The sequence below is a fragment of the Mesorhizobium metallidurans STM 2683 genome (assembly GCF_000350085.1).
Classification (GTDB): Bacteria; Pseudomonadota; Alphaproteobacteria; order Rhizobiales; family Rhizobiaceae; genus Mesorhizobium; species Mesorhizobium metallidurans.
Genome location: NZ_CAUM01000119.1, coordinates 1 through 57,671 on the forward strand (window position 1 = coordinate 1; position 57,671 = coordinate 57,671).

General features: G+C 63.1%; 51 protein-coding genes and 1 riboswitch (1 of these 52 running past the window's edge). Of the genes, 27 read left to right on the top strand and 24 right to left on the bottom strand.

The genetic code is table 11. The features are described 5' to 3' along the window. Positions 1-3,496 (bottom strand): transcription-repair coupling factor (mfd, locus tag MESS2_RS19480; protein WP_040593537.1); only part of this gene is annotated, 3,496 nt, incomplete at its 3' end. A 17-nt stretch (positions 3,497-3,513) separates the two neighbouring features. Then, positions 3,514-3,801, bottom strand: coding sequence for a succinate dehydrogenase assembly factor 2 (locus tag MESS2_RS19485; protein WP_008876140.1), 288 nt, complete (start codon positions 3,799-3,801; stop codon positions 3,514-3,516). A 199-nt stretch (positions 3,802-4,000) separates the two neighbouring features. Here MESS2_RS19485 and recG point away from each other — a divergent pair, with 199 nt between their 5' ends. After that, complete coding sequence (gene recG, locus MESS2_RS19490; RefSeq protein ID WP_008876142.1) at positions 4,001-6,109, top strand: ATP-dependent DNA helicase RecG; 2,109 nt, start codon at positions 4,001-4,003, stop codon at positions 6,107-6,109. Here the strand turns inward: recG and MESS2_RS19495 are convergent. The 6 genes from MESS2_RS19495 to MESS2_RS19520 form a co-directional block, all read right to left on the bottom strand. Continuing rightward, entirely contained in the window at positions 6,061-6,819 is a 759-nt protein-coding gene (locus MESS2_RS19495; RefSeq protein ID WP_083918616.1) for a DUF502 domain-containing protein, read from the bottom strand. The two genes, recG and MESS2_RS19495, sit on opposite strands and share 49 nt — an antisense overlap. Before the next feature lie 83 nt (positions 6,820-6,902). Further along, a complete protein-coding gene (locus MESS2_RS19500) occupies positions 6,903-7,202 on the bottom strand; it encodes a HigA family addiction module antitoxin (RefSeq protein ID WP_040593538.1) in 300 nt (99 codons plus the stop codon). Between the two features lie 37 nt (positions 7,203-7,239). Further along, the gene (locus MESS2_RS19505) at positions 7,240-7,521 is read right to left on the bottom strand and encodes a type II toxin-antitoxin system RelE/ParE family toxin (protein WP_040593541.1); all 282 of its coding nucleotides are present in this window, start codon (positions 7,519-7,521) and stop codon (positions 7,240-7,242) included. A 114-nt stretch (positions 7,522-7,635) separates the two neighbouring features. Then, positions 7,636-9,459 (bottom strand): glutamine--fructose-6-phosphate transaminase (isomerizing), encoded by a 1,824-nt coding sequence (glmS, locus tag MESS2_RS19510; protein ID WP_008876144.1) that lies wholly within the window; start codon positions 9,457-9,459, stop codon positions 7,636-7,638. 309 nt (positions 9,460-9,768) lie between these two features. After that, a complete protein-coding gene (glmU, locus tag MESS2_RS19515) occupies positions 9,769-11,130 on the bottom strand; it encodes a bifunctional UDP-N-acetylglucosamine diphosphorylase/glucosamine-1-phosphate N-acetyltransferase GlmU (RefSeq protein ID WP_008876145.1) in 1,362 nt (453 codons plus the stop codon). A 167-nt stretch (positions 11,131-11,297) separates the two neighbouring features. Further along, positions 11,298-12,044 carry a cytochrome c biogenesis CcdA family protein gene (locus MESS2_RS19520; RefSeq protein ID WP_008876146.1) on the bottom strand — a complete coding sequence of 249 codons (747 nt, stop codon included), beginning with the start codon at positions 12,042-12,044 and terminating at the stop codon, positions 11,298-11,300. Positions 12,045-12,284: 240 nt separating this feature from the next. Here MESS2_RS19520 and MESS2_RS19525 point away from each other — a divergent pair, with 240 nt between their 5' ends. The 9 genes from MESS2_RS19525 to MESS2_RS19565 all read left to right on the top strand — a co-directional run bounded on the left by MESS2_RS19525 (position 12,285) and on the right by MESS2_RS19565 (position 22,205). Continuing rightward, positions 12,285-12,662: a COG4315 family predicted lipoprotein gene (locus tag MESS2_RS19525; protein WP_008876147.1), complete on the top strand. Its 378-nt coding sequence runs from the start codon at positions 12,285-12,287 to the stop codon at positions 12,660-12,662. A gap of 337 nt (positions 12,663-12,999) precedes the next feature. Continuing rightward, positions 13,000-15,606 (top strand): type I DNA topoisomerase, encoded by a 2,607-nt coding sequence (gene topA, locus MESS2_RS19530; RefSeq protein ID WP_008876148.1) that lies wholly within the window; start codon positions 13,000-13,002, stop codon positions 15,604-15,606. A 6-nt stretch (positions 15,607-15,612) separates the two neighbouring features. Beyond that, complete coding sequence (gene rnr / locus MESS2_RS19535) at positions 15,613-17,913, top strand: ribonuclease R (RefSeq protein ID WP_008876149.1); 2,301 nt, start codon at positions 15,613-15,615, stop codon at positions 17,911-17,913. Further along, a complete protein-coding gene (locus MESS2_RS19540; protein ID WP_008876150.1) occupies positions 17,913-18,365 on the top strand; it encodes a DUF983 domain-containing protein in 453 nt (150 codons plus the stop codon). Before rnr ends, MESS2_RS19540 begins: the two co-directional genes overlap by 1 nt. 73 nt (positions 18,366-18,438) lie before the next feature. Continuing rightward, positions 18,439-19,179 (top strand): NUDIX hydrolase, encoded by a 741-nt coding sequence (locus tag MESS2_RS19545; protein WP_008876151.1) that lies wholly within the window; start codon positions 18,439-18,441, stop codon positions 19,177-19,179. Between the two features lie 21 nt (positions 19,180-19,200). Further along, positions 19,201-20,376 (top strand): MFS transporter, encoded by a 1,176-nt coding sequence (locus MESS2_RS19550; RefSeq protein ID WP_008876152.1) that lies wholly within the window; start codon positions 19,201-19,203, stop codon positions 20,374-20,376. A 119-nt stretch (positions 20,377-20,495) separates the two neighbouring features. After that, positions 20,496-20,954 (top strand): YqfO family protein, encoded by a 459-nt coding sequence (locus tag MESS2_RS19555; protein ID WP_008876153.1) that lies wholly within the window; start codon positions 20,496-20,498, stop codon positions 20,952-20,954. 198 nt (positions 20,955-21,152) lie between these two features. Next, entirely contained in the window at positions 21,153-21,320 is a 168-nt protein-coding gene (gene rpmG, locus MESS2_RS19560; RefSeq protein WP_006201775.1) for a 50S ribosomal protein L33, read from the top strand. A 198-nt stretch (positions 21,321-21,518) separates the two neighbouring features. Further along, on the top strand, positions 21,519-22,205 hold the full coding sequence (locus MESS2_RS19565) for an outer membrane protein (RefSeq protein ID WP_008876154.1): 687 nt from the start codon (positions 21,519-21,521) through the stop codon (positions 22,203-22,205). A gap of 38 nt (positions 22,206-22,243) precedes the next feature. On the opposite strand, the gene MESS2_RS19570 is transcribed toward MESS2_RS19565, so the two are convergent. The 8 genes from MESS2_RS19570 to MESS2_RS19605 all read right to left on the bottom strand — a co-directional run bounded on the left by MESS2_RS19570 (position 22,244) and on the right by MESS2_RS19605 (position 30,792). Beyond that, complete coding sequence (locus MESS2_RS19570) at positions 22,244-23,311, bottom strand: ABC transporter ATP-binding protein (RefSeq protein WP_008876155.1); 1,068 nt, start codon at positions 23,309-23,311, stop codon at positions 22,244-22,246. A gap of 3 nt (positions 23,312-23,314) precedes the next feature. Next, positions 23,315-24,163 carry a carbohydrate ABC transporter permease gene (locus MESS2_RS19575; protein ID WP_008876156.1) on the bottom strand — a complete coding sequence of 283 codons (849 nt, stop codon included), beginning with the start codon at positions 24,161-24,163 and terminating at the stop codon, positions 23,315-23,317. Beyond that, complete coding sequence (locus MESS2_RS19580) at positions 24,163-25,086, bottom strand: carbohydrate ABC transporter permease (protein WP_008876157.1); 924 nt, start codon at positions 25,084-25,086, stop codon at positions 24,163-24,165. The genes MESS2_RS19575 and MESS2_RS19580 overlap by 1 nt, the downstream gene beginning before the upstream one ends. Before the next feature lie 200 nt (positions 25,087-25,286). Next, complete coding sequence (locus tag MESS2_RS19585; protein ID WP_008876158.1) at positions 25,287-26,564, bottom strand: ABC transporter substrate-binding protein; 1,278 nt, start codon at positions 26,562-26,564, stop codon at positions 25,287-25,289. A gap of 30 nt (positions 26,565-26,594) precedes the next feature. Beyond that, entirely contained in the window at positions 26,595-27,797 is a 1,203-nt protein-coding gene (locus tag MESS2_RS19590) for a PLP-dependent transferase (RefSeq protein WP_008876159.1), read from the bottom strand. Next, complete coding sequence (locus tag MESS2_RS19595) at positions 27,794-28,528, bottom strand: FadR/GntR family transcriptional regulator (RefSeq protein WP_008876160.1); 735 nt, start codon at positions 28,526-28,528, stop codon at positions 27,794-27,796. Before MESS2_RS19595 ends, MESS2_RS19590 begins: the two co-directional genes overlap by 4 nt. A gap of 500 nt (positions 28,529-29,028) precedes the next feature. Further along, on the bottom strand, positions 29,029-30,402 hold the full coding sequence (locus tag MESS2_RS19600) for a PleD family two-component system response regulator (protein ID WP_008876161.1): 1,374 nt from the start codon (positions 30,400-30,402) through the stop codon (positions 29,029-29,031). A gap of 33 nt (positions 30,403-30,435) precedes the next feature. Further along, positions 30,436-30,792 carry a response regulator gene (locus MESS2_RS19605; protein WP_280110242.1) on the bottom strand — a complete coding sequence of 119 codons (357 nt, stop codon included), beginning with the start codon at positions 30,790-30,792 and terminating at the stop codon, positions 30,436-30,438. A gap of 243 nt (positions 30,793-31,035) precedes the next feature. Between MESS2_RS19605 and MESS2_RS19610 the strand changes: the two genes are divergently transcribed. Further along, positions 31,036-31,335, top strand: a complete 300-nt coding sequence (locus tag MESS2_RS19610; protein ID WP_008876162.1) for a DUF3572 domain-containing protein — start codon at positions 31,036-31,038, stop codon at positions 31,333-31,335. Beyond that, positions 31,332-31,985: a hypothetical protein gene (locus MESS2_RS19615; RefSeq protein ID WP_008876163.1), complete on the top strand. Its 654-nt coding sequence runs from the start codon at positions 31,332-31,334 to the stop codon at positions 31,983-31,985. Before MESS2_RS19610 ends, MESS2_RS19615 begins: the two co-directional genes overlap by 4 nt. Here MESS2_RS19615 and MESS2_RS19620 read toward each other — a convergent pair. Next, positions 31,980-32,555, bottom strand: a complete 576-nt coding sequence (locus tag MESS2_RS19620; RefSeq protein WP_008876164.1) for a GNAT family N-acetyltransferase — start codon at positions 32,553-32,555, stop codon at positions 31,980-31,982. The two genes, MESS2_RS19615 and MESS2_RS19620, sit on opposite strands and share 6 nt — an antisense overlap. A gap of 68 nt (positions 32,556-32,623) precedes the next feature. On the opposite strand from MESS2_RS19620, the gene MESS2_RS19625 reads away from it, so the two are divergent. After that, complete coding sequence (locus tag MESS2_RS19625; protein ID WP_008876165.1) at positions 32,624-33,952, top strand: DNA polymerase IV; 1,329 nt, start codon at positions 32,624-32,626, stop codon at positions 33,950-33,952. Between the two features lie 21 nt (positions 33,953-33,973). On the opposite strand, the gene MESS2_RS19630 is transcribed toward MESS2_RS19625, so the two are convergent. Then, complete coding sequence (locus MESS2_RS19630; RefSeq protein WP_008876166.1) at positions 33,974-34,480, bottom strand: hypothetical protein; 507 nt, start codon at positions 34,478-34,480, stop codon at positions 33,974-33,976. Positions 34,481-34,665: 185 nt separating this feature from the next. On the opposite strand from MESS2_RS19630, the gene MESS2_RS19635 reads away from it, so the two are divergent. Next, positions 34,666-35,547 carry a DMT family transporter gene (locus MESS2_RS19635; RefSeq protein WP_008876167.1) on the top strand — a complete coding sequence of 294 codons (882 nt, stop codon included), beginning with the start codon at positions 34,666-34,668 and terminating at the stop codon, positions 35,545-35,547. Between the two features lie 11 nt (positions 35,548-35,558). On the opposite strand, the gene MESS2_RS19640 is transcribed toward MESS2_RS19635, so the two are convergent. The 3 genes from MESS2_RS19640 to dnaE all read right to left on the bottom strand — a co-directional run bounded on the left by MESS2_RS19640 (position 35,559) and on the right by dnaE (position 41,025). Continuing rightward, positions 35,559-36,362, bottom strand: a complete 804-nt coding sequence (locus tag MESS2_RS19640) for a potassium channel family protein (RefSeq protein ID WP_008876168.1) — start codon at positions 36,360-36,362, stop codon at positions 35,559-35,561. A gap of 118 nt (positions 36,363-36,480) precedes the next feature. Then, the gene (locus MESS2_RS19645) at positions 36,481-37,491 is read right to left on the bottom strand and encodes a methyltransferase (protein WP_008876169.1); all 1,011 of its coding nucleotides are present in this window, start codon (positions 37,489-37,491) and stop codon (positions 36,481-36,483) included. A gap of 39 nt (positions 37,492-37,530) precedes the next feature. Next, complete coding sequence (gene dnaE / locus MESS2_RS19650) at positions 37,531-41,025, bottom strand: DNA polymerase III subunit alpha (RefSeq protein WP_209436117.1); 3,495 nt, start codon at positions 41,023-41,025, stop codon at positions 37,531-37,533. 245 nt (positions 41,026-41,270) lie between these two features. Between dnaE and MESS2_RS19655 the strand changes: the two genes are divergently transcribed. Continuing rightward, positions 41,271-41,498, top strand: a complete 228-nt coding sequence (locus MESS2_RS19655; protein ID WP_008876171.1) for a hypothetical protein — start codon at positions 41,271-41,273, stop codon at positions 41,496-41,498. A gap of 4 nt (positions 41,499-41,502) precedes the next feature. Further along, on the top strand, positions 41,503-41,955 hold the full coding sequence (locus MESS2_RS19660) for a hypothetical protein (protein ID WP_008876172.1): 453 nt from the start codon (positions 41,503-41,505) through the stop codon (positions 41,953-41,955). A gap of 51 nt (positions 41,956-42,006) precedes the next feature. Here the strand turns inward: MESS2_RS19660 and MESS2_RS19665 are convergent, their stop codons facing one another. Continuing rightward, positions 42,007-44,019 carry an acetyl-CoA carboxylase biotin carboxylase subunit gene (locus MESS2_RS19665; RefSeq protein ID WP_008876173.1) on the bottom strand — a complete coding sequence of 671 codons (2,013 nt, stop codon included), beginning with the start codon at positions 44,017-44,019 and terminating at the stop codon, positions 42,007-42,009. Positions 44,020-44,200: 181 nt separating this feature from the next. Here MESS2_RS19665 and MESS2_RS19670 point away from each other — a divergent pair, with 181 nt between their 5' ends. From MESS2_RS19670 to MESS2_RS19695, 6 genes are all read left to right on the top strand, one after another. Then, positions 44,201-45,328 carry an S-(hydroxymethyl)glutathione dehydrogenase/class III alcohol dehydrogenase gene (locus MESS2_RS19670; protein WP_008876174.1) on the top strand — a complete coding sequence of 376 codons (1,128 nt, stop codon included), beginning with the start codon at positions 44,201-44,203 and terminating at the stop codon, positions 45,326-45,328. Positions 45,329-45,396: 68 nt separating this feature from the next. After that, positions 45,397-45,966 carry an S-(hydroxymethyl)glutathione synthase gene (gene gfa / locus MESS2_RS19675; RefSeq protein ID WP_008876175.1) on the top strand — a complete coding sequence of 190 codons (570 nt, stop codon included), beginning with the start codon at positions 45,397-45,399 and terminating at the stop codon, positions 45,964-45,966. A gap of 69 nt (positions 45,967-46,035) precedes the next feature. After that, a complete protein-coding gene (locus MESS2_RS19680) occupies positions 46,036-46,503 on the top strand; it encodes a YaiI/YqxD family protein (protein ID WP_008876176.1) in 468 nt (155 codons plus the stop codon). Between the two features lie 4 nt (positions 46,504-46,507). Further along, entirely contained in the window at positions 46,508-47,185 is a 678-nt protein-coding gene (locus MESS2_RS19685) for a DUF1345 domain-containing protein (protein WP_008876177.1), read from the top strand. Between the two features lie 120 nt (positions 47,186-47,305). Next, on the top strand, positions 47,306-48,187 hold the full coding sequence (locus MESS2_RS19690) for a cytochrome b/b6 domain-containing protein (protein WP_008876178.1): 882 nt from the start codon (positions 47,306-47,308) through the stop codon (positions 48,185-48,187). A 1-nt stretch (position 48,188) separates the two neighbouring features. Then, positions 48,189-48,998 (top strand): molybdopterin-binding protein, encoded by an 810-nt coding sequence (locus MESS2_RS19695; RefSeq protein WP_008876179.1) that lies wholly within the window; start codon positions 48,189-48,191, stop codon positions 48,996-48,998. 47 nt (positions 48,999-49,045) lie between these two features. On the opposite strand, the gene MESS2_RS33040 is transcribed toward MESS2_RS19695, so the two are convergent. Next, positions 49,046-49,645: a DUF3011 domain-containing protein gene (locus tag MESS2_RS33040; protein ID WP_008876180.1), complete on the bottom strand. Its 600-nt coding sequence runs from the start codon at positions 49,643-49,645 to the stop codon at positions 49,046-49,048. An 87-nt stretch (positions 49,646-49,732) separates the two neighbouring features. On the opposite strand from MESS2_RS33040, the gene MESS2_RS19705 reads away from it, so the two are divergent. Next, positions 49,733-50,560 carry a transporter substrate-binding domain-containing protein gene (locus MESS2_RS19705; protein ID WP_008876181.1) on the top strand — a complete coding sequence of 276 codons (828 nt, stop codon included), beginning with the start codon at positions 49,733-49,735 and terminating at the stop codon, positions 50,558-50,560. 21 nt (positions 50,561-50,581) lie between these two features. Here the strand turns inward: MESS2_RS19705 and MESS2_RS19710 are convergent, their stop codons facing one another. After that, positions 50,582-51,580: a hypothetical protein gene (locus MESS2_RS19710; RefSeq protein WP_008876182.1), complete on the bottom strand. Its 999-nt coding sequence runs from the start codon at positions 51,578-51,580 to the stop codon at positions 50,582-50,584. 259 nt (positions 51,581-51,839) lie between these two features. Further along, positions 51,840-51,926: riboswitch (glycine riboswitch) on the top strand. Between the two features lie 148 nt (positions 51,927-52,074). Here MESS2_RS19710 and gcvT point away from each other — a divergent pair. The 4 genes from gcvT to parE form a co-directional block, all read left to right on the top strand. Beyond that, entirely contained in the window at positions 52,075-53,193 is a 1,119-nt protein-coding gene (gene gcvT, locus MESS2_RS19715; RefSeq protein WP_008876184.1) for a glycine cleavage system aminomethyltransferase GcvT, read from the top strand. 6 nt (positions 53,194-53,199) lie between these two features. Then, complete coding sequence (gcvH, locus tag MESS2_RS19720) at positions 53,200-53,568, top strand: glycine cleavage system protein GcvH (protein WP_008876185.1); 369 nt, start codon at positions 53,200-53,202, stop codon at positions 53,566-53,568. A 16-nt stretch (positions 53,569-53,584) separates the two neighbouring features. Further along, a complete protein-coding gene (gcvP, locus tag MESS2_RS19725) occupies positions 53,585-56,398 on the top strand; it encodes an aminomethyl-transferring glycine dehydrogenase (RefSeq protein WP_008876186.1) in 2,814 nt (937 codons plus the stop codon). A 259-nt stretch (positions 56,399-56,657) separates the two neighbouring features. Next, positions 56,658-57,671, top strand: the 5' end (the start) of a protein-coding gene (parE, locus tag MESS2_RS19730) for a DNA topoisomerase IV subunit B (protein ID WP_008876187.1). Its footprint extends 1,038 nt past the window's final position; the window shows 1,014 of its 2,052 coding nt (coding positions 1-1,014); its start codon is at positions 56,658-56,660; the stop codon falls past the right edge of the window.

Genomic DNA, 57,671 nt, shown 5'->3' on the forward strand with positions numbered 1-57,671 from the left:
AAGCGGCCTTCTCCACCAGCCTCGCCAACTGCGTCATGACAACCGCCGAGCCCGCAAGTCGCTTCTCGGCCGTCGGCCAATCACGGGTAAAGACAACGCTGTGGTCTGGCCGGATCTTGGCCAGCGAACCCTGCTCGCCGATGAATTTGACCAGCCCGACCGGGTTGGAAAACTCGCGCTTGCGGAAGTGGATGACGACGCCCTTCGGCCCTGCGTCGAGCTTTTCGACATTGGCCTTGCGGCACAGCGCCTTGATGAAGACGATCTTCAAGAGATGCTTCACCTCCTCCGGCAACGGCCCGAAACGGTCGATCAGCTCGGCGCCGAAAGCGTCGATCTCCTCTGTGTTTTCGAGATCGCCAAGGCGGCGGTAGAGCGCCAGCCTGAGTTGCAGGTCCGGTACATAGCTTTCCGGGATCATCACCGCCGTGCCGACGGCGATCTGCGGCGACCAGCCGCCATCCTGCACATCGCCGGAATCCTTGACCTCGGCCACCGCTTCCTCCAGCATCTGCTGGTAGAGCTCGAAGCCGACCTCCTTGATGTGGCCGGACTGCTCCTCGCCGAGAAGATTGCCGGCGCCTCGGATATCGAGATCGTGGCTGGCCAGCTGGAAGCCGGCGCCCAGTGTGTCGAGCGACTGCAGCACCTTCAGCCGGCGCTCCGCGGTGTCGGTCAGCTTGCGATTGGCCGGCAGAGTGAACAGCGCATAGGCGCGCACCTTCGAGCGACCGACGCGGCCGCGCAACTGGTAGAGCTGCGACAGGCCGAACATGTCGGCGCGATGCACGATCAGCGTGTTGGCGGTCGGGATATCGAGACCGGACTCGACGATAGTGGTCGACAAAAGCACATCGTACTGACCGTCGTAGAAGGCGTTCATGATGTCGTCGAGTTCGCCGGGCGGCATCTGGCCATGGGCCACCGCTACCTTCAGCTCCGGCACGGATTCCTTCAGGAAATCATGGATTTCCGCCAGATCGCTGATACGAGGCACGACGTAGAACGAATGGCCGCCACGGTAGCGCTCGCGCAGCAGCGTCTCGCGGATGACCAGCGGGTCGAAGGGCGAGATGAAGGTGCGCACCGCCATGCGGTCGACCGGCGGCGTAGCGATCAGCGACAGTTCGCGCACGCCGGTCAGCGCCAGCTGCAGCGTGCGCGGGATCGGCGTCGCCGACAGCGTCAGCACATGCACATCGGTCTTCAGGTCCTTGAGCCGCTCCTTGTGCTTGACGCCAAAGTGCTGCTCCTCGTCGATGATCAAAAGGCCGAGATTCTTGAACGAGATCGAGGCGCCGAGCAGTGCGTGGGTGCCGACGACGATGTCGACCGTACCTTCGGCGATGCCTTTCTTGGTCTCGGCCAACTCCTTGGCGCCAACCAGCCGCGAAGCCTGGGCGACGCGGATCGGCAGGCCGGAGAAACGCTGCGAGAAGGTCTTGAAATGCTGGCGCGACAACAGGGTCGTCGGCACGACAACCGCGACCTGAAAACCCTCCATGGCCGCGATGAAAGCGGCCCGCAGCGCCACTTCCGTCTTGCCGAAGCCGACATCGCCGCAGATCAGCCTGTCCATCGGCTTGCCCGCGCCGAGGTCGTCCATGATCGAATCGATCGCCGTCTGCTGGTCGTCGGTTTCCTCATAGGGAAAGCGCGCCGCAAACTCGCCATAGAGGCCATCAACCGGGATCAGCGATGGCGCGGAGCGCATCTGCCGCTCGGCGGCAATGCGGATCAACTGCCCGGCCATGTCGAGCAGGCGCCGCTTCAGCCGCGCCTTGCGCGACTGCCAGGCGCCGCCGCCGAGCTTGTCCAATGTCGCTTCGGCCGAATCCGAGCCGTAGCGCGACAGAAGCTCGATGTTTTCCACCGGCAGGAACAGCCGGTCGTCGCCGGCATAATGGATTTCGAGACAGTCATGCGGCGCGCCGACCGCCTCGATGGTGCGCAGCCCGATGAAGCGGCCGATGCCGTGATCGGTGTGGACGACAATGTCGCCGGAGGACAGCGACGACGCCTCGGCGATGAAGTCGGAAGCGCGCTTCTTGCGCTTCGAGCGCCGGATCAGCCGGTCGCCCAGAATGTCCTGCTCGGCAACGACGACCAGCTTTTCGGTCTCGAAGCCGGATTCGAGCGGCAGCACGGCAAGCGCCGCCTGCCCCGGCTCGAGCTTTTCCGCCTCGGCTAGCGTTGCAACCGGTGTGAGGTTGCCGAGATGATGCTCGGCAAGGATCTGGCCAAGCCGGTCGAGCGAGCCTTCGGTCCAGCCGGCGATGACGACGCGGCGACGCGCGGCACGCTCGTCGGCAATGTGCTTCACGACGACGTCGAAGACATTGATGCTGGGGTCGGCGCGCTCCTCGACGAAGCTGCGGCCATGCCGCGATCCGGCGTGATAGACCTTCTTTGCACCGGCATCCGGGGCATCGAAGGCCGTGAAGTCGATCGCTTCGCGCGGCCCGAGTGAGGCGACCAGGTTTTCCGGCGAGAGAAAAAGCAGATCCGGCGGCACCGGCTTATAGGGAACGGCGTCCTTCAGCGCGCCATCTGCCTGTTTTCGGCGCGCTTCATAGTGGTCGAGGATCAGCGTGTGGCGTTCCGCCAGCGCCTCATGCGCCAGATGGTCGAAGACGACAGGCGTGTCCGGCAGGTAGTCGAACACGGTCTCCAGCCGCTCGTAGAAGAACGGCAGCCAGTGTTCCATGCCGGCAAAGCGCCGTCCCTCGCTGACCGCAGCATAGAGCCCGTCGTCGCGCTGGGGCGCGCCAAAGGCTTCGATATAGGCGCGACGGAAGCGGCTGATGGTTTCGGGCGTCAGCGCCACCTCGCTCATCGCCTGCAGCGCCATCGACTTGCGCTGGCCGGTGGTGCGCTGGGTGGCGACGTCGAAGACGCGGATCGATTCCAGCGTGTCACCGAAGAAATCGAGCCGCAGCGCTTCCGTCCAGCCTGGTGCAAACAGGTCCAGAATGCCGCCGCGCACAGCGAACTCGCCGACACCGCGCACGGTCGGCACCCGCTCGAAGCCCGATACCTCCAGCCTCGACACCAGCGCGTTCATGTCGATCTGGTTGCCCGGCCTGGCATGGAAGGTCTGCGCTTCCACCAGTTCGGCCGGTGGAATACGCTGCAAAAGCGCGTTGGCGGTGGTCAGGATAACGGCGCGATGTGGCTTCTTCGCCAGCGCGATCATCGCCGTCAGCGCATCGAGCCGCCGGGCGGCGGCATCCGATCCAGGCGAAACGCGATCATAGGGGAGGCAGTCCCAGGCCGGCAATTCCAGCACCGGCAGGCCGGGCGCGGCAAAGGCAAGCGCTTCGATGATCGCCGGCAGGCGCTGGCCGTCGCGCGCCACGAACAGCACCGGCTTGTCCGGCGCGATCTCGTGCGCCGCCTGCACCAGCGCAAACGCCTCATAGCCGTCGGCGACGCCGTCGACAATGAACTGGCCGGCGCGGCCCTTGGGCAGGCCGATTGTGGGGATCAGGCTCATGGATACGGATTCACGTTTCAGAAAGTCATGGTCCGGCGCGACGCCAGGATCTTTTGCAGGACTGCACAGTCGGTATCGGGCGGAACCGGGCGCTCGCCGGTGACCATGGGCAGGAATTCGGTATCGGGAATGTCGAGGAGCCTCTCATATTGGTCGATTTCGTCGCCGGTCAAGGCGCCGATCTCGGCATCGGCAAAGCCACCGAGGATGAGGTCCATCTCGCGCATGCCGCGATGCCAGGAGCGGAACAAAAGCTTGCGACGACGGGCATCGAGCCCCTCGCTTGATCGTCTCGTTCCGGTCATGATGCCGTATCCTTGCCTGTCGCGGCGCATATAGCGTGGATAGAGGACGGTGTCAGCCTTGCAACGGTCCGGCGGGTGTCTAACATCCCGGTGTGACGTACACTCCTGACAACATCGGCGCTAAGACCCCCCTCTGTCCTGCCGGACAGTCCGGCAGGACAGAGGGGGGTGAGCGCCAACATCACGTGGTCTCTCGCAAATGAGACCCTCCATCCTCGACCCGTTGTTCGTCCCGATCACCTCGCTTGCCGGCGTCGGGCCGAAGGTCGGCGCGCTGATCGAGAAAGTGGTGGCCGCCGATCTTGGCGACCGCGCCGCCCGCGCCGGCGACCTTTTGTTCGTGCTGCCCAACACCGTCATCGACCGCCGCAACCGGCCGGGCATTGCCTTGGCGCCGGCAGGCGCAATCGTTACCCTCGATGTGCGCATCGACCGCCACCAGCCGCCGCCGCGCGGCAACAGGTCGGTGCCATACCGGGTCTACGCCCATGACGACACCGGCGAGATCGCGCTGACTTTCTTCCATGCGCACGCCGCCTATCTCGAAAAGGCGATGCCCGAAGGCGAGCATGTCGTGGTTTCCGGCCGCATGGAATGGTTCAACGGCCGCCCGACCATGGTCCATCCCGACCATATCGCCTTGGCCAATGACGCCGAAAACCTGCCGCTGGTCGAGCCGGTCTATCCGCTGACATCAGGTCTCTCCGGCAAGGTATTGCGCCGTGCCATCGGCCAGGCGCTCGGCCGCCTGCCTGAGTTGCCGGAATGGCAGGACGACGCCTTCATGCGCCGCCAGACTTTTCCGGCCTTCGATGACGCGCTCGCCCGTATCCACTATCCGACAGATCCGATCGACGTCGCCATCGAGGGGTCGGCGTGGCGGCGGCTTGCCTATGACGAGCTGCTGGCTGGCCAGGTATCGTTGGCGCTGGTGCGGGCAAAAGTCCGCCGCCTGTCCGGCAGGCCGCTCATTGGCGACGGCCGCATCGTCGACGAACTGCGCCAGGCCCTGCCCTATTCACTGACTGCCAGCCAGGAATTCGCCCTGGCCGAGATCAACGCCGATCTCGCCGACCCCGAACGCATGCTGCGGCTTTTGCAGGGCGATGTCGGCTCCGGCAAGACGGTGGTGGCGCTGCTCGCCATGGCCCGCGCCGTCGAGGCCGGCGGCCAGGCGGCCTTGATGGCGCCGACCGAAATCCTGGCGCGCCAGCATCTGGCGACCATCACACCTCTGGCTGAACGCGCCGGGTTGCGTGTCGCCATCCTCACCGGCCGCGAAAAGGGCCGTGAACGCACCGACACGCTGGCCGGTCTGGCGAGCGGAGAAATCGACATTGTCGTCGGCACCCACGCACTCTTCCAGGAAACGGTGACGTTCCACGATCTCGTCTTCGCCGTCGTCGACGAACAGCACCGTTTCGGTGTCCATCAGCGGCTTGCGATCACCGCCAAGGGCGACGCGCCCGACATGCTGGTGATGACGGCGACGCCGATCCCGCGCACGCTGGTGCTGACCGCCTTCGGCGACATGGATGTGTCGAAATTGACCGAAAAGCCAGCCGGCCGCCGGTCGATCCGCACCGTCACCTTGCCGCTGGAACGGCTCGACGAACTCATCGGCCGCATGCTGGACGCCGTCGGCGACGGGCAGAAGATCTACTGGATCTGTCCGCTGGTCGAGGAATCCGAAGAAATCAAGCTGATGTCGGCGGAGGACCGGTTTGCTTCGTTGAAGCCGTTGTTCGGCGACCGGATCGGCCTCGTGCATGGCCGCATGAGGGGCGCCGAAAAGGACGAGGCGATGCGCGCCTTCAAGGCGGGCGAGACACGCATCCTGATCGCCACCACGGTCATCGAGGTGGGGGTCGACGTACCCGATGCGACGATCATGGTCATCGAACACGCCGAGCGTTTCGGCCTCGCCCAGTTGCACCAATTGCGCGGGCGGGTCGGGCGCGGCGACAAACCGTCCTCCTGCGTGCTGCTCTACAAGGACCCGCTCGGCGAGACGGCAAAACGCCGGCTATCGGTGATGCGCGAGACCGAGGACGGCTTCCGCATCGCCGAGGAGGATTTGAAGCTTCGCGGAGAAGGTGAATTGCTGGGCACCCGCCAGTCCGGCACGCCGGGCTTTCAGGTGGCGCGCATCGAGGCGCATGCCGACCTGCTCGAAGCCGCCCGCGATGACGCGCGGCTGATCCTGTCACGCGATCCGGAATTGCAATCCGAACGCGGCACCGCACTTCGGCTGCTGCTCTATTTGTTCGGCCGCGACGAGGCGGTACGGCTGCTGCGCGCCGGCTGAGGCGTGGTACCAACCGGTGGATTGGCAAGCGGACCGTCAATCCGCTCGCCGTTCAACGTCACAATCTTGGCCTTGACCTCCGGCGCCACCAACCCGGCCGAGACGATCAGCCTGGCGCCGTCCTCGATCGTCATGTCGAGCAGCACGATGTCGGATTTAAGCACATACATCAGGAAGCCCGTGGTCGGGTTCGGCGTGCAGGGCATGAACACGGCGACCAGCGGATCGCCTTCCTGGTCGAGCTTCTGGTTGATCTCGGTTTCCTTCTCGCTGGCGATGAAGACCAGCGACCAGACGCCTTTGCGCGGATATTCGACCAGCCCGACCTGCCGGAACATGTCGCCCTTGTTGGACAGCACGGTCTGGAAGATCTGCTTCAGCGAGCCGTAGATGCCGCGCACCAGCGGCATACGGCCGAGCAGGCGCTCGCCGAAATTGACGATGGCCCGGCCAACGATGTTGGCGGTCATGAAACCGATCAGCGTGATCAGGATCAGAGCGACGATCAGCCCGAAACCGGGAACCGGAAACGGCAGGTAGGTGTCCGGGCTATAGCGCGCGGGAATATAGGGTTTTACCCAGGAATCGACCCAGCCGATGAACGACCAGGCGATGTAGGCGGTGATCGCCAGCGGCGCGCAGACGATGAAGCCCGTCAGGAAATAATTCCGCAGCCGGGTCATGCCTGAAGTTCTGGGAGCATCGGACATGGTTCACACCGCGGCGCAGATTTGCAGCGCGACATTAATGAACCGGAAGGCGCTTTGGAATTGCGAAGTTTTTAAAGAACCAATCATGCCGCTACTTCCAGCGGTTCGATCTTCTCAAGTTCCGGCGCAAGTTTCCTCGCCTCGGTTTCAAGCTCGTAAGCCTGCTGAAAATTCATCCAGAATTCGGGCGTAGTATTGAAGAATCTGGCGAGCCGAAGAGCCGTGTCGGGGGTCAGGCCGATCTCTTCCTTGGAAATGCGCTCGATACGGGTGCGCGGAAGATTGAGCTTCTTCGCCAGCGCGCCGGCACTCATACCGAGAGGAACGAGATACTCCTGGCGCAGGAATTCTCCAGGGTGGATGGGGCGTGCAAACTTGAGCATAGTTCAGGAATCCTCAAGGGTCAGGGCAAGAGCCCGCTCAGTGGCAGTCGACGATCTCCACTTCTTCGGCGCCAGCAGCGGTCCATTTGAAGCAGATGCGCCACTGGTCGTTGATGCGAATTGAATGCTGCCCAGCTCTGCCCCCTTTCAGGGCTTCAAGGTGGTTTCCGGGCGGCGACCGAAGGTCATTCAATTGCGTGGCATTTGCGATCGCACGAAGGCGACGTTCGCCACGGGCAACCAAATCCGGCGGCAAGCCTTTTGGCGCTTTCCCTTCGGCAACCGCCTCTACCGCCTTGCCTTTGAACGAAACGATCAACGACGCGCCCTCGTATTGTATCATACATTGATACAAGACAGCGCAAGGCAATGTATCACTAGTTGATACTAACCCATTATCAGTCGATCGATGGCAAATCCAGTTTCCCGACCGCTATTCCACCGTCACCGACTTGGCCAGATTGCGCGGCTGGTCGACGTCCGTGCCCATGAACACGGCGGTGAAATAGGCGAGCATCTGGATCGGCAGCGCATAGATGATCGGCGAGATGATTTCCGGCACGTCGGGCAGGATGATCGTCTCCATCGTCTTGACGCTGGATTGCGCGGCACCCCTGCTGTCGGTGATCAGGATGATCTTGCCGCCGCGCGCCGCCACTTCCTGCATGTTCGACACGGTCTTTTCGAAGATGCGGTCATGCGGGGCGATCACGATCACCGGCATGTTCTCGTCGATCAGCGCGATCGGCCCGTGCTTCAGCTCGCCCGCGGCATAGCCCTCGGCATGAATATAGGAAATCTCCTTGAGCTTCAGCGCGCCTTCCATGGCCAGCGGAAAATTGGTGTCGCGGCCGAGATAGAGCACATCGCTGTAGCGCGACAGTTCGCGCGCGATCTGTTCGATCTGCCCGTCGAGCTTCAGCACCTGGTTGGCATAGCGCGGCGCCTCGGACAGTTCACGCACCAGCTTCTTTTCCTGCTCCCGCGAAAGCGTTCCGCGCGCAGCACCGGCCCGCACGGCAAGCGAGGCCAGCACCGACAGCTGGCAGGTGAAGGCCTTGGTCGAGGCGACGCCTATCTCCGGCCCGGCCAGCGTCGGCAGGATGACGTCGGATTCGCGCGCCATCGTCGATTCGCGCACGTTGACGACGGCGCCGATCTTCATCCCGGCCTTGCGGCAATAGCGCAGCGAGGCCAGCGTGTCGGCCGTCTCGCCCGATTGCGAGATGAAGAAGGCGGCGTCGTTCTTCGACAGCGGCATTTCGCGGTAGCGGAATTCCGAGGCGACATCGATGTCGACCGGCAGCCGCGCGTAGCGCTCGAACCAGTATTTGCTGATCAGGCCGGCCAGATAGGCGGTGCCGCAGGCCGAAATCGCCAGCCGGTCGATCTTGGCGAAGTCAAAAGGCAGGTCGAGCGGCTTCGAAACGCCGCCGACGAAATCCACATAATGCGCCAGCGTGTGCGAGATGACTTCGGGCTGCTCATGGATTTCCTTCTCCATGAAATGGCGCCGGTTGCCCTTGTCGACCATGAAGGATGTGCTCAGCGACTGCTGGCGTTTGCGGTCGACCTTGTTGCCCTCCATGTCGAAGATGGCGATCTCGTTGCGGCGCACCACCGCCCAGTCGCCATCCTCCAGATAGGTGATCGAATTGGTGAACGGAGCGAGCGCGATGGCATCGGAGCCCAGGAACATTTCGCCATCGCCATGGCCGACGGCCAGCGGCGGGCCGTTGCGCGCGCCGACGATCAGGTCCTCGTCTCCCCTGAACATGATGGCCAGCGCAAAGGCGCCCTCCAGCCGCTTCAACGCCTGGTGCGCGGCCTCGACCGGCTTCAGCCCCTTGGCCAGTTCGCGCGCCACCAGATGGGCGACGACCTCGGTGTCGGTCTGCGACGAGAACGTATAGCCGTCACGCATCAGTTCATCGCGCAATTCGGCGAAATTCTCGATAATGCCATTGTGGACGATGGCGACGCCGTCGGAAAAATGCGGATGCGCGTTGGTTTCGTTCGGCACGCCATGGGTTGCCCAGCGCGTGTGGCCGATGCCGATCGTGCCGTCGAGCGGTTCGTCCTTCAACCGGCGTTCGAGGTTGATCAGCTTGCCTTCGGCGCGGCGGCGTCCGAGCTGGCCATGCTCGACGGTGGCGACACCGGCCGAATCATAGCCGCGATATTCCAGCCGTTTCAACGCATCGACGATCAGCGGCGCCACCGGCGAGTGGCCAACAATTCCAACGATACCGCACATTGCCGTTTGCCCCCAAGTCGCCCGCGGAAACCCAGCGCTATTTAGAGATGGCCGGGCTGCCGCGAAAGTCACATTGCATTTCGTCGCGTATCAGCCGCAACTGTTCTTGCACAGATGCACCATGACAGGGCGCTCTTGCAATCCGGTTACCGTGATCGCTCGGTTTCTCCGTACCCCTATCCTATCTGCCTCGGCGGTTCCTGAAATCCGTCAAAGACATGAAGCGGTCATGAACGAACAATCGGCGGGGTAGCGCCTTCAACGACGCAGTTGTCGGCGAAAACCGAACTGTCACGAATGTCCCAGGGGCTAGCCTTTTTTCCGGGCTGCCGCGGCCGAGGCAAAACGCTCGCGCATCTCCTTGCCCTTGCCGGCCAGCGTCCTCTGGCGGGCGCGGCCGAAGGCCAGCGCGTCTTCGGGCACGCTTTCGGTGATGACGCTGCCCGAGGCGATGTAACCGCCCTTGCCGATTGTAACAGGCGCCACCAGCGAGGAGTTCGAACCGATGAAGGCGCCTTCGCCGATATCGGTGAAGAATTTCGAATAGCCGTCATAGTTGCAGGTGATGGTGCCGGCGCCGATATTGGCGCCGGCGCCGATGCGGGCATCGCCGATATAGGTCAGGTGATTGACCTTGGCGCCCTCCTCGATCGTCGCCTGCTTGACCTCGCAGAAATTGCCGACCTTGGCCTTTTGCTTTAGGTCGGCGCCGGGTCGCAGCCGGGCGAACGGACCGACATCGCAATTCGAGGCGATGGTTGCGCCTTCTATATGGCTGAAGGCATGGATGTTCGCGCCCTCGGCGATCTTCACTCCCGGCCCGAACCAGACATTGGGTTCGACGATCGTATCGGCGCCGATTTCGGTGTCATGCGAGAAGAACACGGTTTCCGGAGAGATCAATGTGACGCCCGACAGCATCGCCTCGCGCCGCCGGCGCGTCTGCCAGATGCCTTCGGCCCCGGCAAGTTCTGCGCGGTTGTTGATGCCGAGCGCATTTTCGAAACTGGCTTCCGTGGCACTGACATCGAGGCCTTGCCCGACTGCGATCTCGACAACGTCGGTAAGATAATACTCGCCCTTGGCGTTCTTGTGGCCGACTTGATCGAGCAGCTTCAACGCGTGCTTGCCGGCGATCGCCATCAACCCGCTATTGCAGAAGGTGATTTTCTTCTCTTCGTCCGTGCAGTCCTTTTCCTCGCGGATGGCGACGAGCTTGCCGGCCTTTTCGATCAAGCGACCATAGCCTGACGGATTTGACGTGCGGAAGCCGACCACGACCACGGCAGCACCCTTGGCCAGGTTCAGCCGCGCCGCGATCAGCGCCTCCGGATCGATCAGCGGTGTATCGCCGAACATGACGAGGATATCGTCATAACCCCTTGATATCGCATCACGCGCCGCCAGCACGGCATGCGCGGTGCCGAGCCGTTTCTCCTGGACGAAGCTCTCGGCCTTCGGCGCGAATTTCTGCGCAGCCTTGCGCATTTCCTCCGCCCCATGGCCGATCACCAGCGCCTGATCGCCGGCGCCTGCAGCCTCGGCGGCTTTCACGACATGGGCGACCATCGGCAGGCCGGCTATTTTATGCAGCACCTTGGGCAACGCACTCTTCATGCGCGTGCCTTCACCGGCGGCAAGGATGACGGACAGGCAGGATCTCTGGCTCATGGGGTGGCAACCGTGTGAAAGGGGATCAGGAATCTGGACTATCTAGCATTGGCGCCATGTCCCACCAATGCGGTTAAATTCCGGGTGAGATGGTCGAGCAACCGACTTTTTATCAGTAGGTCTAAAGGTCAATCCAACGCGCTGGCAAGGGCCTGCATCCGGGCGACCTACCCCAACTGCCCCAGCACCGGGAAATTCTCCAGCAGCCAATAGGATACGCTCTGGACGCCGCCTGTGAGGAAAAACACCCCAGCGACGACCAGCAGCGCGCCGATAGCCTTCTCGACGCGGCCGAGATGGACGCGGAACTTTCCGAGAAAGCGCATGAAGGCGTTGGAAAACATCGCCGCGACCAGGAACGGTATGCCGAGACCGAGCGAATAGGCAGCGAGCAGAGCCGCGCCCTCGCCCACCGTCTCGCGGCCGCCGGCCAGCGTCAGGATCGGCCCCAGAACCGGTCCGATGCAGGGCGTCCAGCCGAAAGCGAAGGCAAGCCCCATAACATAGGCGGCGATCAGGCTGGCCGGTTTTCCCTGCGACTGGAAGCGCGCCTCGCGCGACAACAGCGGGATGCGCAATATGCCGAGGAAATTCAACCCCATCAGGATGATGAGCACCCCGGCCACCATCGCCAGCGGTTCCTGCCAGACGCGCAGCCAATGGCCGATGGTCGAGGCGCCGGCGCCGAGCGCGACGAAGACGGTGGAAAAACCGAGCACGAAGGCGATCGAGGAGAAAAGCAGCGCGCCGCGCGCACCGGCCCTGGCCGTGGCGCCGGCCTCGCCACGGAAATCGTCGACCGAGACGCCGGCCATGTAGCAGAGATAGGGCGGCACCAGCGGCAAGACGCAAGGCGACAGGAACGAGATCGCCCCCGCCCCGATCGCGCTGACATAGCCGATGTCCAGTGCCACTTCAGTCTCCTTGTGCTTGCGCCGCCTGTGCTTGCGCCGCCTGTGTTTGCGCCGCTTGTGTTTGCGCTGCCATATAGCCGCGACCGAACTGGTCCGCCAATCACCATCGCGTGGCAAGTCGTCGCCCGCCATGAAGACCTGGCCAACAGAATTGCGGGAAGAAAGCACTGGCAGGCAGCGTTGATTGGTAAGAGGCCGCGAGTTCCCGCGCGCCTCTTTGAATCACCCGAGGAGATTTCCATGAAAACGATCACAGTCGGGCTGGCGGTGCTTTTGCTCGCCACCGCCGCATCCCATGCCGCCGAAGCTTGGAAGGAAGCGGATGTCGGAGGCGCCAAGATCTACACCGACGCCAACGGCATGACGCTTTACACCTACGACAAGGACGAGAAGGGCAAGTCGAACTGCTACGACAAATGCGCCACCAACTGGCCGCCGCTCAAGGCCGAGGCGGACGCCAAGGCCCAGGGCGAATGGACAGTCGTCGACCGCACCGACGGCACCAAGATGTGGGCCTATGAAGGCAAGCCCCTCTATACATTCATCAAGGACAAGAAAGCCGGCGATGTGACCGGCGACGGCGTCGGCGACGTCTGGCATATCGCCAAGGCCGACTAAGCCCGGGTCCCGAATCCCGCTCTGACGGGCGGGAACGCGGCTGGTCGCCGGGTTTCACCCCACCACCCCCTGGCGGCCAGCTTTTCCTCGCCTGTGGTCCCCTGTCCTGTCCACCGTAGACGACGCGGCTTGACAGGGCGCACGCCCGCTCCCCTTATCCAAAATTGGCTGACATAACGGCGAACTTTCCTGCATTGCATAGCCGGTGCAAGACAGGCATTTTGAGCGCTTGCCCTTGACCGGATGCAAAAGCGCGGCCATGTGAGCGACAAATTATACGAGATTTCGTCGCGAGCAGCGGAATCCTTCTGCCGCATCACAACTGATATGAGACCTCATGGACGTCGTCGTCGTCGAATCGCCGGCCAAGGCGAAGACAATCAACAAGTACCTCGGCAAGAACTACAAGGTTCTGGCCTCGTTCGGCCATGTCCGCGATCTTCCGGCCAAGGACGGCTCGGTGCGCCCGGATGAGGACTTCGCCATGTCCTGGGCCGTCGACACCGCCTCGGGCAAGCGCCTGGCCGACATCGCCAAGGCGGTCAAGGACGCCGATGGCCTGATTCTGGCCACCGACCCGGACCGTGAGGGCGAGGCCATTTCCTGGCATGTTCTAGAAGTGCTGAAGCAGAAGCGCGCGCTGAAGGACAAGCCGGTCAGCCGCGTCGTCTTCAACGCCATCACCAAGTCGTCGGTGCTGGAGGCGATGGCCAATCCGCGCCAGATCGACGCGCCGCTGGTCGATGCCTATCTCGCCCGCCGCGCGCTCGACTATCTCGTCGGCTTCACGCTGTCGCCGGTACTGTGGCGCAAGCTGCCGGGCGCCCGCTCGGCCGGGCGCGTGCAGTCCGTGGCATTGCGTCTTGTCAGCGATCGCGAATCGGAGATCGAGCGCTTTATCCGCGAGGAATACTGGCAGATATTAGCTCTCCTCGGCACGCCGCGCAAGGAGAGCTTCGAGGCTCGGCTGACCGCCTTCGAGCGCAAGAAGCTGCAAAAGCTCGACATTTCGAACAAGGCGCAGGCCGACGACATCAAGGCGATGCTCGAAGGCGCTGTTTTCAAGGCGCTGTCGGTCGAAGCCAAGCCGACCAAGCGCAATCCCGGCCCGCCCTTCACCACCTCGACCCTGCAGCAGGCCGCTTCCTCGCGCCTCGGCTTTTCGGCCACCCGCACCATGCAGGTGGCGCAACGGCTCTATGAAGGCATGGACATCGGTGGCGAGACCGCCGGCCTGATCACCTATATGCGAACCGACGGCGTGCAGATGGCGCCGGAGGCGATCTCGGCCGCGCGCGATGCGATCGCCAAGGAATTCGGCCCCAGATACCTGCCGGAAAATCCACGCGTTTACACGACCAAGGCCAAGAACGCCCAGGAAGCGCACGAGGCGATCCGGCCGACCGATTTCATGAGCACGCCGGCTTCGGTCAGGCAATATCTCGATGCGGACCAGGCGCGCCTCTACGAGATGATCTGGAAACGCGCCATCGCCAGCCAGATGCAGCCGGCCGAGATCGAGCGCACCACGGTCGAAATCTCGGCGGCCAACGGCGCCCGCACCGCAGAGCTTCGCGCTGTCGGCTCGGTCGTTCGCTTTGACGGCTTCATTGCTGCCTACACCGACCAGAAGGACGAGGATTCGGAAGACGAGGAAAACCGCCGCCTGCCGGAGATCCGCGCTGGCGAACAGCTTGACCGCCAGGCGATCAACGCCACCCAGCACACGACCGAGCCGCCGCCGCGCTATTCCGAGGCTTCGCTGATCAAGAAGCTGGAAGAGCTCGGCATTGGCCGTCCCTCGACCTATACGGCGATCCTAAAGACGCTCGAGGACCGCGACTACGTCACCATCGACAAGCGCAGGCTGGTGCCGCAGGCCAAGGGCCGGCTGCTGTCGGCCTTCCTCGAAAGCTTCTTCGAGCGCTACGTCGAGTATGACTTCACCGCATCGCTGGAGGAAAAGCTCGACGAGATTTCCGATGGCAAGCTCGCCTGGAAGGACGTGCTGCGCGATTTCTGGAAGGATTTTTCCGGCGCCGTCGCCGACATCAAGGAGTTGCGCGTCACCGACGTGCTCGATGCCTTGAACGAGGAACTGGCGCCGCTGGTGTTTCCCGCGCGCGAAGACGGTTCGAACCCCCGCATCTGCCCGAAATGTGGCAGCGGCAACCTCTCGCTCAAGCTCGGCAAGTTCGGCGCCTTCGTCGGCTGCTCGAACTATCCCGAATGCTCGTTCACCCGTCAGCTTGGCGACGCCGCCAATCCCAATGGCGAGAACGGCAATGGCGAGGACGGCACGAAGGTGCTCGGCAAGGACCCGTATACAGCCGAGGAAATCACGCTGCGCAGCGGCCGTTTCGGCCCCTATATCCAGCGCGGCGACGGCAAGGAAGCCAAGCGCTCCAGCCTGCCCAAGGGTTGGACGGTCGAATCCATCGACCACGAAAAGGCGCTTGCCCTGCTCTCGCTGCCGCGCGACGTCGGCAAGCATCCGGAATCCGGCAAAATGATCTCCGCTGGTCTGGGTCGCTACGGCCCCTTCGTGCTGCATGACGGCACCTATGCCAATCTCGAAGGCATCGATGAGGTGTTCTCGATCGGTCTGAACCGCGCTGTATCGGTGATCGCCGAGAAGCAGTTGAAAGGTCCGGGCGGCCGCAATGGCGGCACGCCCGCCGCCTTGAAGGAGCTTGGCGACCATCCTGACGGCGGCGGCAAGATCGTCGTGCGTGACGGCAAATACGGACCTTACGTGAATTTCGGCAAGGTCAATGCCACCTTGCCCAAGGGCAAGGATCCGCAGTCGGTGACCATCGAGGACGCGCTGACGCTGATTGCCGAGAAGGAAGCCAAGGGCGGCGGCAAGAAGCCATTCCGCCGGGCGGCCGCATCGGCTGCGAAGCCGGCAGCGGCCAAGAAGCCGGCGAAGAAAAAAGGATAGGACGGCGTGGCGCGCAGGATCTCCGGACGAAGCCACGGCGATCCGCGCACCGCCGATACCCGCGCCAAGGTCAAGGACGACTACCGGCCGTCCCGCGATGAAATCCTGCGCTATATCGCCGAAAATCCGGACCGTTCCGGAAAACGCGACATCGCCAAGGCCTTTGCGCTGCGCGGCGAGGACCGCATCTGGCTGAAGGACATGCTTCGCGACCTGCAGGACGAGGGCCTGCTGACCAGGGAGCGCAAACGGCTCGCCCGCGTCGGCGCCCTGCCCCATGTCGCCGTGCTCGACATCTTTGGCCGCGACGACGACGGCGTGCTGTTGGCGCATCCGGCCGAAGCGGTGGGCGACGGCGAGCCTCCCATCGTTGCCATCCGCGTGCCACGCGGCGGCCCGGCGCCGGGCATCGGCGACCGTATATTGGCCAAGACCTTCCCGACCGACGATGTAACTGGCCCTGCCTATACCGGGCGGGTGATGAAGATCTTCGAGAAACGCACCGAGGCCGTTCTCGGCGTCTTTCGCGTGCTGAAGGACGGCACCTTCCGTATCGAGCCGGTGGAAAGGCGCCAGCCCGAACTGGTCGTCGACAAGGAGTTCCAGAACGGCGCCAGGAATGGCGACCTGGTCGAAGTCGAGCCGGCGCGCGCCTCCCGCTACGGGCTGCCCCGCGCCAAGGTGCTGACGGTACTGGGTTCGCTGACCAGCGAGAAGGCGGTCTCGATGATCGCCATCCATGCGCACGACATTCCGCACATCTTTCCGGCCGATGTCATCGCCGAAGCCGAAGCGGTCAAGCCTGCGACGCTTGATCACCGCGAGGACTGGCGCGACCTGCCGCTCGTCACCATCGATCCGGCCGACGCCAAGGATCATGACGACGCGGTGTTCGCCATATCTGATACCGACGAGCAGAACCCCGGCGGCGTGGTCGTCACCGTGGCGATTGCCGATGTCGCCGCCTATATTCGCTATGGCACGGCGCTCGACCGCGAGGCGCTGAAGCGCGGCAATTCGGTCTATTTCCCGGATCGCGTCGTGCCGATGCTGCCGGAGCGCATCTCCAACGATCTGTGTTCGCTGCGCGAAGGCCAGGACCGCCCGGCGCTGGCCGTCCGCATGATTTTCTCGGCCGATGGCCACAAGCTCAGGCATTCGTTCCACCGCGTCATGATGAAATCGGTGGCCAAACTGGCATACCCGCAGGCGCAGGCCGCGATCGATGGTGTGCCAGACGACAAGACCGGCCCGATCCTCGGCACCGTGATGAAACCGCTATGGGATGCCTACGCCATCCTCAAGCGCGGCCGCAATTCACGCCAGCCATTGGAACTTGACCTGCCGGAGCGCAAGATCCTGCTCAAGCAGGATGGCACCGTCGACCGGGTCGTCGTGCCGGAGCGGCTCGACGCCCACAGGCTGATCGAAGAATTCATGATCCAGGCCAATGTCGCGGCCGCCGAAACGCTGGAGGCGAAGCGACAGGCGCTGGTCTACCGCATCCACGACGCGCCCTCGCTCGCCAAGCAGGAATCGCTGCGCGAGTTCCTGCAGACGCTCGGTCTCTCGCTGGCGCGCGGCGCGCAGATGCGGCCGGCCCAGTTCAACGGCATTCTGGAGCGCGTCAGCGGCGCCGACAATGAAGGGCTGGTCAACGAAGTGGTGTTGCGCTCGCAAAGCCAGGCCGAATACTCGCCCAAGAATATCGGCCATTTCGGCCTCAATCTGAAACGCTACGCGCATTTCACCTCGCCGATCCGCCGCTATGCCGACCTGATCGTGCATCGCGGACTGATTGCCGCGCTCGGCTTCGGTGCGGGCGGGCTGACGCAGAATGAAGCGGAACGGCTGGAAGAGGTCTCGGTGCTGATTTCCGGCACCGAGCGCCGCGCCATGGCCGCAGAGCGCGACACGGTCGACCGGCTGATCGCCGCCTATCTCGCCGAGCGCGTTGGCGACCGTTTCGACGCGCGCATTTCGGGCGTCACCAAATCGGGACTATTTGTCCAATTGCCGCAGTTCGGCGCGGATGGTTTCATCCCGGTGTCAAGTCTGGACGGCGACTACTATATCTATGACGAAACTGCCCGATCGCTTTTCGGAGAACGCACCGGCAAGGGCTATCAGCTTGCCGACCGCGTCGAGGTTCGCCTGATCGAGGTGGCGCCCATGGCCGGCGCGATGCGTTTCGAAATGCTGACCGACCCAAAGCCGCTGCCCGGCTCCAAACGGTCGTTTCACAAGGCCAAGGGCCGCGCCCGGGCGTCGCAATCGCGTCCAGGCCCGCGCGGCAGGAGACGGTAATGGCAAAAGAACTGGGAATGGCACCGCAGGTTTTCGGCGGCGAACATCACTCGGGCCGGGCCGCCCGACCGCTTTGGACGGCGATGAAGCGCGGCCTGCTCGGCCGCTGCCCGCGTTGCGGCGAGGGCAAGCTGTTTCGCGCCTTCACCAAGACCGTCGACAAATGCGATGTCTGTGGCGAGGAACTTCATCACCACCGCGCCGACGACCTTCCCGCCTATCTGGTGATCGTCATCGTCGGCCACATCGTGCTCGGCGCCTTCATGGGTGTCGAGGCGACCTCCACCTTGTCCACCTGGCAGCATATCGCCATCTGGGTGCCGCTGACCATTCTTCTGGCGGTCGCGTTGCTGCAGCCGGTCAAAGGCGCTGTCATCGGCCTGCAATGGGCGCTCTATATGCACGGCTTCGGTGGCGAAGAGGACAGGATCGAATCTCATCCCGAGGCTTGAAACAGACACTGGCGCAATCGGCGATGGCTGAACGCCACTTTCGCATGGCAGAAGATTCCGCTAGGTCGTGCGCATGGATGGTATGATCAGGGCGGACATCGAAAAGGTCGAGCGGAGTGCGGCTGTACTTGGCACAAGGCCAATTCGCCCGCGCGACGCCGCAACGCTGGCCCTGCTCGACCGCAAGGGCGACGAGTTCCTGGTGTTGATGGGCCGGCGTCACGCAGGTCACGCCTTTATGCCGGGGAAGTTCGTCTTTCCTGGTGGGCGCACCGATCCGGCCGACAGCCATATTCCCGTTGCCACCGCCCTTCACCCCAAGGACGAAGCGGGCCTCACCGCCGGTCTTGGCCGCACGAACCCGGCTCGCGCCCGCGCCATTGCGCTTTCCGCGATCCGCGAGACCTATGAGGAGGCTGGTCTGCTTATCGGCCGGAAAGGCGCCCTGGCGACGAGCAGGCGCGACTGGCAGGGCTTTGTCGAACATGGCGTAAGACCGTCGCTCGATGCACTGCGCTTTGTTGCACGCGCCATCACGCCGCCGAACCGGGTGCGCCGTTTCGACACACGCTTTTTCGGTGCCTGGCGCAGCGATGTCGCCGTGGAGTTGCCTGATGGCGGCCCGACCAACGAGTTGGAGGAACTGGTCTGGCTGCCGCTTGCCAAAGCCAGGGAGGCAGATGTTCCAGACATCACGCGGATGGTGCTGGAGGAGTTGGAGCGACGGCTCGCCGATGATCCGCTCCTGCTTCCTGGCGGTTCCGTGCCGTTCTACCGGTCTGTCCGCAATCGCTTTGTCCGCGAAATCCTGTAGAGCATAGAGCATCCACATCCCATGACGGTCGATACCCAGCAAAAGGGCGAGGAACGCGTACACTGGTTGCCGATGGTCGCGGCGATCTCGTCGATCAGCGTCGTCGGCATCGCCATCGGCCTCGGCATGCCGCTGCTCAGCGTCATTCTGGAAACGCGCGGCCATTCGGCATCGATGATCGGCCTCAACACCGCGGTCGCCGGCCTGGCCTCGATCGCCGGCGCACCGCTTGCCACTCCGCTTGCCATGCGGTTCGGCGTCGCCTGGACCATGCTGGCTATGATCGCCATCGGGGCGCTCGCCTTTGTCGGCTTTCATTTCGCGCCGGACTTCTGGATGTGGTTTCCATTGCGCATCCTGCTGCACATCGCGCTGACGGTGCTGTTCATTCTGTCGGAGTTCTGGATCAGCACATCGGCGCCGCCGCACCGGCGGGGCCTTGTGCTCGGCATCTACGCCACGGTCCTGTCGCTTGGGTTTGCCGCCGGACCATGGCTGTTTGCCCATCTCGGCAGCTCCGGCTTCAGGCCCTTCGGCGTCATCATCGGCCTGGTGGCGCTGGCCGCGATACCGGTGCTGGCGGCGCGCAACGAGAGCCCGACAATCGTCTCCGACGGCGAAACCAGCAATTTCCTGCGCTACATCTGGCTGGTGCCGACGGCGACCGCGGCCGTGCTGGTGTTCGGCGCCGTCGAAACCGGCGGCTTTGCGCTGTTCCCGATTTACGGCAGCCGCATCGGCTATTCCGAAGCCAATGCCGCGCTTCTCCTGACCATGATCGGTCTCGGCAACGTGCTGTTGCAGATTCCCATCGGCATGATCAGCGACCGCGTCAGCGACCGTCGCTATCTGCTGCTCGCTTGCGCCATCGTCGGGCTCGCCGGCACGATCTTCATGCCGTTCTTCGCTCAGAACTGGCATCTGATGGCAGCACTTCTGTTCGTCTGGGGTGGCGTTGTCGCGGCCATGTACACGATCGGCCTTGCGCATCTCGGCTCGCAGCTTTCCGGCCACGAACTGGCCTCGGCCAACGCAGCCTTCGTGCTCTGCTACGGCGTCGGCATGGTGCTTGGTCCACAAGCCATCGGCATCGGCATGGATGCGTTCGGCCCGTCCGGCTTCGGCTGGTCGCTTGGCCTGTTCTTCGCCGCCTATATCGCTCTGGTCGCCTTCAGGCTCTTGCGAAAAATCCTGTAGCGCGACGCCGTCGCCAATCCCTTCTTCACAGTGCCCCGCGACAGGCTGCTGACATCACCGTGTCAGTAGTGCCCCTGCTATATCAGCTGCCCAAACCACCATAAGCAGGGAGATATCAAATGATCGACAGTGGTTTTGAAACGAAATCGGTGCGGATGGAATTGCTGCTGCTTGTCAGCTTTCAGGCGCCCGCCGCCGACGTCGACCGCATCATGGAAGCGGTGATCGGGATCACCCCGCTCGGCATGGGCAATTATGACAGCAACGCCTTCCAGTCGGCGGGCGGCATCGAGCGCTACCGGCCACTCGAAGGTGCCGCCGCCGGCGCCGAGACCGTCTTGCGGGAGCGGCCGGGCACCGTCGAAGTGTCGTTCGAACTGCCCGACGACCAGCGGCTGGCCGAGCGCGTCGTCGAGGCGATCTACCAGGCGCACTCCTACCAGGAGCCGGTGATCCGCATCCAGCCTTTGCTCGCCAGCCGCTCGAAAGGCCTCGACGACCGCTCCAACCCGAACCGCTGGTGGAACACGACGGGCGACTGGAAGAAAGCGGCTGCTTCGATCAAGGAAGACGCTTGAACCTGGCAATATCGCTGCCGCCGGCAGGCTCCGTTGTCGGCGGCAACATGCACATTGGATGCCGCTGAGACCCGGCCGGGCTGTCGGCCGGGCTTGACTTTCCGGACGTGTTCTTTATGTGTCGCGCCAAGTTTCCCGCGTCCGGGCGTTTCCCCGTGCTCCAGCGGCCAACCCCACGAACATTAATGGACTGATATCATGGCCAAAGCCGCAAACATCAAGATCAAGCTTCTGTCGACCGCCGACACCGGTTTCTTCTACGTGACCAGCAAGAACAGCCGCACCAAGACGGACAAGCTGTCGTTCCGCAAATACGATCCGGTTGCCAAGAAGCACGTCGAATTCAAGGAAACCAAGATCAAGTAATCGGGTTTCCTTCCGCAGCACCGAAACGCCGCCTCATGGGCGGCGTTTTTCTTTTGTCGGTCTTGTTCCCTGGACCGCCCAAATGGCATCCGAAAATTTCAGCTTGTGTGGCGTCATTGTAACATCCAACCTTGAGGAACCTGTTACGCTGCTATCCTGACAAGACGGCAAGATCAGGGGAATCGGGGGCGCTTCGTGATGCATCGGTTGCTTGCTGGCTTCGTGTCGGCGAATTTGTTTTTTTCCGCGGCCACGGCAAAGGCCGCCGATTTGTCGCTCGACGCAGCGCCGATGTTCAACTGGACAGGTCTCTATGTCGGCGTCCAGGGCGGCTATCAGTGGAGTAAGGATCGCTCCACCGAGTTCTTCACGCCGACCGGAGCGGCAACCGGCTTCAGCCAGGACTTCCAACCGGATGGCGGGTTCGGCGGCGTCCATGTCGGTTACAACTATCAGTTCGACTGGCTCGTGCTCGGCATCGAGGGCGACGCGGATTTCGGCCGTGCGAGCGACGGTTTCACTTGCTGCGGCGGCATCTTCACGTTCGACGCCCGGAAGAATTGGGAAGCCTCGATCCGCGGACGGATCGGTGTCACGCCGACGGACCGGCTCCTGCTGTATGTCACGGGTGGCGCCGCGTTCACCGATTTGAAGTATTCCTGGAACTCGATTGAACCCCTTTTCCCCGGCGTCAATGCCAATGTCTTCAAGACCGGATGGACCGTGGGCGGCGGCGGTGAAGTTGCAGTGACGGACCGGGTGACCGCGCGCCTGGAATATCGCTACAGCGATTTCGGAACGACCCGTTTCGAATGGATCGACGGCAGTTATGAGCAGCACCCACGTTTCCATACGGCCCGCACCGGCGTCAGCCTCAAATTCTGAGACGAGCAGACGCGTGACCGGCGTGTCGTGGAGCAGCCTTATCCGATACGGTTTCCGCTCATCGGATCGAAGAGATGCAGTGCCGCAGGCTCAGCGGACAGCCGCACCGCATCGCCCGGCCTGATAGTGCTGCGCCCCATGACGAAGACGCAGACCTGCTGGCCGGCGATCCGGACATAGAATTGGGTCGACAGGCCAAGCGGCTCGACCACTTCGACCTCGGCCTTGAGCGCTCCGTTCTCGGCAGGTTGGATGTGCTCCGGCCGCAGCCCGACGGTGATTGCGTCACCGTCCTGCAACGGCAGTCCGTCCGGCAACCTCAGCTTCTGGCCGTCGGCCAGCACCGCGTCGGCCTTGCCCCCCTTGCTGACCGTTGCCGGCAAAAAATTCATGCCGGGTGAACCGATGAAGCCGGCGACGAAGATGTTGGACGGCCGGTCGTAGAGTTCGAGCGGATGGCCGACCTGCTGCACGAAGCCGTCATGCATGACGACGATGCGGTCGGCCATGGTCATGGCCTCGATCTGGTCGTGGGTGACATAGACCGAAGTGGTCTTGAGCTGGTGGTGCAGCGCCTTGATTTCGGCGCGCATATGGACGCGCAATTTGGCGTCAAGGTTGGACAAGGGTTCGTCGAAGAGAAAAACCTTGGGATCGCGCACGATGGCGCGGCCCATGGCGACGCGCTGGCGCTGGCCGCCGGATAGCTGGCGTGGCAGGCGGCCGAGGAAACTGTCGAGGCCGAGCCGTTTGGCGGCCGCGCCCACCCTGGTGTCGATCGTCGTCTTTTCGGCCTTCTTCAGGAGCAGGCTAAAACCCATGTTCGACGACACGTCCATATGCGGGTAGAGCGCGTAGGATTGGAACACCATGGCGATGTCGCGGTCCTTCGGCGCGACATCGTTGACCAATCGCTCGCCGATGCGGATTTCGCCGCCCGAGACCTCTTCCAGCCCGGCGATCATGCGCAAAAGGGTCGACTTGCCGCAACCGGACGGGCCGACCAGCACGACGAACTCGCCATCGGCGATTTCGAGATCGACGCCGTGCAGGATGCGCAGCGAACCATAGTCCTTCTCGACATGTTGCAGCGTGACGGAAGCCATCGATTATCCTTTGACGGCGCCGGCGGTGAGGCCGGTGACGAGATAGCGTTGCAGGAAGGCGAAGAAGATGCAGACCGGGATCAGCGCCAGGATCGAGGCCGCCATCATCTGCCCCCAGTCGACGGCGAACTTGCCGATGAAGGTGAGCAGGCCGACGGCGAAGGTCTTCTGGGCGTCGCTGGAGATCAGCATCAGCGCAAACAGGAGCTCGCTCCAGGCGGCGGTGAAGACGAAGCCCAGCGTCGCGCCCATGCCGGGCAATGTCAGCGGCACGATCACCTTGCGCATCGCCTCGGCGCGCGTGCAGCCGTCGATCATCGCCGCCTCCTCGAGGTCCCTCGGGATACCGTCGAAGAAGGACTGCATCAGGAAGGTGGCGAAGGCGGTGTTGAAAGCGGTGTAGATGATGATCAGCCCGACCAGGCTGTTGGTCAGGCCGAGATCACCCATGATGCGGTAGATCGGCGGAATGACCATCACCAGCGGAAAGGTCTGGGTGAGCAGAAGCAGGATCGCCAGCGTCGCCTTGCCGCGGAAGGCAAAGCGCGACATGGCATAGCCGGCAAGCGTGGCGATGATTGTGACGAAGGCTGCCGTCGACACCGAGACGATGACGCTGTTCAGGAAATAACGCGGGAAGTCGGAAGCTTCGAGCACCGTGACGAAATTCTGGAACGTCGTCCGCGACGGCCACAAGGTGATGCCTTCGGAATAGAGCAGCCGTTCCGGCGTCACCGATATCTTCAGCGTCCAGAAGATCGGGAACAGCGCAAAGATCATGTAGGCGGCGATGGCGCCGTAGAGGCCGATGCCGCCGACGATGCGCGAAGAGGTGGAGCGTCCGGCGATCATCAGACGTGCCTCACCAGCGTGCGGCGGATGGCGATCAGCGCCACCGCATAGGCAATCAGCAGCACCAGCAGCAGCACCGCCACGGCAGAAGCGTAACCCTTGTCCAGCGACTTGAAGGCGCTGACATAGATGTAGACCGGCACCGTGCTGGTCGAGCCGGCCGGTCCGCCCTCGGTCATGACGAAGATCAGATCGGCGAAGGTGGCGATCCAGATCGTGCGCAGCATGACGGTGATGACGATGGTCGGCGCCAGGAAGGGCAACGTCACCTTGGTGAAGCGCTGCCACGGCGAGGCGCCGTCGATGGCCGCCGCCTCATGCAGTTCCGACGGGATCGACTTCAGTGCCGCCAATAGCGTGATGGCGAAGAACGGGATGCCGAACCAGATATTGGCGACGATCGGCCCCCACATGGCGGTGGCCGGATCCGACAGGATATTGGTCGGCTCAGCCTTGAGCCCCAGCGCATAGAGCCAGTGCGGCAGCGGCCCGATGATCGGGTTGAACAGCCAGGCCCAGGTAAGGCCTGACAGAAACGACGGCACCGCCCAAGGCAGGAACACCACCGCCTGCACGAGTTTGCGGCCGATGAACGGCTTGTCGAGCAGCAGTGCCAGGCCAAGGCCGAGGAAGAACTGGAAGAACAGGCTGGCGACCGTCCACCACAGTGTGTTGACGAGCGCCTGCCCCAGCACCTGATCCGATAGCATGGCCTGGTACTGGCCGAGGCCGACATATTCCGACTTGAAGGCGGAGAATTTGCGAAAGGAATAGCTGATGCCGACGATCAGCGGCACCAGCAGCACCACGACCAGAAGCACGATCGCCGGGCTGAGATAAAGCCAGGGCTCGATCGCGGCATGGGATAGCCGCCTCTTTCGCCGCCTGCCGGCGGATCGTATTTCGGACACGGCATAGGTCATACGGACAGCTCTATTGCGGGCGGCTCTACGGTGACAGGCGGGTGCAGCGTCGATGACAGCGTCCTTCTCCCCGTGAACGGGGAGAAGATGCCGGCAGGCAGATGAGGGGCGGCGCCAGCCTGGCAGAACGTGGCGCTGCTCCTCATCCGGCCCTATCGGGCCACCTTCTCCCCGTGAATGGGGAGAAGGAAAAAGCCCCCCTATTTCTTGTTCTTGGCCATCCAGTCCTGCTGCTCCTTGGTCAGGAACGCGGCCCATTGGTCGGCGACCTCCTTGGCTGTCTTCTGGCCGAGCAGCACCTCCTGGAAGTTCTTGATCGCCACCTGGTCGACGAAGTTGCCGAGGTTCTCCAGATGCGTCGGAGGCGTCACCATTTCATATTTGGAGCTGTCGCTCAGCTCGGTGAACCAACCCTTGAACTGCTCTGTCTTGAAATAGGCATCCTGGTCGGCGCCGTTGTGGATCGGGACGACGCCGACTTTCTTGGCCCATTCCAGATTGCCCTTGGGCGACAAAAGCGTCGCCATCAGCTTCCAGGCATCGTCCTTGTGCTGGGAATTGGCGAACATCGCCCAGCCGGCATAACCCAGCGTCGGATAGGATTTGCCGCTCGGCCCGACCGGCAATGGCGCCACGGCGAAGTCATCGGCGCTCATCTTGTCGGCGATGCCGAGCAGCGCGTCCGGATCCTGGTTGAGCATGGCGCAGGTGCCGGAATAGAAGCCGGTGACGGTTTCATTGAAGCCCCAGCTCACCGCATCCTTCGGCGCCAGGCCGTTCTTGTACATGTCGGCCAGCATCTGCAGGCCCTTGACCGAGCCCTCGTCATTGATGGTCGAGGTGCCGTCCTCGTTGAAGTAGCCGCCCTTGCCGGCGGCGATGTTCATGAACATGTGCATGCCGTTGAAGGCGCCGGGGCCGCCGCGCAGGCAGTAGCCATATTTGCCTGGAAGCGCCGAGATCTTCTTGGAATCCTCGACGAATTCATCGAGCGTAGCCGGCGGGCCGTCGAGGCCGGCCTCCTTGAACAGCTTTTTGTTCCAGAACAGCGCGTTCACATAGTAGCCGTAGGGGATCATGAACTGGGTGTTGTTGACGGTCGAACCGAATTGCTTGGCGCGGTCGCCGAGCGTTTTGGCATCGTCCCACTTGGCCATGTAGGGCCCGAGATCCTCGAGCTGCGCATTGTTGGCATAAAGGCCCATCCAGCGCTCCGGCATTTCGACTATGTCGGGCGTGTCGCCGGCCTGCACCATGGTGAGGAACTTCTCGAATGCCTGGCCCCAGGGCAGCGAGACAAGCTCGACCTTGACGCCCGGATTGGCGGCTTCGAACTCGGCGATCTGCTTCTTCAAAAATTCGGTGCGCGGCGGGCTGGTGATGACTTCGACCATCTTCAGGGTGGTGTCGGCCAGGGCGCCGCTTGCGGAAATCGCCAGTCCGGCGACGGCGGCAAGCATGAACGTCAGTCTTTTCATGTTCGGTACTCCCATTTTGAACGGCTCCATTTATTTTTTTGCTTTGTCGAAGGCCTGGGCAATGTCGGCCCAAAGGTCCTCGACGCTTTCCAATCCGACGTTGAAGCGGATGGTTCGGGGGTTGACGCCGAAGCGCGCCATCGAATTGAGACCCGGCGTCTGCTCGAGCGAGGCCTTGGCCGGCACGACCAGGCTCTCATGGCCGCCCCAGCTGACGCCAAGGCGGAAGAACTTCAGCGCATCGACGAAGGCCGGAATGTCTATGTCCTCCGTCACCTCGAAGGAGAACAGCCCGGCATAGCCGGCGAGCGTCGCCTTGCCCGGATGGTTGGAATAGGCAGGGTGGTTGACCCGCTCGACCTGGCCATGCGCCTTCAGCCGCTCGGCCAGCGTCAGCCCGCTCTTCATGTGATGTGGCAGCCTGAGCGGCAGCGTTCGCAACCCGCGCAACAAGAGCCACGCCTCGAAAGGCGACAGCTTGCCGCCGAGCGAGGAATAGGTTTGCTCGTTGATGCGGCCGATATGCGTTGCGGATCCCGCCACCGCGCCGGCGACGGTGTCGCTGTGGCCGCCGAGATATTTCGAGGCCGAATGCAGGACGAGATCGACGCCATGCGAAATCGGCTTCTGGAACACCGGCGTCGCCCAGGAATTGTCGATGGTGGTGATGATGCCCTGCTCCTTGGCCAGCCGCGTCAGATGGGCAATATCCTGCAGCTCGAACATCATCGAGGTCGGGCTTTCCAGATAGAGCAGCTTGGCGCCGGGAAGAGCGGCCGCCACCGCGTCGGGGTCGGAACCGTCGACATAGTCGACCTTGATGTTGAGACGCGGAAACAGCCGCTCGAACAGCCGATAGGCGTCGCCGTAGCAGTTGCGCACGGCGACGATGCGCTCGCCGGCGCCGACGAAAGCAAGCACGGTGGCGCTGATTGCCGCCATGCCGCTCGAAAAGCCCCGCGCGGCGTCCGCGCCTTCAAGGGCCGCGACCCGCGCTTCGAACTCCATCACCGTCGGATTGTCGCCGCGCGAATAGATCGGCTGGCGCCGCCGGCCAGCGAAAGTGTCGGCCATCTCGGCATAGTTGGCGAAGGTGAAGAGAGAGGTCTGGTAGATCGGCGGCACCACCGCGCCGCCGGGGAATGGTTCGTCATGCGCCAGAAGTGTTGCTGCCTCGGCGAGGTAGTCCTGGTCGGCTATGCCTGGGTCGAAACTGGTGAGCTGCTCGTTCATTTCAGGTCCGAAAGTTTGAGATTGGCCGCGCCGCGCTTCAGGTCGTCCTCGACGGTGGCGATCAGCTTCAATGCCTCGGCTCGGGCTCCGTTCGGGTCGTGCGCGGCGATGCGTTCGTAGATGGTGCGATGGTAGGGAAAACTGGCGTGGCCGAAGTCGCGCACGCCGAGCGGATGTTCCCAGAAGCGATGGAAGAGTTCGTGCATGGCGGCGATGATCTGCTCGAACAGCGGATTGCCGGAGGCGCGGTAGATAGCCTGGTGGAACTCCCAGTCTTCCTCCGCCGACATGCCGGCGCGGCAATGAAAGGCCTCTTCCATGATGCCGAGCTTGCGTTCGATCTCGGCGATCTCGGCCTTGCCGGCGCGGATGGCGCAAAGAGCCGCGGCCTCGGCCTCCAGTGCGCGGCGTATTTCCAGCGTGCGCATCAGGCCGGTGAAATCATTGCCGCCGGCGAGCGTCAGCGGCATATGCAGCATATCAGGCGAGACAGCCGCCTTGAGATAGGTGCCGCTGCCCTGGCGGCGCTCGACGAGACCAAGCCCCTCCCAGCGCGTCAGCGCCTCGCGCACTGTGTTGCGGCTGACCTTGAGGCGCTCGGCAAGGATGCGCTCGGTCGGCAGCCTCTGGCCCGGACCCAGCGCTTCCTGCATCACGAAGCCGGCGAGCGCCTTCAGCACCGCATCGTCACGAGCCGTCGTCTGAATGGGCGGAAGGCTGAACTCGGTCACGTCAAGGATCGCCTGAAGTGGTTCAATGGTCCAACCAATTTCTGCACGGAAGGAGGATCATGTCAATTGGCGACAGATGAAACGCGGCCTCCGCCAAATCCGAAGGCCACGCCGAGATTCAAGCAGGAGTAGCTTTCTGTTTCGAAGCCAGCCTCATCATAACCACGACAAAACCCCATGATGTTCAGGGGTTTGGCACAGAATCCTGATGTCATTTGAAAAGGGGGCCGGTCGGCGTTTGGCAGCGGTACGAGGAGGCCACTATGTGCCAGCGCCGGCCGGCCGACCCCACGGACCCAGGAGATGCGGCGGACCTGAGAATCATGGGGTATTCTTCGGATCGATCCGGCGAACTACCCTCGCGCCGGCTCCTTCATCGGTCTGCACATTTGCGCAACACCTCAGGAAAATCAACCATTTCTTAACCAAGCAATGCGAATCGCTTGCATTAAGGTAAATGCGTAACCCTGTCGCACTGACTGGATAATCGAAGGTCGGCGCTACGCCGCCTTGGCGACGACGCGGTTGCGGCCGCCGCTCTTGGCTTCGTAGAGCGCAAGATCGGCGCGCTTCATCAATCCCGCCACCGTGTCCACCCCCTTCAGCACCGATGATACGCCGACGCTGACGGTGACTTCGATCGTCTTTCCCTCCGAGCCGACCGCAAACGGCAGCTGTGCGATTTCGGCGCGAATGCGCTCCGCAACCCTTTCGGCGACCACTCCATCCGTGTCCGGCATCACCACAACGAACTCCTCGCCGCCAAAACGGCAGGCAAGGTCGATGCCACGCACATTCTTGCGCAGCCGCCGCGCGAATTCGCGCAGCACGTCGTCGCCGCCGTCATGACCATGCGCGTCGTTGATGGTCTTGAAGCGATCGAGATCGGTGATCATCACCGACAGCGGCCGCCGCCGCGCCACCGCGCGGTCGAACAGCGTCTGTAGATGGCTGTCGAGGTAACGGCGGTTGTGCAGCCCGGTCAGCCCGTCGGTCACCGCCATCTCGATGGTTTGGGTGACACTGGCGCGGAGCTGGTCGTTGTAGCGCTTGCGGCGGATCTGCGTGCGTAGCCGCGCGGTCAGTTCCTGCTGGTCTATCGGCCGCATCAGATAGTCGTTGATGCCGAGTTCGAGGCCGCGCACCAGGCGTCCCTCCTCGCCCTGCTCCGCCAAAAGGATGATCGGCAGGAAACGGGTGCGATCGAGCGAGCGCAATTGCGAACAAAGCCTCAGCGGATCGAAATCGGCAAAGGCCGTCGATATCATCACGCATTCATAGGGCGTCTCGGCGGCCTGGAAGAAGCCGGCATGCGGATCGGTGGCAATGTCGAGATCGGCGCTGCCGCGCAGCATTTTCTGAATGCGCTCGAAGGAGGATTTGCGCTCGTCGATCAAGAGAACTTTCGGCATCGTGTCTTCGGAGGCGAAATTTCGGCTCAGAAGCTCCTCGATGCCGATGTTGCGGGTGGTCGAGGCGCGCAGGCGCAATTCGTCGGTCAGCGTCTTCAGCCTGACCAGGCTCTTGACGCGCGTCATCAGTTGCAGATCGTTGACCGGCTTGGTCAGAAAATCGTCGGCGCCGGCATCGAGCCCGCGCACCCGGTCCGAAACCTGATCGAGCGCGGTGATCATGACAACCGGGATATGCGACGTCGCCGGATCGCTCTTCAGCCGCCGGCAGACCTCGAACCCGTCCATCTCGGGCATCATCACGTCGAGCAGCACGACATCGACCTTGCCGTTTTCGCAGGTTTCGATCGCGTCCGGCCCATTGGTGGCGGTCAGCACCTCGAAATATTCGGCGAGAAGCCGGACCTCGAGCAGCCTCACATTGGCAGGGATGTCGTCGACGACGAGGATCCGCGCGGTCATCTCATAAAGCTCCGGCTCGGCTGAAACGGCGCATCAGGCGTCGCCCAGGTAGGATTTGATGGTTTCGATGAAACGCGGCACCGAGATCGGCTTGGAGATATAGGCCTCGCAGCCACCCTGGCGGATACGCTCCTCGTCGCCCTTCATCGCGAAGGCGGTCACGGCAATGACCGGGATAACATGGAGGTCATCGTCCTCCTTCAGCCATTTGGTCACCTCCAGCCCCGATACTTCGGGCAGCTGGATATCCATCAAGATCAGGTCCGGCCGATGCTGTCGCGCCAGGTCCAGCGCTTCCAGACCGTTGCGCGTGCGAACCGTCTCGTAACCGCTCGCTTCGATGAGGTCCCGAAAGAGCTTCATATTGAGCTCATTGTCCTCGACGATCATGACCTTCTTTGGCATCAATTTCCCGTTCCGGCTCGGCCTTCCACTCGAAGGCTGCCGTCATGCGCCCCTGCCGGAACACACCAAACCCTGCTTCACAATACGGCAATAAGATTGACGAAACGCAAACCGCCAGCCGCAAAAGCCGTTCGGATTCCAATTCGAACGCCACATTGAAGAGCTTGCCGCAGGCGACACTTGCGATTACTGCGAAAAGAGACTCGTTCCACCCCGAAGAAGGTAGCGATGGCAAACGCAGCGTCAATGCGTGAGGAGGCCGAAACCATTGCCATAAAGGCATTGGGCTTCGTCGCCGCGGACCCTGAGCTTCTGCCCCGCTTCCTGGCAATCACCGGTATCGAGGCGCATTCGATCCGCCTGGCGGCCGGCGAGCCGGGATTCCTGGCCGGCGTGCTGCAATTCATCCTCGCCCACGAGCCGACGCTGGTGCGCTTTGCGGAGGAAACCGGGACGCCGCCAGCTGCCGTCGGCAAGGCGCTGCGGGCTTTGCCGATGGGCGATGACAATCACGAGCATTCCATATGAGCGACGATCCCGAGACCGCGCGGCAGATCGAGGAACTTGCCGCCGACGACCGCCCGCTGCTGGTGCTCGATGTCGACGATGTCGTGCTCGAATTCGTCCGGCCTTTTCCACATTTTCTCAAATCGCGCGGCTTCGGCCTGACGCTCGCTTCCTTCCGCCTCACCGGCAACATCGCCGAAACGGCGAGCGGCCGTCTGATCGAACAGCCCGAGGTGATGGCACTTCTGGGTGAATTCTTTGACGCCCAGGCCGACTGGCAAAGTATCACCGACGGTGCCGCTGAAGCCTTTGCAGCGCTTGGCGACCGCGCCGAGATCGTCCTGCTGACGGCCATGCCGCACAAGCACCGCGCGGTGCGCCGTGCGCATCTCGACGCGCTCGGATTGCCCTACCTGCTTTTGACCACCGAAATGGCCAAGGGACCGGCGGTGGCCAAATTGCGTGGCAAGGAGGGCCGCCCGGTCGCCTTCGTCGACGATCAGCCGTCCAATCTGGTGTCGGTGCAGAACTCGGTCGCCGACGCGTATCTCTTCCATCTGATGGCCGATAATTCGCTGCGCGCCTTCCTGCCGCCGGTGCCGGATGGCATCGTGGTCTTGCAGGACTGGCGGGAAGCCGCGCCGAAGATCGCGGCAGCGCTCGGGCTATAGCACCAGCCGCATAAGCGGCCTGCCCACTTTGCGTTCCACAAGCCGTTCGAACCCAGCCTTCTCGAAGACCCGCGACGACCCGACGAACAGGCCGATCGAGCGCGAGTCTTTCGACAGGTCCATCGGGCAGGCCTCGATCAGCCGCGCGCCGTTCTCGCGGGCAAACTCGACGCCGCCCTCGACAAGGCGGTGGCTGATGCCCCTGCCGCGCGCCTTGACCCGGATAAAGAAGCAGGAGATCGCCCAGACACCCGGATCGGAAGCGTCGGCGGGATCGACCGGCGCGGAACCCCTGCCCTTGTTGTTCCACTCCGGCACATCGGCGCGCGGACCGATCTGCATCCAGCCGACCGCCTTGCCATCCTCGAATGCCAGCACGCCAGGAGGCGGTCCGGCCTCGATCCGGGCCTTGATGTGGTCCTTGTTGCGCTCCTTGTCGCTCGCGCGGCGCACTGCCGGGGCCAGTCGAAAATGTGTGCACCAGCAGCCGTAGCAGGCGCCTTGCTTGCCGAAAAGATCCTCGAAATCCGCCCAAAGCTCGGGCGCCAAGGGCGCTAGGGTCGTATTCATGAACTCTCTCCCGGCGAGCCGCCTTGCCGCAGCCTCCGTCCTGACGTACCATTGCGCTTGTTCTCTTTATGTTCGCATCGATGGCGGCCCCTGTCAACAATCCCGATCACGGTTTTTGCCGCGACTGCCTGACCTTCCAGCGCGGCGAGGCGCGACGCTGCGAGCGCTGCGGCAGCCCGCGGCTTGCCCGCCATCCCGAACTCTACCGGCTGCACCTTGCCCATATCGACTGCGACGCGTTTTACGCGGCCGTCGAAAAGCGCGACAACCCGGCGCTGAAGGACCGGCCATTGATCATCGGCGGCGGCAAGCGCGGCGTCGTCTCCACCGCTTGCTACATCGCCCGCATCCACGGCGTGCGCTCGGCCATGCCGATGTTCAAGGCGCTCGAAGCCTGTCCGGAAGCGGTGGTCATGCCGCCGGACATGGAGAAATATGCGCGCGTCGGCCGCGAAGTGCGCGCCCTGATGCAGGCGCTTACGCCGCTGGTCGAGCCGATCTCCATCGATGAGGCATTTCTCGACCTTGCCGGCACCGAGCGTCTGCATGGCTTGCCGCCGGCGGTGGTGCTGGCGCGCTTCGCGCTCGGCGTCGAGAAGGAGATCGGCATCACCGTTTCATCGGGCCTATCCTACTGCAAGTTCCTGGCCAAGGTGGCTTCGGACTTTCGCAAGCCGCGCGGCTTTTCGGTGATCGGCGAGGCCGAGGCGCCAGGCTTTCTGGCCGAGCAGCCGGTGACGCTGATCTGGGGCGTGGGAAAGGCCTTCGAGGCCGCGCTCGAGCGGGACGGCATCCGCACCATCGGCCAGTTGCAGCGCATGGAGCGTGGCGACCTTATGCGTCGTTATGGCGTGATGGGCGACCGGCTCTACCGGCTTTCGCGCGGCGAGGACGACCGCCGCGTTCACCCCGACCAGGATGCGAAAAGCGTATCGGCGGAAACCACTTTCGATACCGATATTGCTTCCCTTGACGAATTGGTCTCGGTGCTGAGGGCGCTTTCGGAAAAGGTCTCGGCGCGGCTGCGGAAATCCGGCATTGCCGGGCGCACCATCGTGCTGAAGCTGAAGACCCAGGATTTCAGGACCCGCACGCGCAACCGCCAGCTCGGCGACCCGACCCGGCTGGCCGATCGGATTTTCCAGACCTGCGTCGACCTGTTGCGCCGGGAAGTGGACGGGACGAAATACCGGCTGCTCGGCATCGGCGTCAGTGACCTCTCGGACGACGAAAAGGCCGATCCGCCCGACCTGGTCGACGTCCAGTCGCGCAAGCGCGCCATGGCCGAAGGCGCCATCGACACGCTGCGCGACAAGTTCGGCAAGAAGGCCGTGGAAACTGGCTATACCTTCGGCAAGGGCCGCAATGCCCATCCGCCCGAGCCGATCGAAGACTGAGACCGGCCGCCCATCGCGCTATCAGGTACGTCTCAGATCGATCCGGCTCGTCACCACGCTTTTGCCGGTTTTGGGATCGACATCGGTAACCGTCAGCCGCATGCCATCCTCGCCGTTCTTCTCGACTGTGAGCCGCGCCTTGCGATCGCCGTTGACCTCCTTCGCCCAGCTTATGCCGAGATTGATGGCATTGCCTGAGCGGCTGCCGTTGAGCTGCGCCGGCCCGGTGCGGGACCCGACATAGACACCGGTGTATTTCGTCCCGCTCGACTTCAGATCCGCGCTGATGGCGCGGGTCACCACGACAAGCCCGCGGCATTTGCCGTCCAGCGACAGAGAGGTCGATGTCGCATCGGAATTGAAGGTGCAGGAAACATTCACCGTCGGTGCTTCGGTAGTGACCTTGACAATACCTTTGCCGGCAAAATTCCCCTGGAACGAACGGAGGAAATCTGCGTCGTCGGCATAAGCCGCATTCGCCGCTGCCGTCAGGCAACCGGCAAGTAGAAATCGCGCGAATGAATTCATCAAAGCTCTCCCCGTGCTGTCAGAGACAAAGAATTCCAAGCAAGTCAGGAATACCGGGAATCAACGCTTGTCGCCGCGGCAGGTTCCACTTTCAACATGACTGTTTTGCAACGCGCAGCTTCTGGCCCAGTCGAATGCGCCGCCTAGCGGTTGCGGTGAAAGCCCCGGCTTGCGACATAGCGCGCATGGCACCCTCGCCCTCGATCCCCAAGGCCGCGTTCTGGATGGCGCTGTCGATCGCCTCGTTCCTGGCGATGTCGGTCGCCGGCCGCGCCACAACCGCCGAGATCAACGTCTTCCAGGTGCTGGAGTTGCGTTCGGTGATCGGCCTTCTCATCCTGCTGCCGCTGGTGATGGCATCAGGCGGTTTTGCAGCAATGCTCACGGAGCGCCCCGTCGCCCATATCGCCCGCAATGTCATCCACTATACAGGCCAGGTTGCCTGGCTTTACGCGCTGACGCTGATCCCGCTGGCTGTGCTGATCTCCGTCGAGTTCACCACGCCGATCTGGACGGCCATTCTGGCGGTTGGCTTCCTCGGCGAAAGGCTCTCCAGGCCGAGACTTGCGGCGATCGTGCTCGGGCTGATCGGCGTGGTGATCATCGTGCGCCCAGGCATGGGCGCCGTTAATCCGGGATATGTTGTCGTGCTGGGCGCCGCGGTCTGCTTCGGCATATCGGTGGTCCTGGTCAAATCACTGACACGCACGGACAGCGTCGTGCGCATCATCTTCTGGATGCTGGTCATCCAGTCGGTTATCGGCCTCGTTCCGGCGCTCTACGAGTGGCGCAACCCGCCGCTCGAACTGTGGCCGTGGATCGTGCTGATCGCCTTCACCGGCATGTCGTCGCACTTCTGCATGGCCCGGGCGCTTGGCTATGCCGATGCGACGGTCATCTCGCCGATGGATTTCCTGCGCGTGCCGCTGTCGGCGTTGATCGGCTGGCTGCTCTATCACGAGCAGATCGACGCTTTCACCGCCGGTGGCGCCTTGCTGATCCTGATGGGCAATCTGCTCAATCTGCAATGGCGAGGGGCGAAACCGGCGGAAGTCGCGGTATCATAGAGCCTCCGGGCTCAATCGCCGTCGTCGGGTATCTTGAGAAGATGCCCGCAGGCCTTGCAGTGGACAGCATCCGGCTCGTGCCGCTGCAGCCCGCATTGCAGGCAAGGAAAAAAGACCTTGGCCGGGCGAAAGAGTGCCTGCGCCAGCCTGACGAACAGGGATATGCCGATGATCATGGTGGCGATCGCGGTGAGCTTGCCTGCTATTCCCGGCAGCACGATGTCGCCGAAGCCGGTCGTGGTCACCGTGGCGACGGTGAAATAGAGCGCGTCGATATAGCCTTCTAGGCCAGCCTGGCTGCGGAAGAAGAAGGTGTAGACGAAGCCGGTAATGACAAACAGGAAGGTCAGGAGATTGATGACTGCGTGGCTCGCCTCGCGCCATCGCCTGAGGCCGCGCATCTCCAAATGCCGCCACAACCTACCGCTGCGCGACATCGACCATAGTCTGAGGATACGCAGGAAACCGAGATTGGCCAGTGCGGTAGGCATCAGCAGCGTCAGCAGGATGAAGACATCGATCCACGACGCCGGCTGTCTGATCAGGCGCAGCATATCGTTGGAGGCAAGCAACCGGGCAGCCATGTCGGCGGCGACAAGCACCGCCACCGAGTAATCGAGCCACAGGAACGAGGACGACTGCTGAATGACCGGTGTGGCGATGAAGAAGCCGATGATGGCCAGGTCGATGATGATGGCCACAAGCTGAAACCGGAAAGCCGCAGGCGTGCGTCCGTGGTAGAGCTTGCGCAACATGTCGCGCAGCCGCGCCAGGGCTGAACGATCCTGCAATTCGGCCTTCGCTGCCGCTTTCATGATGACTGCGATAGCGTTCGCGGCGGCGGCCGTCCAGCGAGCTGGCCGATGGAAGCCATCGCAAGGCGAAAGCAACCGGTCCTATGGATGCCGGTCTTATGGATGCCAGCCGGAGCCATCACGCCGGCCTGCCCTCGACGATGCTGATACGTGGTCCCGCCTCGACGATCTCGGTTACCTCGAATCCACCCTTTGCCAGCAGCGACTTGAACTCTTCGGCCGTCCGCTCCTGGCCATCAGGCGCGACCAGCATGTTGAGGTCGGAGAATTTGGCATTCGCCCCTTGATTGGGCGGCGCAAGCACGGCCTCAAACACCAGCAACTTGCCGCCATCATGGATCGCCCGGCGACAGTTTTTCAGGATCGCGACGTTGGTCTCGTCGTCCCAGTCGTGCAGTATCCATTTGAGCAGCACCGCGTCCGCCCTGGCAGGTAGCGCGGCGAAGAAATCGCCACCAACGATCTCGCAGCGATCGGCGACACCTTTCGCCGCCATCACCGAGGCGGCCCGCACCACCACATGCGGCTGGTCGAAAAGAATGCCGCGGCTGCCGGGGGTCGCGGCAAGAACTTCGGCAAGCAGCGATCCTTGCCCGCCGCCGACGTCCATGATGATCGGAAACGGCGAAAAATCATATGCCGCCAGGATGGCCGCCGCCGCGCCGCGCGAATTCGCCGCCATGGCACGATCGAAGATGGCGGACTCCTCGGGATGTTCGGCCCGGTATTCCCAGACGCCTTTGCCGTGGGTATGGTGAAATGCATTCTTGCCGGTCTGGATGCTGTAGAGCAGCTCGCTCCACGCTTGCCGGTAGTAGGGCCTCCCAACAAAAGCCGCCCAGGGTGCAGCCGAGTACTCCGCATCGGAGCGCAAGGCGCCACCCAGCGGGGTCAGCGAGAACAGTTCGTCCTCCCCCTCGTGAAATAGGCCGGCAGCCGCAAGCGCGCGCATCAACCGATAGAGCGCGCGAGGATGGGTGTCGGTCAGGCTTGCAAGCTCGGTAGCGGAGCGTTTGCCATCCTTGATGTGGTCAGCGATGCCGAGCGTCGCCGCGACCGAGATCGCCTGCGATACCCGGTACTCATTGACCATCCGTATCAGTTCGAAAGCGGCAGTCCGCTCATCCATGGCGCGCCTCCAATCGTCAAAAAACAGATGGTTTAGGTTCTAGACCAGTTCCACTTCAACCACACCCGGCACCGCGCGCATCGCAGACGCGATCTGCGGCGAGATACGATAACGGCTGGGCAGTTCGATCTCGACCTCACCATGGCCGTCATCCTTGATCAGAACGAAGCTTACCTGTCCTTCGCCCTTCACGGCAAGCTGGCCGGCAAGCGTGCCGATCGGTGCTGCATCGCGCACGAAGATGCGCAAGGCCTTCTGGACGCGGCTTGCCTCATCTTCCAGCGACTGCACGGTCTGGATGCGAAGGTTGACGCCTTCAGGCCTGTCCTCGGCCGAAACGGTGATCACCACCGAGCGGCCCGGCTCCAGCAGATCGCGGTATTGCGCCAGGCCTTCGGAGAACAGCACGGCCTCATACTGGCCCGAATTGTCGGAGAACTGCACGACGCCCATCTTGTTGCCGGTGCGCGTCTTGCGCTCCTGTTTGGTGGTGACGGTGCCGGCAAGCCGGCCGGCGGCAGCACCCCGTTTGACGGCGGCCGAGAATTCGGCCCAGTTTTGCACCCGCATCTTTTGCAGCGCCGCCCGGTACTCGTCGAGTGGATGCGCCGAGAGATAGAAGCCGACCACCTGGAATTCGCGGTGCAGGCGGTCGGCGGCGAGCCATGGCTCGGCCGCCGGCAGATTGAGCGCCTGCGACTGCGCACCGAGCGAAGCGCCAAAGATGTCGGCCTGACCCGAAACGGCATTCTGCTGCGCCAGCGACGCCAGCCCCATCATCCGCTCGACGCCGGCCATCATCGCGGCGCGGTCATGGCCGAAGCAATCCAGCGCGCCGGCCATGATCAGGCTTTCGAAGACGCGCTTGCCGACGATCTTCGGGTCGACCCGCTCGCAGAAATCGGCGAGGCTCTTGAACGGTTTTTCGCCGCGCTTGGCGACGATGTGCTCGACCGCGGCATCGCCGACGCCCTTGAGTGCTGCCAGCGAATAGAAGATCTTGTTCTCGCCGACCTCGAAGTCGCGGAAACCGGTCATGACCGACGGCGCCACCACCTCGATGCCGAGGCGCAGCGCATCCTGGCGGAAATCGGCAAGCTTGTCGGTGTTGCCCATGTCGAGCGTCATCGACGCCGCCAGGAACTCGACCGGATAATGCGCCTTGAGATAGGCCGTCTGGTAGGAGACCACCGCATAGGCGGCGGCATGCGACTTGTTGAAGCCATAGTCGGCGAATTTCGCCAAAAGGTCGAAGATGAAGTCGGCCTGCGGCTTGCCGACGCCGCGCTCGACGGCGCCCGAGACGAAGCGCTCGCGCTGCTTGTCCATCTCGGCACGGATCTTCTTGCCCATGGCGCGGCGCAGAAGGTCGGCTTCGCCGAGCGAATAGCCGGCAAGCTCCTGCGCGATCTGCATGACCTGTTCCTGGTAGACGATGACGCCTTGCGTCTCCTTCACCAGATGGTCGATCTTCGGGTGGATCGAGGCCATCTCCTCCTCGCCATGCTTTCTGGCGTTGTAGGTCGGGATGTTCTCCATCGGACCGGGACGATAGAGCGCGACAAGCGCGATGATGTCCTCGATGCAGTCGGGCCGCATGCCGATCAGCGCCTTGCGCATGCCGGCACTTTCCACCTGGAACACGCCGACCACCTCGCCGCGCGACAGCATGGCGTAGGTGTCGGGATCGTCGAGCGGAATGCGGGCAAGGTCGATCTCGATGCCGCGGCGGCGGATCAGCTTGACCGCGGTTTCCAGCACCGTCAGCGTCTTCAGGCCGAGGAAGTCGAACTTCACCAGCCCGGCCTGCTCGACATATTTCATGTTGAACTGGGTGACCGGCATGTCCGAACGCGGATCGCGGTACATCGGCACCAGTTCCGACAAAGGTCTATCGCCGATGACGATGCCGGCGGCATGGGTCGAAGCATGGCGGTAGAGGCCTTCCAGCTTCTGCGCCATGTCGAGCAGCGTCTGGACGATCGGTTCCTTCTCGGCCTCCTCGGCAAAGCGCGGCTCGTTGGCGATGGCGTCGGCGAGCTTGACCGGATTGGCCGGGTTCGACGGCACCATCTTGGAGAGCTTGTCGACCTGGCCGTAGGGCATCTGCAGCACGCGGCCGACATCGCGCAGCACCGCACGGGCCTGCAGTGTACCGAAGGTGATGATCTGGCCGACCTGGTCGCGGCCGTATTTCTGCTGGACGTAGCGGATGACCTCCTCGCGCCGGTCCTGGCAGAAGTCGATGTCGAAGTCGGGCATCGACACGCGGTCGGGATTAAGGAAGCGCTCGAACAGCAAGGAGAAACGCAGCGGGTCGATGTCGGTGATCGTCGTCGAATAGGCGACCAGCGAGCCGGCGCCCGAACCGCGCCCCGGCCCGACCGGAATGCCTTGCGCCTTGGCCCATTTGATGAAATCGGCAACGATCAGGAAATAGCCGGGATATTTCATCTTCTCGATGACGCCGAGCTCGAAATCGAGCCGTTGGCGATATTGCTCGACCGTATAGCCTGGCGTGGGGCCATGTGCGGCCAGCCGCGCCTCCAGCCCTTCATGGGCCTGGCGGGCCAGTTCCTCGGCCTCCGCCTTCACCGCCGCGTCATTGTCGGCGACATCGCCGCCGGTGAAGCGCGGCAGGATCGGATTGCGGGTTTTCGGATAATAGGAACAGCGCAGCGCGATCTCGACAGTGTTGTCGATCGCTTCCGGCAAATCGGCAAACAGCCGTGCCATATCGGCCTGGCTTCTCAGGAAATTGTCCGGCGACAGGCGACGGCGGTTGTCGACGGCGACGACCGAGCCCTCCGCGATGGCGATCAGCGCGTCGTGCGCCTCATAGTCTTCTCGTGAGGAAAAAAATGCCTCGTTGGTGGCGACCAGCGGCAGGTCGTGGCTATAGGCCAGATCGACCGTCGACTTCTCGATCGTGCGATCGTAGCCGGAAACCCGATCCAGCTCGACATAGAGCCGGTCGCCGAACAGCGCCTTGAGCGTGAGCAGCCGCTGCTCGGCAAGATCGCGGCGGTCTTCCTTCAAGGCGGTGCCGATCGGGCCGCGCGGCCCACCGCTGAGGCAGATCAGCCCGTCGCAATGGCCTTCCATCATTTCGGTGGTCAGGTGAACCGCCTCGCCGGGCGGCATTTCTAAATAGACCCGGCTGACCAGGCTGACCAGGTTGGAATAGCCGGCCCCGGTCGCCGCGATCAGAACCACCGGCCGCATGTCCGGGCCTTGCCGCCTGCGGTCGCGCTGGCTGTTGCTCGCCTCGCCGGAAAAGGCGAGAGCGGTCTGGCAGCCAATGATCGGCTGAATGCCCTCTTTCACCGCCTTCTGGGCGAATTCCAGCGCCCCGAACAAATTGTTGGTGTCGGTCACGGCGATGGCCGGGCACCCGTCCTTGACCGCATGGGCGACAACCGTGCCGAGCTGCAGGGCGCCTTCGAGCAGCGAATAGGCCGAATGCACGCGCAGATGGATGAACGGCCGCGCCGCCACCTCCGGTCTTGCCGCCTTGGCAATCGCCTCGCGCATCAAGGGATCGCGCGTCGCCTTTTCGTCTGCCACCAGTCTTTGCTTTCCGATCCGCGATTCTTGCCCCTCCAATCTAGGCTGCCGCGCTTCGGCCTGCCAGCCTTCTCGGCCTCCACACTTGCCAATTCCCGGAAACGTCGGCGGCCTCGCGCCGCAATCCTGTGTGAAGCGCTTCATGGTCGATGGACAGCGCCAGCCGCACACTGCCAGCGTGAATGAAATCGTCTTTCAACAAGGAGGTTTTCATGACTAGCCGTTTTGTCGTCGATCTCAGCGGTCTCAAGCTTGCCAAGGGCATGGAAGAAAAAATGGCGAAGACCATTCAGCACGCGGTGCTGACGTCGATCGCCGAAACCCACACGCAACCCGAGATCGCCTTGCGCTTCCCCAAGGAATGGCTCGGCCTGGTTGCGCATATCGACCAGCACCAGCTTCCCGCCCTCGACAAGCAAATCGGCGGGATGATGCGCTAGAACCATGTCGTTCGCTCCGGCAGATGTAAACGCGGTTCCGGTAAGCGCCAAGCTTGTCGAGGGCGGCGAAAAGTCCTGCCCGAGTGCTCGCGCCGAACCGGGAGCGCTGCTGATCGGCGTGGTCGGGGCGGACGGCATCGTGCAGCCGATCCCGACGAGGCTCGAAATCGACGCCGAATTCGTCGAGCAGGCGAGCAAGGCCGGCGCCCCGGAGGCCCGCTTCCGCTTTGCCGGCCGCTGCGTCGAGGGCAAATGCAAGCAGTGGACTGGCAATTCCTGCGGCGTCATCGAAAAGGTGCTGACCGGCATGACCGAGCAGATGGTCGCGCCTGCCGAAAACCTGCCGCGCTGCGCTATCCGCGGCACATGCCGATGGTACAGCCAGCGCGGCGCTGACGCCTGCCGCGCCTGCGTGTACGTCGTCACCGACCAGAGCAAGGTGGCGGATCCGGTTTGATCCTGAGATCGAGGGCCGGCGGTTTCCAGTCCTCGATCTCGCTCAAAAAGATCAGATGAATTCCATGATCACCGCATCGACGGCAAGACTGTCGCCCGGCCTGGCGTTGAGTTTCGCAACGGTGAGGTCGCGCTCGGCGCGCAGCACGTTTTCCATCTTCATCGCTTCGACCACGGCAAGCGTCTCGCCGGCCTTGACCTCCTGACCCTCGGCGACGGCAATCGACACGACAAGTCCAGGCATCGGACAGAGCAGCATCTTCGACGTATCCGGCGGCACTTTTGCCGGCATCAGCCTTTCGAGCTCGGCCGTGCGCGGCAGCATGGCCCGCGCCGTCACCGACATGCCTTTCCAGGCGATGCGCAACCCGTTCGGTACCGGCCTGATCTGCGCCGCTATCCTGCGGTCGCCGACCGTGCCGCGCCAGATGAGGTCGCTGGGCCGCCAGTCGGAAGCCACCGTCAGCGCCTCGCTGCCGTCGATCGACAGATCGATCTCCATCGGTATGGAGATCATGCCTTCGAGAATCGAGGCCGAAAGGTAGTCTTCGCCGATCTTCACCACCCAGTCTCGCTTCAGCACGCCCGAATGCGGCGCCAGCCGTCCGCCCAGCCGGTCGAGCCGGTCGCGGCGCAGCAACTCGACCGCGGTGGCGATCGACGCCAGCACCGCCTTTTCCGCACCATCGGGCATGATCGGCGCGAAGCCGTCGGGATATTCCTCAGCGATAAAACCAGTCGATATTCGCCCTTCCCGCCAGCGCGGATGCTGCATCAATGCGGCCAGGAACGGTATGTTGTGCTCGATGCCGTCGACGACAAAACTATCGAGCGCCTCCGACATGGCGTCTATTGCCGCGATCCGCGTCGGCGCCCAGGTGCACAGCTTGGCGACCATCGGGTCATAGAACATCGAAATCTCGGAGCCTTCGGTGACGCCGGTATCGTTGCGGATGACGACATCGCCGAACTTTCCCTCTTCCGGCGGTCGGTATCTGGTCAGCCGGCCGATCGAGGGCAGGAAATTGCGATAAGGATCTTCGGCATAGAGGCGGCTTTCCACCGCCCAGCCGTTCAGCTTCACGTCGCTCTGCTTGATAGCCAGCTTCTCGCCCGATGCCACGCGGATCATCTGCTCGACCAGATCGATGCCGGTGACGAGTTCCGTCACCGGATGCTCAACCTGCAATCGCGTATTCATTTCAAGGAAATAGAAGTTCCTTTCGCTATCGACGATGAACTCCACAGTGCCGGCGCTCTCGTAGTCGACGGCCCTGGCCAGCGCCACCGCCTGCTCGCCCATGGCTTTCCGGGTCTTGGCGTCGAGAAAAGGCGACGGCGCTTCCTCGGCGACCTTCTGGTTGCGGCGCTGGATCGAGCATTCGCGCTCGCCGAGATAAAGCGCATTGCCATGCGCGTCGGCCAGCACCTGGATTTCGATGTGGCGTGGATCGACGACGAATTTTTCGATGAACACGCGGTCGTCGCCGAACGAACTCCTGGCTTCCGAGCGCGCGCGATCGAACCCGTCGCGCACCTCGGCCTTGCTCCAGGCGATGCGCATGCCCTTGCCGCCGCCGCCGGCCGAGGCCTTGATCATCAAGGGATAACCGATCTCGCCGCCGATCTTTTCGGCATGGTCGGCATTCTCGATGACGCCGAGCCAGCCGGGTACGGTGCTGACCTTGGCGGCATTGGCGAATTTCTTCGATTCGATCTTGTCGCCCATCGCCTTGATCGCCTTGGGCTTCGGGCCGATGAAGACGACGCCTTCGGCCTCCAGCGCCTCGCAAAAGGAGGCGCGCTCCGAAAGAAATCCGTAACCGGGATGCACGGCCTGCGCACCCGTCGCCTTGCAGGCGGCAATGATCTTCTCCGGCACCAGATAGCTCTGCGCGGCGGGCGACGGCCCGATATGCACCGCTTCGTCGGCGATCTCGACATGCACGGCATCGCGATCGGCATCGGAATAGACCGCGACGGTGGCGATGCCCATCCTGCGCGCCGTCTTAATGACGCGGCAGGCGATCTCGCCACGGTTGGCGATCAGGATTTTCGTGAACATACGGGCGCTATTCCCCTCCGGTCGGCCGTTCCTTTTATGACCTGTGCTTGTGCCGTCAAGCAGGCCATGCAATTCACCGACCTTCAATCGATTTGCGAGTCCAATTTGGTTCTGTGGCCCAGTTGATCGCACCACAAAAACCTGAGAGCTTGGACGAAAATAGTTTGGGAGGAATTGCCTGATGAAAACCCGTGCCGCCGTTGCTGTCGCCGCCGGAAAGCCGCTTGAGATCATGGAGGTCGACCTCGACGGCCCGCGCGACGGCGAGGTGCTCGTCGAAATCAAGGCGACCGGCATCTGCCACACCGACGAGTTCACGCTGTCGGGTGCCGACCCAGAAGGGTTGTTTCCGGCGATCCTCGGCCATGAGGGCGCAGGTGTCGTCGTCGATGTCGGCAAGGGCGTCACCTCGGTCAAGAAGGGCGACCACGTCATCCCGCTTTATACGCCCGAATGCCGGCAGTGCCCGTCCTGCCTGTCCAGAAAGACCAATCTGTGCACCGCCATTCGCGCTACGCAGGGCCAAGGGTTGATGCCGGACGGATCGTCGCGCTTCTCGATCGGCAAGGACAAGCTGTTTCACTACATGGGCTGCTCGACCTTCTCCAATTTCACCGTGCTGCCCGAGATTGCGGTCGCCAAGGTCAATCCCGACGCCCCCTTCGACAAGATCTGCTACATCGGCTGCGGCGTCACGACAGGTATTGGCGCGGTCATCAACACGGCCAAGGTCGAGCAAGGCGCCACCGCCGTCGTCTTCGGCCTCGGCGGCATCGGCCTCAACGTCATCCAGGGGCTGAAGCTCGCCGGCGCCGATATGATCATCGGTGTTGACTTGAACAACGACAAGAAACCCTGGGGCGAAAAATTCGGCATGACGCATTTCGTCAATCCGAAGGAGATCGAGGGCGATATCGTGCCCCACCTCGTCAACATGACCAAGCGCGGCGCCGACCAGATCGGCGGCGCCGACTATTCATTCGACTGCACGGGCAACACGAAAGTGATGCGCCAAGCCCTTGAATCGTCTCACCGCGGCTGGGGCAAGTCGGTCGTCATCGGCGTTGCCGGCGCCGGCCAGGAAATCTCGACACGGCCGTTCCAGCTGGTCACCGGGCGCACCTGGATGGGCACCGCCTTCGGCGGCGCGCGCGGCCGCACCGACGTGCCGAAAATCGTCGACTGGTACATGGACGGCAAGATCCAGATCGACCCGATGATCACCCACACGCTGAAGCTGGAGGACATCAACAAGGGTTTTGACCTCATGCATGAGGGCAAGTCGATCAGGAGTATCGTGGTTTACTAGGGTAAAGCCACACGCCGTCGGCCAACCGGCCTGCGACCTCTGTGGTTCAAGACAAGGGAGGAGAAAACATGCCGGAAAAACTGCATCCGAAAATCGACAATGGTCTGCCCAGGGAAAGCGCAAGCTTTGCCGGCGGCACGCTGGTCTGCGCCTGCACGAGCAAACCGGTGAAAGTGAAGGTGAAGGGCCAGATCGCCCACAACCACGCCTGCGGCTGCACCAAATGCTGGAAGCCCGATGGCGCGATATTCTCGGTCGTTGCCGTTGCCGGCACGGGCGATGTGACCGTCACCGAGAATGGCGACAAGCTGAAGGTCGTCGATCCGAGCGCGCTGATCCAGCGCCATGCCTGCACCGGTTGCGGCGTTCACATGCACGGGCCGGTCGAACGCGACCACCCGTTCAAGGGCTTGAGCTTCATTCACCCTGAGCGTTTCCAAGAGGACGGCTGGTCGCCTCCAGGCTTCACCGCCTTCGTCTCGTCGATCATCGAATCCGGTGTCGACCCGAAACGAATGGACGGCATCCGCGCGCGGTTGAAGACCATCGGGCTCGAACCCTATGATTGCCTCAATCCCGGCCTGATGGATTACATCGCCACATGGACGGCGAAGAAGTCTGGAGCGTTGCCGGCCTAGCGACGGCTCGACGACATCAATGGGGCCGGACATCTCACCCGGCCCCATATTCTTTGGAACGAACGAACGATGCCAGCACCCGCTATTTACGTCGACGCCGACGCCTGCCCCGTGAAGGCCGAGGTCGAAAAGGTCGCCGAGCGCCACGGCGTCATCGTCACCTTCGTCTCCAATGGCGGTCTGCGCCCGTCGCGCGATCCGATGATCCGCAATGTCGTGGTGTCGAAAGGCGCTGACGCCGCCGACGACTGGATCGTCGACAACGCCCGGCCCAACGACGTCGTGGTGACATCAGATATCCCGCTCGCCGCCCGCACGGTCGCGCTTGGCGCTCATGTGCTCGGCCCGACCGGACGCCCGTTCACGCCGGAGACGATCGGCATGGCGGTGGCGATGCGCGACCTCAAGCAGCATCTGCGCGAGACCGGCGAAAGCAAGGGCTATAATGCGAGCTTCGCGCCGCAGGACCGTTCGCGCTTTCTCGGCGAACTCGATCGTATCTTGCGACGGGCGTTGAAATCCGCCACACCTGACTAAAGCCATGGCCGCCGAAACGCCCATCAAGACACCCTTGCACCGGCACATGCAGTTCGCGGTGTCGGCCTGTATCGGTGTAGCGGCACTGGCGATCGCGCTGATCCTGCGTGCACCCCTTGCCTATTCGATCGGCGCCAATGCGTTCTTTGCCGCCTACATCATCCTCGTCGTCGCCCAGATGCCGCTGCTCACGGGCCGCTATCTGAGCAAGAATGCGCGCGCCACCGACCAGCCGGTGCTGGTCATCTTCGCCGTCACGCTTATCGTCGTCGGCGTCGCCACCATCTCCTTGTTCCAGCTCATCAACACGAAAGACAGCAAGCAGCTCCTAGGGTTGCTGTTTGCGCTCGCTTCGATCCCGCTTGGCTGGTTCACCATCCATGCGATGGCGGCGATTCACTACGCGCATGTCTACTGGATGGACGGCGATGCGATCGATACCGAAACCAAGAAGAAAAACCCGGTCGGCGGCTTCGACTTCCCCGGCGGCAAGCGGCCGGAAGGCTGGGACTTTCTCTACTTCTCGTCGATCATCGGCATGACCGCGCAGACCGCCGACGTGAACATAACGACCTCGCATATGCGCCGCGTCGTGCTCGTCCATTCGATCCTGTCGTTCTTCTTCAACACGGTGATCGTCGCGGCCGCCGTCAACCTGGCGGTCAGCCTCGGCAGCCCTTAATATCGAGCAGCCCGTAATAATTCCGTGATCGGATGAAACATCGCTTTGGCTGGCGACGTATTGGGAGGAGAACGAAGAGCGCTGCCGCACCAAGATCGCAAGGCCGGGAGGTGAAGAAAAATGGAATCGGTTGCCAGAAGCCAACCCACCGCCGGCGCGGACACCGCCCCATCGAAGGATGAGACGCTGATCTACCGGCAGTCGCGCTGGACGCGGCTGACGCATTGGCTCTGGGCGATCTCGCTGTTCTTCATGCTGCTTTCCGGCCTGCAGATCTTCAACGCCCGCCCGCAGCTCTATATCGGCAAGGAGTCCGGTTTCGACTATAACAACACAGTCTTTGCCATCGGCGCCGAGAATACCGCTACCGGCCCGCGCGGCTACACCGAAATCCTGGGCAAGCGTTTCGACACGACCGGCGTGCTCGGCTGGTCGGGGCCGCCGGGACAGGAAACGTCCCGCGCCTTTCCGTCATGGGCGACAATTCCGTCCTATTACGACCTCGGCACCGCCCGCGTCGTTCATTTCTTCTTCGCCTGGATACTGTCGACGACGTTGATCGTCTGGCTGATCGCCAGCCTGATCAATGGCCATCTGCGCCGCGATCTCGCCCCGCGCATCACTGATCTCAAGCGCCTGCCGCGGGACATTGTCGACCACGCCAAGCTCAAGTTTCATCACACCCGCGAATACAACACACTGCAGAAGATGGCCTATGGCGGCGTGCTGTTCGTGCTGTTGCCGCTGATGATCATCACCGGCCTCGCCATGTCGCCGAGCATGAATTCGGTGCTGCCGTTCCTCAATGACCTCCTGGGCGGCCGGCAGACGGCGCGCACCATCCATTTCATCGTGATGGTGCTGCTCATCGCCTTCTTTGTCATCCATATGCTGATGATCTTCGCCGCCGGCCCGATCAACGAGCTGCGCTCCATCATCACCGGCTGGTACCGAACCGATCCGCCGGCGCATGACAGCCAATCGCCCGAGAGGAGCGCCTGACATGCCAAAGTTACAGATAAGCCCCAACCTACAGATAAACCGAAGAAAATTCCTGACCTCGGCCAGCCTCGGCCTATCAGGCATCATGCTGTCGGGCTGCGACGCCTTCGACAGCCAGCTTGGCGTCGGCGACGGCCTGCGCAGCTTCCTCGAAGGCGCCAACGGCCTGACCTGGCGAGCGCAGCGCCTACTCGCCGGCAGTGATGCGCTGGCGCCGGAATTCACCGAAGCCGACATCCGCCAGGCGCAGCGGCCGAATGGCGTCACCGCGCCCGATGACGATGTCTATAAGGGCCTGCTTGCCAATGATTTCGCCGACTGGCGGCTGGAGGTGTCCGGCCTCGTCGAAAAGCCGCTGTCGTTGAGCCGCGAGCAGCTTCAGAACATGCCGAGCCGCACCCAGATCACCCGCCTTGACTGCGTCGAAGGCTGGAGCTGCATCGCCAAATGGACCGGCACGCCGCTGTCCCTGGTTCTCGACCAGGCCGTGGTCAAGCCGCAGGCGCGCTACGTCATGTTCCACTGCCTCGACACCATCGACCGCAGCCTCTCCGGCGACATCAAATATTACGGCTCGATCGACCTGATCGACGCCCGCCACCCGCAGACCATCCTGGCCTACGGCCTGAACGGCAAGCCGCTGCCGGTCGAGAACGGCGCGCCGCTGCGTGTCCGCGTCGAGCGTCAGCTCGGCTACAAGATGCCGAAATATCTCACCAAGATCGAACTGGTCGATGGCTTCGCCACGGTCGGCGGCGGCAGGGGCGGCTATTGGGAAGACAATGGCTACGACTGGTACGGCGGCATTTGACCGTTTACAGACGCATGATCCCGAAAAGATAGGCGCCACGCCTGGTTCTAACCGTCGTCGTTGTCATCACCTTCGCTGCGCAGGGCCGGGTTCAGATCCGGATTGTCGTCGGGAGTGACGAGCTTGCCCAGCCCGTGCGGCCCCTGATAGTTGCCGTGGGTATCGAAGTTCGGGTTGCCCTGATTGTCGAATTGCGGCGTCGGATCGATCCATTGGTCGTTTTGGCGCTGGCGCGGCTTCGGATAGTAATTGTCGACATGGCGGCGATGCGAGTTGTTGTTGTCGAGAATGGCGCCGACCACGCCGCCAACGATGATTGCCGCCGCGACATCGCCGGCGGACGGCTTGCGGTCGGAACCGGCGACCGCGAATTCGGCCGAGCAGCCATTGTCGACCCAGATGCCGCCTCCGTCATAACCCCAGCTTTTTCCATACTGGCAACGCGCCTTCGAAAGCCGTGACGTCAATTGCACGCCGCGCCGCGTATCGACACCGCAATAGGAGTAGCGATAGTCCGCGCTGGAGCAGACCACGCGTTTGCCGCCCGCCGCCTGCGCCGCGGCCGGCAACAAAGAGAGCTTCGCCGGATTGCCCAGGGCGCAGGCCAGGAACATCATCGAACCGGTAACCGCCATCCTTGCCGACATCGCAAGTCTCCATCAGGGTCCGCTATCGACAGAATGGCACCTCTGTGTAAATCTGACAACCGGACGGACTGCAGCGAGGTTACATTCATGCGCGCTAAGATGATCGCCGCAACTATACTTGCCCTTTCCGCCTGGTTGGTGCTGGCGGCGCCATCCGCCCGGGCGGACGACAGCCTCAAGCGCATCCTCGACCAGAAGACGCTGACGGTTGGCGTGGCGCTCAATCCGCCATGGATCCTCAAGAAAGCCGACGGGAAATTCGCTGGCTACGACGTGGATCTGACCAACGCGCTCGCTTCCGACCTCGGCGTCGACCTGAAGCTGGTCGAAGTGCCCTGGAATGACCTCAAGACACGGTTGCTCAAGGGCGATTTCGATATGATCGCTGCCGGCTACGCCAGCACGCCCGAACGCGCCCGCGAAGTGGTGTTCTCCGACAAGACCGGCACCGCCGACATCCGTATGGTGGCAACGATCGCCAGCCTTGGCAAAAAGCCGGGAAAAGCATTGCGCGCGCCGGGTTACAAGATCGCCGTGCTCTCCAATTCCACGGATGAAGCCGCCGCGAAGGAAGCCTTCCCCAAGGCAAATATCCTGTCCTTCGACAACACGGCCGATGTTTTTGCCGCCATCATCGGCGGCGAGGCGCAGGCGATGGTCGCGACCTCGCCGACGCCGCAGATGGCGGCCAGGCTTTATGATGCGAAGTTGACGATGGTCGGCGGGCCGCTTTTGCGGACGCCGGAGGCGTTTGCCTTGCGGCCGGACGATGTCCGCCTCATCCAGTACGTCAACAACTGGATCGCCGCGCGCACCGCCGACGGCACCATCGGCGGCGTGCGCCGCTACTGGTTCGACAGCTTCAAATGGATGTCGCGCTTCGACACCGGCAAGCCCGAGTCTGCCAAACAATAGCTTGGCGATCTTTCGCGCTGTTCAGGCGACCTTGTCGATCAGCGGCTTCAGTGCCGGATGGATTTCCGGCGAGGCGTGCCTGATCAGCGTCAGCAGCGCCCTCTCGTTCTCCTGCAGCGGCCGGTCGCCGATATGCTCGGCCAGCCACTTCGCCTCGCCGGCGTCGACGGTTTCGGCGCGGCGCGCCAGGGCCTCGGCTGCCTTGTTCTTCGATTCCCATTCGGCCTCGATATCGCCCGGGGCGCGGTAGGCTTCCAGAATGCCGGCAAGCCCGCCTGACACCATGCGGCTGAAGAAACCGCCAATTTCCGGTTCGGCCTGCTCGAAAAAAGAGTCCTGGCGCAGCGCCACGTCGCGCATCGGCGCCTCATAGCCGGCCGAGCACATCACGAAATTGGCGATCGCCTTGACGAACAGATCGTTCCAGGACGGATCGTTGCTGGCCGCGGCCGTCCGCTCATTGATCTGGAACAGCACTTCGGTTTCAGAGCGGGTGATGGCAATGTTGCCGTCGCCGCCATAGGCGTAGAGGATGCGACGCAGAAGCTCGACTTCCGCCTTGGCGATCCTGCCGGGAACCAGCTTGCCGCCGTGCATCAGCGGCCCCTTGCCGTTGATGACGGCATGGGCGACCTGCTCCAGCGCATAGGCGGAAAGCCGGTTCGGCGAGGACTTCGCCTTTTCCAGCACATGCACCAGCAGTTCGAGCTCGGTGCGGCTGTCGACCATGCCATCGCGCGAAATCGTCCGCACCAGCCAATCGGCATTGTCTTCCGAGACATAGCCTGCCGGTTTTTCCTGATGGACGATGTAGTCGGTGACGGCTTCGACGAAGAAGTCAGGCCATTCCGCGCATTTGTCCTTGGTCGTCGCATCGAGCGCGAACAACGCCTCGGCTTCGCCGCGCGTCACCACGCCGTCGCCGAACACCTCGCGGCGCAGCATCACCACATCTTCAGCCGTGATGCGATTTTTCGACGTCAGCCCGGCCACCGGCGCGCTCATGATCAGTTCGCCCATCTTTTCGTTCCCGTCCATCGCCGGCAACGCCGGCCCCAAGCACCATGGCGATCCCTATATCGGCAGTGTCTTGAGAAACCGCCAAACGGCGTGGTTAGCGAAGACTTGTCGGCTATGCATGTCGCCCAAAAGTGTGCAGCGGTTTCGGGTAGCGGCACCTGAATCCGTTCAGTGCGACGCGCTTTAGATGTCGCGGGCAGGTGACAAGGTGTCGTTCACGGGCTATGGATGGCGAGTCGAGGGCTCATGGTTTGAGTCCTACCTGTTTGCGGGAGAGAGCAGCGAGAGCTGCCGCCGAAGGGGAAATCGCCCGAAATCTCTCAGGCAAAAGAACCGTAGACGGGAAAGACACTCTGGAAAGTCGGGGCTTGCCCCCGCGCCGAAGGTGTAAGCGCTGCCGACAGAGTTACGGGGCGCGAGTCTCTCAGGCTTCAGACAGAGGGGCACGGACTGGTCGCCATCAGCGGCCGATTGCGTGCGACTCTGGAGATGACATGACGGGCGACGACACCAAACACCTTCCCCTCGAAGATTTGCATGCCGCCGCTGGTGCGCGCTTTGGCGCGTTCGCCGGCTGGTCGATGCCGCTGACCTATCCGGCCGGCGTGATGAAGGAGCATCTTCACACCCGCGAGCAGGCTGGCCTGTTCGACATCTCGCACATGAAGCTGTTCGAGGTCAGCGGTCCGGGCGCTGCCGCACTCCTCAGCCGCGCCTGCCCGCTGGACGCCGCTGCGCTCGATATCTCCCAGTCGAAATACACCTTCTTCCTCAATGAGGCCGCCGGCATCATCGACGACCTTATCATCACCCGGCTTGGCGACGAGCGCTTCATGGTCGTCGCCAATGCCGGCAACGCTGCCACCGACGAGAAGCACCTGCGCGCGCTGGCCATCGATTTTGACGCAAAGGGGGATTTTGACGCAAAGGTCGACGCACTCGACCGCGTCTTCCTGGCGATCCAGGGCCCCGAAGCATGGGCGGCCCTTGCCCGCGCCGGCATCGAGACCGGATCGCTGCTGTTCATGCACGGCATCGAGCCCAGGCAAAACTGGTTCATGAGCCGCTCCGGCTATACCGGCGAAGACGGGTTCGAAATCGGCCTGCCGGAGGCGGACGCGCGCGATCTCGTCGCCAGACTGCTCAAAGACGAGCGCGTGCTTTGGATCGGCCTAGCAGCCCGCGACAGCCTGCGGCTGGAGGCCGGGCTCTGCCTGCACGGCCAGGACATCACGCCGGAGGTCGACCCGGCCAGCGCCGGGCTGATGTGGGCGATCCCCAGGGACATACGCGCCGCCGGACCGTTCATCGGTGCCGATGCCTTGCGCGCAATAATTGAACGCGGCCCGGCGCAAAAACGGGTCGGCCTGAAGCCGGAAGGCCGCCAGCCGGTGCGCGCCGGCGCCGCCCTGTTCGATGCCGACGGCAATCCAACCGGCCATGTTACCTCGGGCGGCTTCGGCCCTTCGGCCGGCCACCCGGTTGCCATGGGGTATGTCCAGACTGCGCTGGCCAAGCCCGGCGCCAGGCTTTTCGCCGATGTGCGCGGGACGAAAATCCCGATCGATATCAATCCCCTGCCCTTCACGCCTCATCGCTACCGCAAAGGATAAGTCCTCATGGCAAAGACCTATTTCACCGAAGACCACGAATGGCTCCGCGTCGAAGGCGGCATCGCCACTGTCGGCATCACCGATTACGCGCAGGAGCAACTCGGCGATCTCGTCTTCGTCGAATTGCCGGAGACCGGCCGCAAGCTCGCCAAGGGCGATACCGCGGTGGTGGTCGAATCCGTCAAGGCGGCATCCGACGTCTATGCGCCGGTCGATGGCGAGATCACCGAAGCCAACAGCGCGCTGTCGTCGGACCCCTCTCTGGTCAACTCGGCGGCAACAGGCGACGGCTGGCTGTGGAAGATGAAGCTCGCCAATGAAAGCCAGCTCGAGGGCCTCCTCGATGAAGCCGGCTACCAGGTTCACATCGGTTGATATCAGGACATTGAACATGACCGTAGCAGCACCCTATCCCTTCTCAGCCCGCCACATCGGCCCCGGCGTCAACGATGTCCGAGCCATGCTCGCCACCATCGGCGTTCCCTCCGTCGAGACGCTGATCAGCCAGGCCGTGCCGAGATCGATCCGCCTCGACCAGCCGCTCGCCTTGCCTGCTCCGGCAAGCGAAGCGGAAGCGCTGGCCGAGCTTTCGGCGACGATGGCCAAAAATACCGTGCTGAAGAGCTTTATCGGTGCCGGTTACCACGGCGTCCACGTGCCGCCGGTCATCCAGCGCAATCTGTTCGAGAACCCGGCTTGGTATACGGCCTACACGCCATACCAGGCCGAGATCAGCCAGGGCCGGCTCGAAATGCTGTTCAACTTCCAGACCCTGGTCACCGAGTTGACCGGACTGCCGGTCGCATCGGCCTCGCTGCTCGACGAGGCGACGGCGGTGGCCGAAGCCGTCGGCATTGCGCTGCGCCATCATCGCGACAAGCGCACCAAGGTAGCACTTGCCGGCACTCCGCATCCGCAGACCCTCGACGTCGTGCGCACCCGCGCCGAACCACTCGGCATCGAGGTCGACGGCGAGACGATCGATGACAACACCGCTGCCCTGCTCGTCTCCTGGCCCGATACGTTTGGCGTCTATGGCGACCACAAGGCGGCAATCGAAAAGGCTCGCGCCAGCGGCGCGCTCGTCGTCTTCATCGCCGACCCGCTCGGCCTTACGCTCACCGACGCGCCGGCAAGACTCGGCGCCGACATTGCCGTCGGTCCGATGCAGCGCTTCGGCGTGCCGATGGGTTTTGGCGGCCCGCACGCCGCCTATTGTGCCGTCTCCGACAAGTTGACACGGCTGATGCCAGGCCGCCTCGTCGGCCAGTCGACCGACAGCAAGGGCCGCCCTGGCTATCGCCTCGCTTTGCAGACGCGCGAACAGCATATCCGCCGCGACAAGGCGACCTCCAACATCTGCACCGCGCAGGCGCTGCTTGCCAACATGGCGACGGCCTATGCGATCTGGCACGGCCCCGCGGGCCTGCAGGCGATTGCGGGCCGCATCCACGCACTGGCCAACCGCCTGGCGGCCGGCCTCAAGGCGTCAGGCGTTTCGGTGCTTGGCGCGAGCCGCTTCGACACGGTGACGGTGGAAGCAAAGGGCAAGGCTAAGGCGATCGCCACGGCTGCCGAAAGGACCGGCCGGCTGCTGCGCGTCGTCGACGCCGACCATATCGGCATCAGCTTCGACGAGACCTCGACGGAGGCCGATCTGAACGCGATCGCAGCACTGTTCGGCGCCAAGGCCGGCACCGCTGGCGCCGGCAGCACACCCGGCAAGCCACGCGGCAAGGAATTCCTCAGCCAGCCGGTCTTCCACGACAACCACTCGGAAACCGAGATGATGCGCTTCCTGCGCCGGCTGGCCGACAAGGACCTGGCGCTCGACCGCGCCATGATCCCGCTGGGATCCTGCACCATGAAGCTCAACGCCGCCGCCGAAATGATGCCGGTGAGCTGGCCAAGCGTCGCCAACCTGCATCCGTTCGCGCCGGCCAGCCATTCGGCCGGCTATCGCGCCATGGTCGGCGAACTGGAGGGCTGGCTGTCGGAGATCACCGGCTTCGATGCGGTCAGCCTGCAGCCCAATGCCGGCAGCCAGGGCGAATATGCCGGATTGCTCGCCATCCGCGCCTATCACCGTTCGCGCGGCGAGGGCCATCGCACCGTCTGCCTGATCCCGTCTTCCGCGCACGGCACCAATCCGGCGAGCGCGGCGATGGCCGGCATGAGCGTTGTCGTCGTGCGCTGCCTGGAGGACGGCAATATCGACATGGACGATATGAGGGCCAAGGCCAACGAGCATTCCAAGAACCTCGCGGCGCTGATGTTCACCTATCCCTCGACGCATGGCGTCTACGAGGAAGGCGCACGCCATCTCTGCGCCCTCATCCATGAGCATGGTGCACAGGTCTATTTCGACGGCGCCAACCTCAACGCCTTGGTCGGCCTCGCCCGCCCCGGCGATATCGGCGCCGATGTCTGCCACATGAACCTGCACAAGACCTTCTGCATACCGCATGGCGGCGGCGGCCCCGGCGTCGGCCCGATCGGCGTAAGGGCGCACCTCAAGCCCTATCTGCCGGGTCATGTCACCGAAGGTTTAGCGCATGCCGTGTCGGCCGCACCCTTCGGTAGCGCTTCCATCCTGCCGATCACCTGGATGTACATCCGCATGATGGGCGCCTCCGGCTTGAAGCAGGCGACCGAGACGGCGATCGTTTCCGCCAACTACGTGGCGACGCGGCTCGCACCGCACTTCCCGCTCCTCTACAAGGGCAGGCACGATCGCATCGCCCATGAGTGCATCCTCGATACCCGCGTGCTCAAGGAGAGCTCCGGCATCAGCGTTGACGATATCGCCAAGCGGCTGATCGACTATGGCTTCCATGCGCCGACCATGTCGTTTCCGGTCGCCGGCACGCTGATGGTCGAACCGACCGAATCCGAGCCCAAACAGGAACTCGACCGTTTTTGCGATGCGATGATCGCCATATCGGGCGAAGCGGCCAAGGTGGCGAGCGGTGAGTGGCCCTTGGCCGACAACCCGCTGGTCAATGCGCCCCACACCGCCGCCGAGGCGCTGGCCGCGGTGTGGTCTCATCCCTATTCGCGGCTGGAGGCGGCTTACCCGGCCGGCAACGCCGATACATCGGCAAAATACTGGCCGCCGGTGTCGCGCATCGACAATGTCGCCGGCGACCGCAACCTCGTCTGCTCCTGCCCGCCACTGTCGGAATATCTGGGGGCGGCGGAGTAGTAGTTCTGGCGGGAGCAATCACGCAGGGTCGGCCCGACGTGGTCGGCCCGCCTGGCATGTTCTGGCGCAAATGCACTGTTTCGTTGCGAGTCTCGATGACATGCCGGCTGCAGCCGGCCTATTTCCGCCGCTTGGTTGTCGGATGGTTTTGCGGTAAGAGGGCTCTATTCCTCGAACGTAACAGGAACTTCCGTCGCCTGCCTGCAAAAAGCGTGGCAGTATCGGCAGGTGATTCGCAGCATCGCAATCCAGGACCGGCATGGACGACAACAACGATCTTTTCGGCAATATCGACAAGCAGCCGCAACCGGTTCGCGCCTCGGCGCGCCCCGCGGACCCGCTGGTGCAGGCGGCGAAGCGCCCGGCATCCCGCGACGGCAGCGAGAGCTATAGCGCCGCCGACATCGAGGTTCTGGAAGGGCTGGAGCCGGTGCGCCGCCGCCCCGGCATGTATATTGGCGGCACCGACGACAAGGCGATGCACCATCTGTTCGCAGAAGTCATCGACAATTCGATGGACGAGGCGGTCGCTGGCCACGCCACCTTCATCGATGTCGAGCTCTCAGCCGATGGCTACCTCTGCGTCACCGACAATGGCCGCGGCATCCCGGTCGATCCACACCCAAAATTCAAGAAGCCGGCGCTCGAAGTCATCATGACGACGCTGCATTCGGGCGGCAAGTTCGACTCGAAGGTCTATGAGACCTCGGGCGGCCTGCACGGTGTCGGCGTTTCCGTGGTCAACGCGCTTTCTGATCATCTCGAGGTCGAAGTCGCGCGCGGACGGCAACTTTATCGGCAAAAATTCTCGCGCGGCATCCCGGTCACCGGCCTCGAGCACCTCGGCGAGGTGCATAACCGCCGCGGCACCAGGATCCGCTTCCATCCGGACGAGCAGATCTTCGGCAAGGGCGCCGCCTTCGAGCCGGCGCGGCTCTACCGCATGACGCGCTCGAAGGCCTATCTGTTCGGCGGCGTCGAGATCCGCTGGACCTGCGATCCGTCGCTGATCAAGGAAAAGGACCCGACGCCGGCCAAGGCCGAGTTCCATTTTCCGGGCGGCCTCAAGGATTATCTGAAGGCCTCGCTCGGCGACGAGTTCCAGGTCACCCGTGAAGTCTTCGCCGGCAAGAGCGACAGGCAAGGCGGCCACGGCTCGCTCGAATGGGCGGTGACCTGGTTCGGCGGCGACGGTTTCCTCAATTCCTATTGCAACACCATCCCGACCGCCGAGGGCGGCACCCATGAGGCCGGCTTCCGCAACGTGCTGACG

Coding starts and splice junctions, on each gene's coding strand:
- MESS2_RS19485 (WP_008876140.1), bottom strand. CDS start 3,801: ATGACCGGAACGAGACGATCAAGCGAGGGGCTCGATGCCCGTCGTCGC.
- recG (WP_008876142.1), top strand. CDS start 4,001: ATGAGACCCTCCATCCTCGACCCGTTGTTCGTCCCGATCACCTCGCTT.
- MESS2_RS19495 (WP_083918616.1), bottom strand. CDS start 6,819: ATGTCCGATGCTCCCAGAACTTCAGGCATGACCCGGCTGCGGAATTAT.
- MESS2_RS19500 (WP_040593538.1), bottom strand. CDS start 7,202: ATGCTCAAGTTTGCACGCCCCATCCACCCTGGAGAATTCCTGCGCCAG.
- glmS (WP_008876144.1), bottom strand. CDS start 9,459: ATGTGCGGTATCGTTGGAATTGTTGGCCACTCGCCGGTGGCGCCGCTG.
- glmU (WP_008876145.1), bottom strand. CDS start 11,130: ATGAGCCAGAGATCCTGCCTGTCCGTCATCCTTGCCGCCGGTGAAGGC.
- MESS2_RS19525 (WP_008876147.1), top strand. CDS start 12,285: ATGAAAACGATCACAGTCGGGCTGGCGGTGCTTTTGCTCGCCACCGCC.
- topA (WP_008876148.1), top strand. CDS start 13,000: ATGGACGTCGTCGTCGTCGAATCGCCGGCCAAGGCGAAGACAATCAAC.
- MESS2_RS19540 (WP_008876150.1), top strand. CDS start 17,913: ATGGCAAAAGAACTGGGAATGGCACCGCAGGTTTTCGGCGGCGAACAT.
- MESS2_RS19545 (WP_008876151.1), top strand. CDS start 18,439: ATGGATGGTATGATCAGGGCGGACATCGAAAAGGTCGAGCGGAGTGCG.
- MESS2_RS19550 (WP_008876152.1), top strand. CDS start 19,201: ATGACGGTCGATACCCAGCAAAAGGGCGAGGAACGCGTACACTGGTTG.
- MESS2_RS19555 (WP_008876153.1), top strand. CDS start 20,496: ATGATCGACAGTGGTTTTGAAACGAAATCGGTGCGGATGGAATTGCTG.
- rpmG (WP_006201775.1), top strand. CDS start 21,153: ATGGCCAAAGCCGCAAACATCAAGATCAAGCTTCTGTCGACCGCCGAC.
- MESS2_RS19565 (WP_008876154.1), top strand. CDS start 21,519: ATGCATCGGTTGCTTGCTGGCTTCGTGTCGGCGAATTTGTTTTTTTCC.
- MESS2_RS19570 (WP_008876155.1), bottom strand. CDS start 23,311: ATGGCTTCCGTCACGCTGCAACATGTCGAGAAGGACTATGGTTCGCTG.
- MESS2_RS19575 (WP_008876156.1), bottom strand. CDS start 24,163: ATGATCGCCGGACGCTCCACCTCTTCGCGCATCGTCGGCGGCATCGGC.
- MESS2_RS19580 (WP_008876157.1), bottom strand. CDS start 25,086: ATGACCTATGCCGTGTCCGAAATACGATCCGCCGGCAGGCGGCGAAAG.
- MESS2_RS19585 (WP_008876158.1), bottom strand. CDS start 26,564: ATGAAAAGACTGACGTTCATGCTTGCCGCCGTCGCCGGACTGGCGATT.
- MESS2_RS19590 (WP_008876159.1), bottom strand. CDS start 27,797: ATGAACGAGCAGCTCACCAGTTTCGACCCAGGCATAGCCGACCAGGAC.
- MESS2_RS19600 (WP_008876161.1), bottom strand. CDS start 30,402: ATGACCGCGCGGATCCTCGTCGTCGACGACATCCCTGCCAATGTGAGG.
- MESS2_RS19605 (WP_280110242.1), bottom strand. CDS start 30,792: ATGATCGTCGAGGACAATGAGCTCAATATGAAGCTCTTTCGGGACCTC.
- MESS2_RS19610 (WP_008876162.1), top strand. CDS start 31,036: ATGGCAAACGCAGCGTCAATGCGTGAGGAGGCCGAAACCATTGCCATA.
- MESS2_RS19615 (WP_008876163.1), top strand. CDS start 31,332: ATGAGCGACGATCCCGAGACCGCGCGGCAGATCGAGGAACTTGCCGCC.
- MESS2_RS19620 (WP_008876164.1), bottom strand. CDS start 32,555: ATGAATACGACCCTAGCGCCCTTGGCGCCCGAGCTTTGGGCGGATTTC.
- MESS2_RS19625 (WP_008876165.1), top strand. CDS start 32,624: ATGTTCGCATCGATGGCGGCCCCTGTCAACAATCCCGATCACGGTTTT.
- MESS2_RS19630 (WP_008876166.1), bottom strand. CDS start 34,480: ATGAATTCATTCGCGCGATTTCTACTTGCCGGTTGCCTGACGGCAGCG.
- MESS2_RS19635 (WP_008876167.1), top strand. CDS start 34,666: ATGGCACCCTCGCCCTCGATCCCCAAGGCCGCGTTCTGGATGGCGCTG.
- MESS2_RS19640 (WP_008876168.1), bottom strand. CDS start 36,362: ATGAAAGCGGCAGCGAAGGCCGAATTGCAGGATCGTTCAGCCCTGGCG.
- MESS2_RS19645 (WP_008876169.1), bottom strand. CDS start 37,491: ATGGATGAGCGGACTGCCGCTTTCGAACTGATACGGATGGTCAATGAG.
- dnaE (WP_209436117.1), bottom strand. CDS start 41,025: ATGCGCGAGGCGATTGCCAAGGCGGCAAGACCGGAGGTGGCGGCGCGG.
- MESS2_RS19655 (WP_008876171.1), top strand. CDS start 41,271: ATGACTAGCCGTTTTGTCGTCGATCTCAGCGGTCTCAAGCTTGCCAAG.
- MESS2_RS19660 (WP_008876172.1), top strand. CDS start 41,503: ATGTCGTTCGCTCCGGCAGATGTAAACGCGGTTCCGGTAAGCGCCAAG.
- MESS2_RS19665 (WP_008876173.1), bottom strand. CDS start 44,019: ATGTTCACGAAAATCCTGATCGCCAACCGTGGCGAGATCGCCTGCCGC.
- MESS2_RS19670 (WP_008876174.1), top strand. CDS start 44,201: ATGAAAACCCGTGCCGCCGTTGCTGTCGCCGCCGGAAAGCCGCTTGAG.
- gfa (WP_008876175.1), top strand. CDS start 45,397: ATGCCGGAAAAACTGCATCCGAAAATCGACAATGGTCTGCCCAGGGAA.
- MESS2_RS19680 (WP_008876176.1), top strand. CDS start 46,036: ATGCCAGCACCCGCTATTTACGTCGACGCCGACGCCTGCCCCGTGAAG.
- MESS2_RS19685 (WP_008876177.1), top strand. CDS start 46,508: ATGGCCGCCGAAACGCCCATCAAGACACCCTTGCACCGGCACATGCAG.
- MESS2_RS19690 (WP_008876178.1), top strand. CDS start 47,306: ATGGAATCGGTTGCCAGAAGCCAACCCACCGCCGGCGCGGACACCGCC.
- MESS2_RS19695 (WP_008876179.1), top strand. CDS start 48,189: ATGCCAAAGTTACAGATAAGCCCCAACCTACAGATAAACCGAAGAAAA.
- MESS2_RS33040 (WP_008876180.1), bottom strand. CDS start 49,645: ATGTCGGCAAGGATGGCGGTTACCGGTTCGATGATGTTCCTGGCCTGC.
- MESS2_RS19705 (WP_008876181.1), top strand. CDS start 49,733: ATGCGCGCTAAGATGATCGCCGCAACTATACTTGCCCTTTCCGCCTGG.
- MESS2_RS19710 (WP_008876182.1), bottom strand. CDS start 51,580: ATGGGCGAACTGATCATGAGCGCGCCGGTGGCCGGGCTGACGTCGAAA.
- gcvT (WP_008876184.1), top strand. CDS start 52,075: ATGACGGGCGACGACACCAAACACCTTCCCCTCGAAGATTTGCATGCC.
- gcvH (WP_008876185.1), top strand. CDS start 53,200: ATGGCAAAGACCTATTTCACCGAAGACCACGAATGGCTCCGCGTCGAA.
- gcvP (WP_008876186.1), top strand. CDS start 53,585: ATGACCGTAGCAGCACCCTATCCCTTCTCAGCCCGCCACATCGGCCCC.